General features: G+C 63.0%; 47 protein-coding genes and 1 pseudogene (1 of these 48 running past the window's edge). 22 read left to right on the top strand and 26 right to left on the bottom strand.

Annotated features, from left to right (window positions below; genetic code table 11):
- Positions 1-910, top strand: partial view of an OprD family porin gene (locus APH42_RS11140; protein WP_060493292.1) — the 3' portion only. 344 nt of this gene lie to the left of the window's left edge; the window shows 910 of its 1,254 coding nt (coding positions 345-1,254); its start codon lies off the left edge, out of view; its stop codon occupies positions 908-910.
- A gap of 52 nt (positions 911-962) precedes the next feature.
- On the opposite strand, the gene APH42_RS11135 is transcribed toward APH42_RS11140, so the two are convergent.
- Both APH42_RS11135 and soxR read right to left on the bottom strand, forming a co-directional pair.
- Positions 963-1,211 carry a CsbD family protein gene (locus APH42_RS11135; RefSeq protein WP_012271249.1) on the bottom strand — a complete coding sequence of 83 codons (249 nt, stop codon included), beginning with the start codon at positions 1,209-1,211 and terminating at the stop codon, positions 963-965.
- A 259-nt stretch (positions 1,212-1,470) separates the two neighbouring features.
- A complete protein-coding gene (soxR, locus tag APH42_RS11130) occupies positions 1,471-1,926 on the bottom strand; it encodes a redox-sensitive transcriptional activator SoxR (RefSeq protein WP_012271250.1) in 456 nt (151 codons plus the stop codon).
- Positions 1,927-2,010: 84 nt separating this feature from the next.
- Here soxR and APH42_RS11125 point away from each other — a divergent pair, with 84 nt between their 5' ends.
- Both APH42_RS11125 and APH42_RS11120 read left to right on the top strand, forming a co-directional pair.
- A complete protein-coding gene (locus APH42_RS11125; protein WP_012271251.1) occupies positions 2,011-3,108 on the top strand; it encodes an efflux RND transporter periplasmic adaptor subunit in 1,098 nt (365 codons plus the stop codon).
- A complete protein-coding gene (locus APH42_RS11120; RefSeq protein WP_012271252.1) occupies positions 3,105-6,185 on the top strand; it encodes a MexW/MexI family multidrug efflux RND transporter permease subunit in 3,081 nt (1,026 codons plus the stop codon). Before APH42_RS11125 ends, APH42_RS11120 begins: the two co-directional genes overlap by 4 nt.
- Before the next feature lie 24 nt (positions 6,186-6,209).
- On the opposite strand, the gene APH42_RS11115 is transcribed toward APH42_RS11120, so the two are convergent.
- Together APH42_RS11115 and APH42_RS11110 are read right to left on the bottom strand one after the other, a co-directional pair.
- Positions 6,210-6,947, bottom strand: coding sequence for a GntR family transcriptional regulator (locus APH42_RS11115; RefSeq protein WP_012271253.1), 738 nt, complete (start codon positions 6,945-6,947; stop codon positions 6,210-6,212).
- Positions 6,948-7,047: 100 nt separating this feature from the next.
- Positions 7,048-7,491, bottom strand: a complete 444-nt coding sequence (locus APH42_RS11110; protein ID WP_060493291.1) for an acetyltransferase — start codon at positions 7,489-7,491, stop codon at positions 7,048-7,050.
- A gap of 259 nt (positions 7,492-7,750) precedes the next feature.
- Here APH42_RS11110 and APH42_RS11105 point away from each other — a divergent pair, with 259 nt between their 5' ends.
- Positions 7,751-8,680 (top strand): LysR substrate-binding domain-containing protein, encoded by a 930-nt coding sequence (locus APH42_RS11105; RefSeq protein ID WP_171577270.1) that lies wholly within the window; start codon positions 7,751-7,753, stop codon positions 8,678-8,680.
- Here the strand turns inward: APH42_RS11105 and APH42_RS11100 are convergent.
- The 4 genes from APH42_RS11100 to lysA form a co-directional block, all read right to left on the bottom strand.
- A complete protein-coding gene (locus APH42_RS11100) occupies positions 8,677-11,163 on the bottom strand; it encodes a TonB-dependent receptor (protein ID WP_060493290.1) in 2,487 nt (828 codons plus the stop codon). The genes APH42_RS11105 and APH42_RS11100 overlap by 4 nt on opposite strands.
- A 110-nt stretch (positions 11,164-11,273) precedes the next feature.
- The gene (locus tag APH42_RS11095; RefSeq protein WP_012271257.1) at positions 11,274-12,209 is read right to left on the bottom strand and encodes a FecR domain-containing protein; all 936 of its coding nucleotides are present in this window, start codon (positions 12,207-12,209) and stop codon (positions 11,274-11,276) included.
- Positions 12,210-12,213: 4 nt separating this feature from the next.
- Positions 12,214-12,714 (bottom strand): sigma-70 family RNA polymerase sigma factor, encoded by a 501-nt coding sequence (locus APH42_RS11090; protein WP_060493289.1) that lies wholly within the window; start codon positions 12,712-12,714, stop codon positions 12,214-12,216.
- A 108-nt stretch (positions 12,715-12,822) separates the two neighbouring features.
- Complete coding sequence (gene lysA / locus APH42_RS11085) at positions 12,823-14,055, bottom strand: diaminopimelate decarboxylase (RefSeq protein WP_060493288.1); 1,233 nt, start codon at positions 14,053-14,055, stop codon at positions 12,823-12,825.
- A gap of 123 nt (positions 14,056-14,178) precedes the next feature.
- Here lysA and APH42_RS11080 point away from each other — a divergent pair, with 123 nt between their 5' ends.
- The gene (locus APH42_RS11080; RefSeq protein WP_041166660.1) at positions 14,179-15,084 is read left to right on the top strand and encodes a LysR family transcriptional regulator; all 906 of its coding nucleotides are present in this window, start codon (positions 14,179-14,181) and stop codon (positions 15,082-15,084) included.
- Between the two features lie 8 nt (positions 15,085-15,092).
- Here APH42_RS11080 and APH42_RS11075 read toward each other — a convergent pair whose 3' ends face one another.
- The gene (locus APH42_RS11075; protein WP_060493287.1) at positions 15,093-15,446 is read right to left on the bottom strand and encodes a hypothetical protein; all 354 of its coding nucleotides are present in this window, start codon (positions 15,444-15,446) and stop codon (positions 15,093-15,095) included.
- A 273-nt stretch (positions 15,447-15,719) separates the two neighbouring features.
- On the opposite strand from APH42_RS11075, the gene APH42_RS11070 reads away from it, so the two are divergent.
- A complete protein-coding gene (locus APH42_RS11070) occupies positions 15,720-20,585 on the top strand; it encodes an NAD-glutamate dehydrogenase (protein ID WP_012271262.1) in 4,866 nt (1,621 codons plus the stop codon).
- A 103-nt stretch (positions 20,586-20,688) separates the two neighbouring features.
- Here the strand turns inward: APH42_RS11070 and APH42_RS11065 are convergent, their stop codons facing one another.
- Positions 20,689-21,507 carry a pyruvate, water dikinase regulatory protein gene (locus APH42_RS11065; RefSeq protein ID WP_012271263.1) on the bottom strand — a complete coding sequence of 273 codons (819 nt, stop codon included), beginning with the start codon at positions 21,505-21,507 and terminating at the stop codon, positions 20,689-20,691.
- Positions 21,508-21,698: 191 nt separating this feature from the next.
- On the opposite strand from APH42_RS11065, the gene ppsA reads away from it, so the two are divergent.
- The 8 genes from ppsA to APH42_RS11025 all read left to right on the top strand — a co-directional run bounded on the left by ppsA (position 21,699) and on the right by APH42_RS11025 (position 29,855).
- A complete protein-coding gene (gene ppsA / locus APH42_RS11060) occupies positions 21,699-24,074 on the top strand; it encodes a phosphoenolpyruvate synthase (protein ID WP_012271264.1) in 2,376 nt (791 codons plus the stop codon).
- 102 nt (positions 24,075-24,176) lie between these two features.
- On the top strand, positions 24,177-25,169 hold the full coding sequence (locus tag APH42_RS11055; protein WP_223296400.1) for an alpha/beta fold hydrolase: 993 nt from the start codon (positions 24,177-24,179) through the stop codon (positions 25,167-25,169).
- A 157-nt stretch (positions 25,170-25,326) separates the two neighbouring features.
- Entirely contained in the window at positions 25,327-25,818 is a 492-nt protein-coding gene (rraA, locus tag APH42_RS11050; RefSeq protein WP_060493286.1) for a ribonuclease E activity regulator RraA, read from the top strand.
- A gap of 27 nt (positions 25,819-25,845) precedes the next feature.
- Positions 25,846-26,841: a zinc transporter ZntB gene (locus tag APH42_RS11045; protein WP_012271267.1), complete on the top strand. Its 996-nt coding sequence runs from the start codon at positions 25,846-25,848 to the stop codon at positions 26,839-26,841.
- An 87-nt stretch (positions 26,842-26,928) separates the two neighbouring features.
- The gene (locus APH42_RS11040) at positions 26,929-27,201 is read left to right on the top strand and encodes a hypothetical protein (RefSeq protein ID WP_012271268.1); all 273 of its coding nucleotides are present in this window, start codon (positions 26,929-26,931) and stop codon (positions 27,199-27,201) included.
- 2 nt (positions 27,202-27,203) lie between these two features.
- Positions 27,204-28,028 (top strand): mechanosensitive ion channel domain-containing protein, encoded by an 825-nt coding sequence (locus tag APH42_RS11035; RefSeq protein ID WP_004376138.1) that lies wholly within the window; start codon positions 27,204-27,206, stop codon positions 28,026-28,028.
- A 114-nt stretch (positions 28,029-28,142) separates the two neighbouring features.
- On the top strand, positions 28,143-28,709 hold the full coding sequence (sigX, locus tag APH42_RS11030) for an RNA polymerase sigma factor SigX (protein ID WP_003248665.1): 567 nt from the start codon (positions 28,143-28,145) through the stop codon (positions 28,707-28,709).
- Positions 28,710-28,820: 111 nt separating this feature from the next.
- Positions 28,821-29,855, top strand: a complete 1,035-nt coding sequence (locus APH42_RS11025; protein ID WP_012271270.1) for an OmpA family protein — start codon at positions 28,821-28,823, stop codon at positions 29,853-29,855.
- Positions 29,856-29,951: 96 nt separating this feature from the next.
- On the opposite strand, the gene cobA is transcribed toward APH42_RS11025, so the two are convergent.
- The 5 genes from cobA to APH42_RS11000 form a co-directional block, all read right to left on the bottom strand.
- Complete coding sequence (gene cobA / locus APH42_RS11020) at positions 29,952-30,692, bottom strand: uroporphyrinogen-III C-methyltransferase (protein WP_060493285.1); 741 nt, start codon at positions 30,690-30,692, stop codon at positions 29,952-29,954.
- Positions 30,693-30,718: 26 nt separating this feature from the next.
- Entirely contained in the window at positions 30,719-32,389 is a 1,671-nt protein-coding gene (locus APH42_RS11015; RefSeq protein ID WP_060493284.1) for a bifunctional protein-serine/threonine kinase/phosphatase, read from the bottom strand.
- Position 32,390: 1 nt separating this feature from the next.
- On the bottom strand, positions 32,391-33,602 hold the full coding sequence (locus tag APH42_RS11010; protein WP_060493283.1) for a NarK/NasA family nitrate transporter: 1,212 nt from the start codon (positions 33,600-33,602) through the stop codon (positions 32,391-32,393).
- A 203-nt stretch (positions 33,603-33,805) separates the two neighbouring features.
- Positions 33,806-34,381, bottom strand: a complete 576-nt coding sequence (locus tag APH42_RS11005) for an ANTAR domain-containing response regulator (RefSeq protein WP_012271274.1) — start codon at positions 34,379-34,381, stop codon at positions 33,806-33,808.
- Positions 34,382-34,392: 11 nt separating this feature from the next.
- The gene (locus APH42_RS11000; RefSeq protein ID WP_060493282.1) at positions 34,393-35,607 is read right to left on the bottom strand and encodes a CmpA/NrtA family ABC transporter substrate-binding protein; all 1,215 of its coding nucleotides are present in this window, start codon (positions 35,605-35,607) and stop codon (positions 34,393-34,395) included.
- A 137-nt stretch (positions 35,608-35,744) separates the two neighbouring features.
- On the opposite strand from APH42_RS11000, the gene APH42_RS10995 reads away from it, so the two are divergent.
- On the top strand, positions 35,745-36,770 hold the full coding sequence (locus APH42_RS10995) for a quinone-dependent dihydroorotate dehydrogenase (RefSeq protein WP_012271276.1): 1,026 nt from the start codon (positions 35,745-35,747) through the stop codon (positions 36,768-36,770).
- 96 nt (positions 36,771-36,866) lie between these two features.
- On the opposite strand, the gene rmf is transcribed toward APH42_RS10995, so the two are convergent.
- On the bottom strand, positions 36,867-37,082 hold the full coding sequence (gene rmf / locus APH42_RS29155) for a ribosome modulation factor (RefSeq protein ID WP_003248687.1): 216 nt from the start codon (positions 37,080-37,082) through the stop codon (positions 36,867-36,869).
- Between the two features lie 561 nt (positions 37,083-37,643).
- Here rmf and rlmKL point away from each other — a divergent pair.
- A complete protein-coding gene (gene rlmKL / locus APH42_RS10990; protein WP_012271277.1) occupies positions 37,644-39,836 on the top strand; it encodes a bifunctional 23S rRNA (guanine(2069)-N(7))-methyltransferase RlmK/23S rRNA (guanine(2445)-N(2))-methyltransferase RlmL in 2,193 nt (730 codons plus the stop codon).
- A 94-nt stretch (positions 39,837-39,930) separates the two neighbouring features.
- On the top strand, positions 39,931-42,321 hold the full coding sequence (locus APH42_RS10985) for a diguanylate cyclase (protein ID WP_060493281.1): 2,391 nt from the start codon (positions 39,931-39,933) through the stop codon (positions 42,319-42,321).
- A gap of 69 nt (positions 42,322-42,390) precedes the next feature.
- On the opposite strand, the gene dacB is transcribed toward APH42_RS10985, so the two are convergent.
- From dacB to APH42_RS10945, 8 genes are all read right to left on the bottom strand, one after another.
- Positions 42,391-43,848, bottom strand: a complete 1,458-nt coding sequence (gene dacB, locus APH42_RS10980; protein WP_060493280.1) for a D-alanyl-D-alanine carboxypeptidase/D-alanyl-D-alanine-endopeptidase — start codon at positions 43,846-43,848, stop codon at positions 42,391-42,393.
- A 199-nt stretch (positions 43,849-44,047) separates the two neighbouring features.
- Positions 44,048-44,392: a YggL family protein gene (locus tag APH42_RS10975; RefSeq protein WP_003248695.1), complete on the bottom strand. Its 345-nt coding sequence runs from the start codon at positions 44,390-44,392 to the stop codon at positions 44,048-44,050.
- Between the two features lie 41 nt (positions 44,393-44,433).
- On the bottom strand, positions 44,434-48,066 hold the full coding sequence (locus APH42_RS10970) for a transporter substrate-binding domain-containing protein (RefSeq protein WP_060493279.1): 3,633 nt from the start codon (positions 48,064-48,066) through the stop codon (positions 44,434-44,436).
- Between the two features lie 8 nt (positions 48,067-48,074).
- Positions 48,075-48,692, bottom strand: coding sequence for a response regulator transcription factor (locus APH42_RS10965; protein ID WP_012271309.1), 618 nt, complete (start codon positions 48,690-48,692; stop codon positions 48,075-48,077).
- 283 nt (positions 48,693-48,975) lie between these two features.
- Positions 48,976-50,307, bottom strand: coding sequence for a deoxyguanosinetriphosphate triphosphohydrolase (locus APH42_RS10960; RefSeq protein WP_041166433.1), 1,332 nt, complete (start codon positions 50,305-50,307; stop codon positions 48,976-48,978).
- Between the two features lie 81 nt (positions 50,308-50,388).
- Positions 50,389-50,718 (bottom strand): hypothetical protein, encoded by a 330-nt coding sequence (locus APH42_RS10955; protein ID WP_012271311.1) that lies wholly within the window; start codon positions 50,716-50,718, stop codon positions 50,389-50,391.
- Positions 50,715-51,089, bottom strand: coding sequence for a phage holin family protein (locus tag APH42_RS10950; RefSeq protein WP_012271312.1), 375 nt, complete (start codon positions 51,087-51,089; stop codon positions 50,715-50,717). The genes APH42_RS10955 and APH42_RS10950 overlap by 4 nt, the downstream gene beginning before the upstream one ends.
- Before the next feature lie 9 nt (positions 51,090-51,098).
- Positions 51,099-51,413 carry a YqjD family protein gene (locus APH42_RS10945; protein ID WP_012271313.1) on the bottom strand — a complete coding sequence of 105 codons (315 nt, stop codon included), beginning with the start codon at positions 51,411-51,413 and terminating at the stop codon, positions 51,099-51,101.
- Between the two features lie 313 nt (positions 51,414-51,726).
- Here APH42_RS10945 and APH42_RS10940 point away from each other — a divergent pair, with 313 nt between their 5' ends.
- The 5 genes from APH42_RS10940 (at position 51,727) to APH42_RS10920 (ending at position 55,097) form a co-directional block, all read left to right on the top strand.
- Complete coding sequence (locus APH42_RS10940) at positions 51,727-52,935, top strand: ammonium transporter (RefSeq protein ID WP_012271314.1); 1,209 nt, start codon at positions 51,727-51,729, stop codon at positions 52,933-52,935.
- A 73-nt stretch (positions 52,936-53,008) separates the two neighbouring features.
- Positions 53,009-53,248 carry a glutaredoxin family protein gene (locus APH42_RS10935; protein WP_012271315.1) on the top strand — a complete coding sequence of 80 codons (240 nt, stop codon included), beginning with the start codon at positions 53,009-53,011 and terminating at the stop codon, positions 53,246-53,248.
- Between the two features lie 107 nt (positions 53,249-53,355).
- On the top strand, positions 53,356-53,787 hold the full coding sequence (locus APH42_RS10930; protein WP_012271316.1) for a D-Ala-D-Ala carboxypeptidase family metallohydrolase: 432 nt from the start codon (positions 53,356-53,358) through the stop codon (positions 53,785-53,787).
- Between the two features lie 65 nt (positions 53,788-53,852).
- The gene (locus APH42_RS10925; protein ID WP_012271317.1) at positions 53,853-54,161 is read left to right on the top strand and encodes a hypothetical protein; all 309 of its coding nucleotides are present in this window, start codon (positions 53,853-53,855) and stop codon (positions 54,159-54,161) included.
- Between the two features lie 51 nt (positions 54,162-54,212).
- Positions 54,213-55,097 (top strand): pseudouridine synthase, encoded by an 885-nt coding sequence (locus tag APH42_RS10920; RefSeq protein ID WP_060493278.1) that lies wholly within the window; start codon positions 54,213-54,215, stop codon positions 55,095-55,097.
- 87 nt (positions 55,098-55,184) lie between these two features.
- Here the strand turns inward: APH42_RS10920 and APH42_RS10915 are convergent, their stop codons facing one another.
- Both APH42_RS10915 and APH42_RS10910 read right to left on the bottom strand, forming a co-directional pair.
- Positions 55,185-56,750 carry a PAS domain-containing methyl-accepting chemotaxis protein gene (locus APH42_RS10915; RefSeq protein ID WP_012271319.1) on the bottom strand — a complete coding sequence of 522 codons (1,566 nt, stop codon included), beginning with the start codon at positions 56,748-56,750 and terminating at the stop codon, positions 55,185-55,187.
- 161 nt (positions 56,751-56,911) lie between these two features.
- A pseudogene (locus tag APH42_RS10910) lies at positions 56,912-57,671 on the bottom strand (aconitate hydratase); the annotation flags it as partial.

Raw genomic sequence — 57,671 nt, 5'->3', positions numbered from 1 at the left:
CCGTGCGGCGGACGAATTTGCCAGCGCCGGGGTAACGGCCAAGGCCCGCGTCGGGCAGACTGTGGTCAAGCACGGTACCTTGCTGCCGAAAACGCCGGTGCTGGTCTACAACGACGCGCGGCTGTTGCCGCAGACGTACGAGGGTACCCAGCTGACCAGTACGGATATCGACGGGCTGACACTGACAGCGGGCCACCTGGACCGCTTCAAACAGCGTGATTCATCGGACAGCACCGGCCTGTACCTGGATGGGTACGCGGGCGGCAGGTCCGGTGACTTCAACTTCGCCGGCGCCGATTATGCCGTCAGCAAACAACTGCGCCTGAGCTACTTCCATGGCCAGCTCGAGCACTTCTACCGGCAGGACTTCGCCGGCCTGGTACACGAACTGCCGCTGGCGGGTGGTGTGTTGAGCACTGACCTGCGCTATTTCAAGAGCCGCGACAGCGGTGCCGCCCAGGGCGGCGCAATCGACAACGACATGTTCAGCGGGCAGATGGCCTATGCCCATTCGGGCCATACCCTCGGTGCCGGCTACCAGGTGCTCGACGGTGAGGCAGGGTTGCCTTACATCAGCGGTGCGACGGTGTATTCGTTCAGCAACGTCGGCATCGGCAAGTTCATCGAGGAAGAAGAAAAGACCTGGATGGCAAGCTACGCCTACAACTTTGCGGCAGCAGGCGTGCCGGGCCTGACCTTCATGGCGCGATACCTGAGTGGCGATAATGGCCGCTCGGCTGCCGAGGGCATCAAGGAGTGGGAACGTGACGCCGAGCTTGCCTACGTGGTGCAGGGCGGGCCGCTGAAAGGTTTGGGTGTGAAGCTGCGCAACTATATCTATCGTTCGGATTTTGCCCGCGGGCGCGACAGCAATCGCTTGTACCTTACCTACGATATCGCCATCTGGTGAGGGTGCAGGCCGGACCACATGTCCGGCCCTGAACCGGCTGCTGCGCCCTGGGTCAACGGCGCAGTAGGCGAGAAATCACCAGTGTGACAGCGGCGGTGATTGCCAGCGCGGCGATAGGTTTTTCCTTGACGAACGAAGACACCGTGTCCAGGGCATCCCCATAGGTCTTGGTCACCTGGCCTGCAGCCTGACGCGCATCGCCTTCGGCCTCCAGCGAAGGGTCTTCGACCAGCCGGCCGACAGCGCTCTGCGCCTTGCCTGCAAGGTTCTCTGCAACACCTTCGATCTGTTCGCGTTTCATGATGGCTTAGTTCCTTCCTGTGAGCGGCTAGGGTTAACAGCACAGGCTTAGGGCGTTGGCAGGCCGCAATGGTTCCAAACGATTGCTTATTACCGTCAGGCCACGCGGTCCCTGTAGGAGCGGCCTTGTGTCGCGATCGGGCCGCAAAGCGGCCCCAGGATCTCAGCAACGACGCACACATTGCCGGGGCTGCCCTGCAGCCCGATCGCGACACAAGGCCGCTCCTACAAGGGATCGCACCTGGCTTGAGAGGGCGAGGCTAGCGGGCCTTCTTCTCAAGAATTCGCGCCCCGCTACCTTCCTTGGCCAGCACATCCTCGGGGTTACGCAGCGGGCAGTCCTCCAGTGACAGGCAACCGCAACCAATGCAGTTGTCCAGGCTGTCGCGCAACGCCTCCAGCGTGCGAATCCGGGCGTTAAGGTCTTCGCGCCAGGCCGTGGACATCTCGCCCCACTGCGCCGCCGTAAGCTTGCTGTTGGGCGCATAACGGCTGAATGCCTGCTTGATGTCCTCCAGCGGAATACCGGTGCGCTGTGCCACTTTGATAATCGCCAGTGTACGCAGCACCAGTGAGGGGTAGCGGCGCTGGTTGCCCGCCGTACGGACGCTGGCGATCAGCCCCTTGGTTTCGTAGAAATGCAGCGCAGACACCGCCACGCCACTGCGTTTGGCCACTTCACCCACTGTGAGCATTCGCGTGTTGTCCACCGCCATGCGTGTTGACCTCAAGTTAAGTTGAGCTCTTATAGTCCTGCCCGATCTTCCCCGCAACCGCTTTCCTCATGATCGGAGCTCTGCATGAACAAACGGACGTTATTGGCCTGGGCCGGCGCTGTAGCCGGTGTGCTGGCCGCTGCCTATGCGTTGGTGGGTAGCGGCTCGGCGCCACCCGCTGCGGCGGCGTGGCCGGCGACCAAGGTGGCCTTGGCCACGGCCGAGCAGGTGCAGCTGGCGCGGCAGAACTTTGCTTCGGGGGAGCTGGAGGCGGTCAACCAGGTGCAGGTGGCGGCTGAGACGGCGGGGCGTATTACCCGCATCGCCTTCGAGTCGGGGCAGACGGTAACGGCCGGGCAGTTGCTGGTGCAGCTCAACGACGCGCCGGAGCAGGCCCAGCGGGTGCAGTTGCGGGCAAAATTGCGTAACGCTGAAGTGGTGCTGCAGCGCAGCCGCAAGCTGCGGGCGATGAATGCCGTGTCGCAAGAGCTGCTGGACAACGCCGCCACTGCCGTGGACGTGGCCAGTGGTGAGCTGCAGCATGTCGAGGCGTTGATCGCGCAGAAGGCCATTCGCGCACCGTTTGCCGGCAAGCTCGGCATCCGTCGGGTGCATCAGGGCCAATACCTGGGCGCCGGCGAGGCGATTGTCAGCCTGGCTGACATCAGCCAGTTGCATGTGAATTTTGCCTTGGGCGAGCAGGCTGCCCCCGAAGTGCACGTCGGGCAAGTGCTGGCACTGACGGTGGACGCAGTGCGCGGGCAAGGCTTCCAGGCCCGGGTGGTGGCGGTCGATCCGGTGGTCAGCAAGGCGCGCCTGGTGCAGGTGCAGGCAGCCTTGCCGAACCCGGACGGGCAGTTGCAGCCGGGCATGTACGCTGGCGTGCGCCTGGATGCCGCGCAGCCGTCGACCGTGCTGGCCGTGCCGGAAACCGCGATCACCTACACCGCTTATGGCCAGACGGTATTCGTTGCGACCCAGGACCCGGCGCATGGCACTCGGGTCAGCCGGGTGCGGGTAACCACCGGTGAGCGCTGGCAAGGGCGGGTGGAGGTCACGTCCGGCCTGGCGCCCGGTGACCGGGTGGTGGTTTCCGGCCAGTTGAAGCTCAGTGACGGCATGCCGGTCGAGCCCGTGGCGCAGGACAGCCTGCAGGCCAGCCAGGGAGGGCGGCAGTCGTGAAGTTTACCGATGTCTTCGTGCGCCGGCCGGTGCTGGCGCTGGTGGTCAGCAGCCTGATCATCCTGATGGGGCTGTTTGCCATGGGCAAATTGCCGATCCGCCAGTACCCCTTGCTGGAAAGCTCGACCATTACCATCAGTACCGAGTACCCCGGCGCCTCCGCCGAGCTGATGCAGGGTTTTGTGACCCAGCCGATTACCCAGGCGGTGTCGTCGGTCGAGGGCATCGACTACCTCTCGTCGTCCTCGCAACAGGGGCGCAGCCTGATCACGTTGCGCATGGTGCTCAACCGCGACTCGACCCAGGCGCTGGCCGAGACCATGGCCAAGGTCAACCAGGTGCGCTATCGCCTGCCGGAAAAGGCCTACGACCCGGTGGTAGAGCTTTCGGCTGGCGACTCCACGGCGGTAGCCTACGTGGGCTTTGCCAGCGACAGCCTGTCGATACCGGAACTGAGCGATTACCTGTCGCGGGTGGTGGAACCGCAGTTCTCTGGCATCGACGGCGTGGCCAAGGTGCAGTCGTTTGGCGGGCAGCGCCTGGCCATGCGCCTGTGGCTGGACAGTGAACAGATGGCTGGGCGCGGGGTGACAGCAGCGGACGTGGCGCAGGCGGTGCGGGCCAACAACTACCAGGCGACGCCGGGCCAGGTGCGCGGACAATACGTGCTGGCCGACATCCAGGTGGACACCGACCTGACCCGGGTCGAGGACTTCCGTGAGCTGATCATTCGCAACGATGGCACCGATTTGGTACGCCTGCGCGATGTCGGCACCGTCGAGCTGAATGCGGCGGCCACCCAGACCAGCGCCACCATGGATGGCAGGCCTGCCGTGCACCTGGGGCTGTTCCCCACGCCGACCGGCAACCCACTGGTGATCGTCGAGGGTATTCGCCAACTGTTGCCGCAGATTCAGCAGACCCTGCCACCCGGTGTGCATGTGGCGCTGGCCTACGAGACCGCACGTTTCATCGACGCTTCGATCCATGAAGTACTGCGCACCTTGGTGGAGGCGATGCTGATCGTGGTGCTGGTGATCTGGCTGTGCCTGGGGTCGCTGCGCAGCGTGCTGATTGCGGTGGTTGCCATCCCACTGTCGATGCTCGGTGCCGCGGGCCTGATGTTGCTGTTCGGCTTCAGCCTCAACCTGCTGACGTTGCTGGCGATGGTGTTGGCCATCGGCTTGGTGGTGGACGATGCCATCGTGGTGGTGGAGAACGTGCACCGGCATATCGAAGAGGGCAGGTCACCGGTCGCTGCGGCATTGATCGGGGCACGGGAAATCGCCGGGCCGGTGATCGCGATGACCCTGACCCTGGCGGCGGTGTATGCGCCGATCGGGCTGATGGGCGGGCTGACCGGCACGCTGTTCCGCGAATTTGCCCTGACCTTGGCGGGAGCGGTGATCGTTTCGGGCATCGTGGCGCTGACGTTGTCGCCGGTAATGAGCTCGTTGCTATTGCAACCCGGACAGCAGCATGGCGCGATGGCCAACATGGCCGATCGGTTGTTCGCTGGGTTGACTGGCGCCTATGGACGGGTGCTGGCCTACACCCTGACACATCGCTGGATCAGTGGCGGCGTGGCGCTGCTGGTGTGCCTGAGCCTGCCCTGGCTGTACCTGCTGCCCCAGCGTGAGCTGGCCCCGGCCGAGGACCAGGCGGCGGTGCTGACCGCCATCAAGTCGCCGCAGCATGCCAGCTTGGAATATGTGGAGCACTTTGCGCTGAAACTGGACGAGGTGATGAAGTCCATCGGCGAAACCACCGACACCTGGATCATCAACGGCACCGACGGCCCGGCCGCCAGTTTTGGTGGCATCAACCTCAGCGCCTGGCAGGTGCGCGAGCGTTCTGCCGCGCAGGTGCAGGCACAGTTGCAGCAGGCAGTGGCGGATATCGAAGGCAGCAGCATCTTCGCCTTCCAGGTCGCTTCGCTGCCGGGTTCCAGTGGCGGCCTGCCGGTGCAGATGGTGCTGCGCAGTGCCCAGGATTACCCCGAGCTGTACCAGACCATGGAGGTGCTCAAGCAGCGCGCCCGCGACAGCGGGCTGTTTGCCGTGGTGGACAGCGACCTCGACTACAACAACCCAGTGGTCAAGGTGCGCGTCGACCGCGCCAAGGCGGCTAGCCTGGGCATCAGCATGCAGGCCATTGGCGAGTCGCTGGGGGTGCTGGTGGGCGAGCAGTACCTCAACCGTTTCGCCCTGTTCGGGCGGTCCTATGACGTGATCCCGCAGAGTATTCAGGACCAGCGCCTGACGCCTGCGGCGCTCAATCGTCAATACGTGCGCGCCGAAAATGGCAGCCTGGTGCCGTTGGCTACGGTGGTGCACCTGGATATCGAGGTGGCGCCCAACCGCCTATTGCAGTTCGATCAGCAGAACGCCAGTACCCTGCAGGCGATCCCGGCGCCAGGAGTGTCGATGGGCAACGCCGTGGCATTTCTCGAACAGCTCACCACCGAACTGCCGCCGGGCTTCAGCCACGATTGGCAATCGGAGTCGCGCCAGTATGTGCAGGAGGGTTTTGCCTTGATGTGGGCGTTTCTCGCTGCCTTGGTGGTGATCTACCTGGTGCTGGCAGCGCAGTACGAAAGCCTGGTCGACCCGTTGATCATTCTGGTGACCGTGCCGCTGTCGATCTGCGGCGCACTGCTGCCGCTGGCGCTGGGCTGGGCCACGTTGAACATCTACACGCAGATTGGCCTGGTGACGCTGATCGGCCTGATCAGCAAGCACGGCATCCTGATGGTGGAGTTCGCCAACGAGATCCAGGTGCGCGACAACCTTGATCGTGCTGCCGCCATTGTCCGAGCTGCGCAGATACGCTTGCGGCCGGTGCTGATGACCACGGCGGCGATGACCTTTGGCGTGCTGCCACTGCTGTTCGCCAGTGGCGCCGGGGCCAATAGCCGCTTCGGGCTGGGGGTGGTGATTGTGTGCGGGATGCTGGTGGGTACGTTGTTTACCTTGTTCGTGTTGCCGACGATCTATGGGTGGTTGGCGCGAGATCATCGGGTGACCACGGGGCGGGCGCAGCAGTTGCTGGAGGCTGAACGCGTTCTGGGTATGTGAAGCGCAGCAGCCCCGATTGCGCGATCAGGATGGCGAACGGTCGCGACGCATCTGGGTGACCAGGGTAAAGCGGTCATCCGGGTGCACGGTCTCGGAAACCGCCATCAGGTCACCGTTTTCCTCGCGGTAATGGCGGGTGATCTTCAGCCCAGGCGAACCCGCCTCGGCCCTTAGCACCCGGGCCATTTCAGCGGTCAGCAACACCGCCCGCACCTGCTGGTCGACCACGGCGATCGACCGGCCATAGTGCTGCTCGATCAGCCCGGCAATCAGCTGGTCGGGGTGTTCGCGCGCCAGCTCGATAACCTCGGCATGGTCGCGCTGTGCATACACATCGGTCCAGCACAGCGGTGCGGCATTGTGCAGGCGGTCGACGCGAATGCTCGACACGCAGAAGTAATGCTCCCCCGGCACCAACCCCAGCCGCGTGGCCTCGCTCAGGTCGGCGACGAAGTGGCGCACGTTCTGGATTTCCCGCTGCTGGGTTTCGGCCAGGTGTGCAAGGTCGGCCACGCTGGCCAGCGATTGCGAATAGCCGCCGCGCGGGCTGCTGGCCTCGACCCGGGTGCCCACGCGCTTGCGCCGCGACACCAGCCCCTGGTTGAGCAACTGGTCGATCGCTGCGCGCACCGTATGGCGGCTCACCTCGTAAAGGTCGCACAGCTCGAACTCGGTCGGCAGCAGGCTGCCTACCGGGTAGCGGCCACTGGCAATGCCTTCCATCAAGTCCTTTGCCACGGTGGAATAGCGCGTCGGGTTCATACCTTTGCTCGGTCTCGCAAACTTCATCGCTTGATAGTGTATCAGCGACAGAATTTCGAACGCTTCACCGGCCCTCTGCAGGTTGGTCGCCCAGTGTCGGTCATGGATCGGCGGGCAAGCTCATGTGCAGCAAAGGGAACGGGCGGCCTTCACCGTCCAGCGGCGAGCGGCCGGTCTGGACAAAGCCATAGTGCTGGTAAAACCCTGTTGCCTGCGGGTTCTGCTCGTTGACATCGACACTCATCGTGCTGCGCGACTGGCGGCCGAAATCCAGCAGTGCGCGGCCAATGCCCTGGCCGTGGCGCGCGGGGTCGACGAAGAGCATTTCCACGTGGTTTTCATTGAAGCCGATGAAGCCCAGTGGCTGGTCATCGGTGTCTACTGCAACCCACAGCTCGACGGCCGGAAAATACAGGTCACGCAGCTGTGGCAACAGCGCGTCGATGTCGCAGGGTTGTAGAAAGTGGTGCGTCGCGCGTACGGCGCGCAGCCAGATGTCGAGCAACTGCGGGTAGTCTGCAGCGATGCCTTGGCGAATGATCATGCGGTCATCCTGAGTGAATTGATGGCGGATGGGCGCGCCAACAGGTGGCGGCCATGCGGGGGTCGGCATCATGAATGACCGCTTCGCGAGTTAACGCCTGGGCGGTGCACGGCAGGGGAGGCCGGAAGGGAAGAGTGCGGAAGATTACCCGGATTGCGCAGTGTGGGGCAATGGCGGTGCGCTGCAGGTTTTGACTCGACTAGGCTGCTTGTCGATGCTGGAATTGAACCCGCACAACACGAACGGGCCGGGGGCGCCAATGAACCGCAACGAACTGCGCAAAGCCGATATCAACCTGATGGTGGTGTTCGAAGCCCTGATGCAGGAGCGCAACCTCACCCGTGCCGCGGAAAAGCTGTTCGTCGCCCAACCCACGGTCAGCGCCGCGCTGGCCAGGTTGCGTGCGATGTTCAACGACCCGTTGCTGGTCCGTGTGGGTAACCGCATGGAGCCCTCGGCCAGGGCCGAAGAGGTGATCAAGTACCTCACCCCGGCCCTGGATGCGATGTCCGTCGCCCTCAGCCTGACCCACGATTTCGACCCCTTGACCAGCAAGATGACCTTCCGCATCGGTTTGTCCGATGACGTCGAGTCCGGGCTGTTGCCGCCGCTGTTGCGGGCGTTGCGGGTCGAGGCGCCGAATGTGGTGGTGGTCGTGCAGCATGTGGATTACTGGCGCATCCCCGACTTGCTGGCAGCGGGCGATGTAACGGTCGGCATCAGCCAGACCAAGGGGCTGCCTGCCAATGCCAAGCGCAAGGTACTGCGCACGATGCAGGGCAGGGTAGTGCGCGCCGACAAGTCGGCCACGCCACTGACACTGGATGAGTTCTGCGCCCGCCCGCACGTTCAGGTTTCGCCCACCGCCAACACCCAGGGTGTGGTAGACGATTGGCTTAAAGAGATTGGCCGCGAACGCAAGGTGGTGTTGTCGGTGCCGCAGTTCAGTTCGCTGCCGGCGATTCTGGCTGGCACCGACCTGCTGGCCTGTTGCCCGGACTATGCCGCACAGGGCATGGAGCGTTGGGGCAACCTGCAGGCTGAGCAGTTGCCGTTCGAAACCACGGCGCTGGAGCTGGCGATGGTCTGGTTGAGCACTACCGACAGCGACCCCGCCGAGCGCTGGCTGCGCAGCCGCCTGGAGCACTACATGGGCGGCGTGCGCTCGTTGGACGGTGGCCAGGTTTAGAACGCCCCCTGCAAGGTCACCATGAAGTTACGCGGCTCACCATAGAAGTTACCCCAGCCCGGCGCACCGATGGTGGCGTAGTACTTCTTGTCGAACAGGTTGTTGCCGTTGAGGGCGACGGTCCAGTTCTGGTCCAGGCGATACTGCACGCGGCCGTTCCACACGGTGTAGCCCGCCTGCTCGACGCGGGTGTTGCGGGTGGTGCGGAAGTTCTCGCTCTGGCTGTTCAGACCGGCACCGAGGGTCCAGCGTTCCAGGGCACCGCCCAGCTGGTAGTCACCCCACACTTTGAACATGTGCCGTGGAATGAAGCTGGAGGTGAACGTCAGCTCGGTGGGGTCGCTGTCTTCGATGGTCTTCAGGTATTTGGTCTGGGTGTAGGTGTAGCCCGCCAACAGTTGCAGGCGCTCGATCGGCGAGCCGCTGATCTCGGCTTCGAAACCCTGCGCGCGCACCTTGCCGCTGTCGGTGTAGCAATACCCGTCGCCTGACGGGCAGGTCTCGATGTAGTCGCTTTCCGCGCGGTGGTTCTCGACGGTGCGGAACAGGTTGAACGAGGTATTCAGCGCACCGCCAAGCAGCTCGCCCTTGATGCCAATCTCGTAGTTGGCTCCGGTCTTGGGCTGAAGTGGCTGCCGCTCGGCGTTCACCTTGTCGCTCTGCGGCTGGAAGATGTCGGCGTAGCTGGCGTAGGCGGTCCACTGGTCGTTCAGGTCGTAAAGCACGGCGGCGAACGGCGTGACCTGGCCGTTTTCCTCACTGCGGTTGTTCACCCAGTAATCGTAGAACTCGGTGTAGGAGTCGCTCTTGTTGCGGTACCAGCTGACCCGCGCGCCCAGTACCAGGGTAAGCGGCTCTGCCAGCTTCAAGCGCAGGTTGGCGTAGGTGCCGTATTGGGTGGTGGTGGAATCGGTTGGTACGCTGCCACCACGGGTCGGGTTGACCAGGTAATCGTCCTTGGACGGGCGAGGGAAGTTCGGGGAGGGGTTGAACGGGTTCTGCTTGCCGTCCAGTAGAATCAGCGCGAAGTAATCATGGGTTTTCTGCCGGCTGGCGTTGGCGCCGATGATCAGCTCGTGCTGCAGGCCGAACGCCTCGAACTTGCCATCAATATAGCTATCGAAGCCGTAGTCGTCCTGGTCGTAGTCGAAACGACCGGCGCGGACGGCCATGCTGGCAGTGTTGGCGCCGACCGGCACCGTGCCTTCGGAGTAGGCGTATTCGATGTCCTGGTCGTTGTGGGTGTAGACCGAGGCGAAGTTCAGTGTCCAGTCATCGTTGAAGCGGTGCTTGAAGTCGGCAAAGCCGGTAATACGCTGGCTTTGCAGGTCGTTCCAACTGGCCCCCAGGCAGGTGGAACGCGACAGCTTCAGGTCACTGCCATCGGCGTAGCGTGGCACGCCGGCATCGCACGGTGTGGCATCGACGTCCTCATAGGCCAGGCCGAAGCCCAGGGTGGTGTCGGCGCTGACGTCCCAGTCGATGGCGCCATACAGTATCTGGTCCTGGCGCTTGGCCGTGTCATAGAAATACTGGCGGTCCTGCAGGGCTGCCACCGCGCGGCCCCGCACGCTGCCCGACTCGTTCAGCGGGCCGCCTACGTCGACTTGGCCGCGATAGTTGTCCCAGCTGCCGGCGGACAGGGTGACAGTGGTCGTGGCCTTGTCCTGGCCGCGCTTGCGCACGAAGTTGACACCACCAGCGGAGGAGCCGGAGCCCTTCATCATCCCGGCCGCGCCTTTGAGGATTTCGACGCGGTCGTAGAACGCCATGTCGCTGGAAAAGCTGTTGGCCTGCACGTAGTTGCCGCCCACGTCCAGCGGCACGCCGTCGTACTGGTACTGGCCGTCCAGGTTGAAACCACGGGAGTAGAAGTATTTGCCGCCCATGGGCGAGTCGTACACGGTGATGCCAGGGGTCTTGTCCAGTACCTGTTCGAGGGTGTTCAGGTTCTGGTCGTCAAGCATCTTGCGGGTCATCACGGTGACCGCCTGCGGGGTTTCTTTCAGCGTATGGACGCCCTTGCCGATGGTCACTGCGCGGGCGGTGTATGACTGGGTGCCCTCGCTGGTCGCATCCAGCCGATTGGAGTCGATGTTCAGCGGCCCCAGCTCCATGGCCGTGCCGTAGTCTGCCGGCACCAGCACATAACCGCCATTGCCCTGGCGCTGCGCCTGCAAGCCGCTATTGCTCAGTAACCGCACCAGCCCTTCCTCGACGCTGTAGCTGCCTTCCAGGCCTGCGCTGCTCAGGTTGCGGGTCTGCTCGGTGTCGAACGAAATGGTCACACCCGCCTGCACGCCAAACTGGGTGATGGCATTGCCCAAAGGGCCAGCGGGGACATGGTAGGCGGTCTGGCTTTGAGCCATGGCCTGGGCAGGCATCAGCAGCAGGCACGGCGCGCTGGCAAGGGACATGCCGAACAGCACCAGGCGCACGGCCTGGGTCAGTTTGGTTGCAGGGGTGGGGTACAGATGAGGCATTGCGTGATCCTTCCGAGTCATGGCAGAAAGTCGCTGTCGTCGCGGCTTGTGTCAGGGACGGACGAGAATCGAAATCAGCAAGGTTCGCGCGTAGGTTTTTCAGCGCCTGCTCAGGCAGGCTCCACGCTCACCCAATAGCGGCTGAGGTAGTGAACCCTCACAGGGAGGGTTTTCGGCAGGTTGGCCAAAGCGATATCGGTATCATCGATGCGAAAGGCTCCGGAGATACTCATGGCCCGGATTGCGGAGGCGCAGCGCAGCACGCCTGGCCGATAGCGCCCCAGTTCTTCGATGAAGTCGCCCAGGCGCCAGTCGTTAACGCTCAGCATGCCCTGCAGCCAGGCCGTGGAATCGGCGGGCAGAGCCTGGGCGGTGGCGAAGTCATCCTGGTCAAAACTCACTTGTTGGCCCGCTTGCAGTTGCAGCAGCCGATCAAGGTGGCGCTGTGGACGTACCTCGACGCTGCCCTGAAGCACGCCCACGCGGGTCTGGCGCGCAAGTTTGCGGATGCTGAACTCGGTACTGCGGGCAAGCACGCTGCCGTCATCGGTGTGCACGATGAATGGGCGCTGCTGAAGGTCGCTGACCGGGCGGACCAGAATTTCCCCTTGATACAGCTGAATCGCCCGCACTTTCGCGTCATAGCGCACGTCCAGCGCGGTGCCCACGTTCAGCTCCAACTGCGAGCCGTCCACCAATTGCAGGGTGCTTCGTTCGCGGCTGCCGGTACGTTGTTGGGCCAGCAGGGAGCGATAGGGCACCTGCTCGGCGGCCAGCCAGCCACCTGCGCCCATCGCCAGCAACAGGCTCAGCACCTTCAGCACTTCGCGCCGCTGCGCCTGTGCCGCGCCGAGGCTGGACAGCGCCGCCTGTGGTGGCAGCATGGCCCACTGTTGCTGCAGCTTTTCTACTCGCGCCCAGGCGGCAGCGTGTTGTGGGCTGGCCTGCAACCACTGCCGCCAGGCCTGGGTGCGGGCCTCGCTGTTGGCGCCGTCGTTGAGCTGTACATACCAGGTGGCAGCGGCTTCGAGTGTCTTGAGATCCATCGGCTCAGCCTTCGACTGCCAGCAGGCAGCGGGTCATGGCCTTGATCAGGTGATTCTTCACGGTGGTCACCGACACGCCGAAGCGCTCGGCCGCAGCACCGTAGGTCAGGCCTTCCAGTTGCACCGCCAGGAAGATGGCGCGGGTCTTGGCGCCGAGTTCGTCGAGCAGGCTGTCCACGGTTACCAGCATTTCGATGATGGACAAGCGCACCTCTGGCGAAACCTCCACCGGTTCCGGGCGCAAGGCCAGGGCCTGCAGATAGGCTTGTTCGATGGTGCGGCGGCGGACCTTGTCGATCAGCAGCGCACGGGCGATGGCGCTGAGGTAGCTGCGCGGCTCGCGGATCGGCAATTGATTGCGCGCGGTCATCACCCGCAAAAAGGTATCGTGCGCCAGGTCGGAGGCATCGGCGGCGTTGCCCAGGCGGGCGCGTAGCCAGCCCTTCAGCCAGCCGTTGTTTTCGCTGTAGAGCTGATGCAGGGCCTGATGATCGAGCGTCGACATGGCGTCAAATTCGCAATATGAATAGGAATTGATCGCATTGTCGCGATGAGCCAGGGCGATTGCAAGGGGGCATTTGGGGCCGCAGGGCGGCCCCCAATGATGCGGCGGTTAAAAGCCCGCTTCCAAGTCCAGGAGGTCCTGCACAGTCTGGCGCCGACGGATCATGCGCAGTGCCCCGTCCTCGATCAGAAACTCCGGCAGCAGCGGCCGGCTGTTGTAGTTCGACGACATCGACGCGCCATAGGCACCGGCGTCGTGGATCACCAGCAGGTCGCCCACCTGTGCCTGGGGCAGCTCCTGCGGGGTCAGTTCCTGGTCATCCTGGGTGAACACGTCACCCGACTCGCACAGCGGCCCGGCCACCACGGTCGGTTGCCGTGGACGGTCCACCGGCTGGCCGTTGGCATCGAGCAGGGTCATGCCGTGGTAGGCGCCGTACATCGCCGGGCGCATCAGGTCGTTGAAGCCGGCGTCGATCATGACGAAGGTATTGCGGCCCACTTGCTTGACGGCACGCACTTCGGCCACGAGGTAGCCCGACTCGGCCACCAGGAAGCGCCCCGGCTCGATTTCCATGCGCACCGGGTGGCCGAGCATCGCTTCGATTTCCTTGCGCGCCACTGCCCAGGTCTGGGCATAGCGTTGCAGGTCGACTGGCTTGTCGGTTTTGCGGTACGGGGTGGACAGCCCGCCACCAATGGAGAAGGCTTCGATGGCCACGCCCAGGCGGCCGATCAGCTCGATCATCGAGCGAGCCACCTGCTCCAGGTGCTGGTAGTCCACTCCCGAGCCAATGTGCATGTGCACGCCCACCAGGTGCAGGCCGTGCGCCTTGATGCACGCCAGCGCCTCGTCCAGCTCTTCGTGCCAGATGCCATGCTTGCTGTTTTCACCGCCGGTGTTGGTCTTGCGGCTGTGGCCATGGCCGAAGCCTGGGTTGATACGGATCCAGACGCGGTGGCCGGGCGAGCGTTCCCCGAGTTGGCGCAGCATGTCGATGGAGCCGGCGTTGACTTCGATTTTCGAGGCCACCACGCGTTCCAGGGTGGGGCGGTCCAGTGCGTCACAGGTCAGCACCACGCCGGCAGGGTCACCGCCCACGCTGGCACCTGCGGCGAAGGCCCGTTCCATTTCGCCCAGCGACACGGCGTCCAGCACCAGGCCATGGGCGCGCATCAGGCGCAGCACATGCAGGTTGGGGTTGGCTTTCTGGGCGAAGCGCACGGTGTCGAACACCTTCAACTGCTCGACACGTTCGGCGATGGTACCGGTGTCGTACGCCCACAGCGGCGAGCCGTGCTGGCGGACGGCTTCGGCCAGGAGGGTGAAGGGTGCGGTCATGGTGGCGCTACTCCTATAAGAAAGGCCACGAGCATGAGGCAAAGCAGGAATTCAGAAAAATAGCTATTTTTCTGATGGCCATTCATATTTGATATGCCCATTGTCGACCCACCGAGTGCTGCCGTGAAACTGTCCGTCCGCCATATCGAAGTGTTCCGCGCCATCATGGCCGCAGGCAGTGTCACCGGCGCGGCGCGGCTGCTGTTCACCTCGCAGCCCACTGTCAGTCGCGAGCTGGCGCGCCTGGAGCAGGTGACCGGGCTGAATCTGTTCGAGCGCGAAGGTGGGCGCTTGGTGGCAACGGCCCAGGCATTGCTGTTGATCGAAGAGGTCGAGCGTGCCTATGTCGGGCTGGAGCGCATCGATCGCTTTGCCCAAGCCATCCGCAATTTCGAGCAGGGGCGGCTGGCCATCACCTGCCTGCCGCTGTTTTCACAGACCTTGTTGCCCAAGGCCTGTCAGCGCTTTCACCAGCAGCACCGGGGCGTGAGCGTGAGCATCCTGGCGCAGGAGTCGCCCTTGCTGGAGGAGTCGCTGGTTGCCCAGCAGCACGACCTTGGCCTGACCGAGGTCGAGCAGATACCGCGCGGCGCTTATGGTGAATTGCTGTTCAGCGCCAACATGGTGTGCGTGTTACCCGAGCATCACCCGTTACAGGCCAAGGCCGAGCTGGAACTGAGCGATTTTCACGAGGTCGATTTCATCAACCTGGCCAGCCTGGACACCTACCGCCAGCGCCTGGACCAGCACTTTCGTGCAGCGGGGGTTAACCGCCGCACCATCATCGAGACCACCAGCGCCGCGTCGGTGTGCGCCATGGTCAGGCAAGGCCTGGGGGTGGCGATCATCAATCCGCTGAGCGGGCTGGAGGCGGCCCAGGGCGGGCTGCCGATCCGCAGGTTACGGGTGTCGGTGCCGTACCAGGTGATGCTGATACGCCCGGACCACCGGCCGGCCTCGGCGGCGGTGGAGCCGTTTTGCGAGGCGTTGCGGGAGCAGGCGCAGGCGATGCAGGCGGCGTTGCGGTAGGTTCGGGCTCAGAGCTCGCAGACGAAGGTCCCGGTCCCGGCCAGGATGTTCTCCAGGGTTTGCTTCACTTCATCCATGTCGCTCAGTGCGCTGGTCAGGTTGATTTCCAGCACCTCGTCCCCCTTCAATGCATCCCGGTCGCCGGCCGCCACTTCGATCAGCAGGCGCTTGGCGCTCAGGGTGACTTTCAGCCCATCCAGAGTCGACGGCTCGTCATCCAGGGTCAGGTCGACGGTGTCTTCGTCCGGGTAGCGGGTAAGCAGAAACATCTGACCCTTGTCGCTGTGGCAGCACAGGGTCGCCATGTTGTCTTCCTCGTCATCGCAAGGGGTGGCGAACAGCAGCGCGGTGTTGATTTGCATGAGCAGGCTCGGATCAAAGGAAACGGAAGGGAATTCTGACAGTCTTGCGTACAGGCATAAACGTAAAGTTACCGCCCCTTGACCGAAATTGTCGCAGCGCTGCAAGCGTTGATGACCGATCAGTCGTTAAGCTTCGGCGAGCCCTGGGCGTGCCTGCGCACGTTCAACGCCTGGTTTTACCGTCCGCCTTGCCACGGGTTGGCTATCGTTGATCCGTACACGGCGCACGCAGCGACGCTTCAACTATTACAAAGCCCAAGCGGAGTACCACAGATGGCGTTCTTCACCGCAGCCAGCAAAGCCGACTTCCAGCATCAACTGCAAGCGGCCCTGGCGCAGCACATCAGCGAACAGTCCCTGCCACAAGTGACGCTGTTCGCCGAGCAGTTCTTCGGCATCATCTCTCTGGACGAACTCACCCAGCGCAGGCTTTCCGACCTGGCCGGCTGCACCCTGTCAGCCTGGCGCATCATCGAGCGTTTCGACCCCGAGTACCCGCAAGTGCGCGTGTACAACCCTGATTACGAACGCAACGGCTGGCAATCGACCCATACCGTGGTCGAGGTGCTGCACCACGACCTGCCGTTCCTGGTCGACTCGGTGCGCACCGAGCTCAACCGCCGCGGCTACAGTATCCACACCCTGCAGACCACCGTGCTCAGCGTGCGCCGTGGTGCCAAGGGCGAGCTGCTTGAACTGCTGCCCAAGGGCACCCAGGGCGAGGGCGTGCGCCACGAGTCGCTGATGTACCTGGAGATCGACCGCTGCGCCAACGCCGCCGAGCTGACGGTGCTGACCCGAGAAATCGAGCAGGTGCTGGCCGAAGTACGGGTGGCAGTGGCCGACTTCGAACCGATGAAGGCCAAGCTGCGTGAAGTGGTGGCGCAGGTGGAGCAGACCGCCTTTGGCCCAGCGCAACACGAAAAGGGCGAAGTCAAAGCCTTCCTCGAATGGCTGCTGGATAACCACTTCACCTTCCTGGGCTATGAAGAGTTCACCGTCAAGGGCGACGCCGATGGCGGCCAGATGGTGTACGACGAGCAGTCGTTCCTTGGCCTGCCGCGCCGCCTGCGTGTGGGCCTGACGACAGAAGAGCTGCGCATCGAAGACTACGCCGTGGCCTACCTCAACGAGCCGCTGCTGCTGTCGTTCGCCAAGGCTGCACTGCCCAGCCGCGTACACCGCCCGGCCTACCCTGACTACGTGTCGATCCGCCAGCTGGATGCCGATGGCAAGGTGGTCAAGGAACACCGCTTCATGGGCCTGTACACCTCGTCGGTGTATGGCGAAAGCGTGCATGCCATTCCGTACATCCGCGTGAAGGTGGCCGAAGTTGAGCGCCGCTCGGGCTTCGATCCCAAGGCCCACCTGGGCAAGGAACTGGCGCAGGTGCTGGAAGTGCTGCCGCGCGACGACCTGTTCCAGACACCAATCGATGAGCTGTTCAGCACGGTCATGGCGATCGTGCAGATCCAGGAGCGCAACAAGATCCGCGTGTTCCTGCGCAAGGACCCGTACGGCCGCTTCTGCTACTGCCTGGCTTACGTACCAAGGGAAATCTATTCCACCGAAGTGCGGCAGAAGATCCAGCAGGTGCTGATGGAGCGCCTGAAGGCCAGCGACTGTGAGTTCTGGACCTTCTTCTCCGAATCGGTACTGGCCCGTGTGCAACTGATTCTACGGGTCGACCCAAAGAACCGCATCGACATCGACCCGCAGCAGCTCGAGCGTGAAGTGGTCCAGGCGTGCCGCTCGTGGCATGACGACTACTCGGCGCTGGTGGTGGAGAACTTCGGCGAAGCCCAGGGCACCAACATCCTCGCCGACTTCCCCAAAGGCTTCCCGGCCGGTTACCGCGAGCGCTTCGCCGCGCACTCGGCCGTGGTCGACCTGCAGCATGTGCTGAACCTGTCTGAAAGCAAGCCACTGGCGATGAGCTTCTACCAGCCGCTGACCCAAGTGGGTGAGCGCATCCTGCACTGCAAGCTGTACCACGCCGACACCCCGCTGGCGCTGTCCGATGTGCTGCCGATCCTGGAAAACCTTGGCCTGCGCGTGCTTGGCGAGTTCCCCTACCGCCTGCGCCATGCCAATGGCCGCGAGTACTGGATCCACGACTTCGCCTTCACCTACAGCGAAGGCCTGAGCCTGGATATCCAGCAGCTCAACGACACCCTGCAGGATGCCTTCATCCATATCGTGCGCGGTGACGCCGAAAACGACGCCTTCAACCGCCTGGTGCTGACTGCCGGCCTGCCGTGGCGCGACGTGGCGCTGCTGCGCGCGTACGCCCGTTACCTGAAGCAGATCCGCCTGGGCTTCGACCTGGGTTACATCGCCAGCACCCTGAACAACCACACCGACATCGCCCGCGAGCTGACCCGGTTGTTCAAGACCCGCTTCTACCTGGCGCGCAAGCTCACCCAGGACGACCTGGACGACAAGCAGCAGCGCCTGGAACAGGCCATCCTGACCGCGCTGGACGATGTCCAGGTGCTCAACGAAGACCGCATCCTGCGGCGCTACCTGGACCTGATCAAGGCCACCCTGCGCACCAACTTCTACCAGCCGGATGCCAACGGCCAGAACAAGTCGTACTTCAGCTTCAAGTTCAACCCCAAACTGATCCCCGAACTGCCCAAACCGGTGCCCAAGTTCGAGATTTTCGTCTATTCACCGCGCGTAGAGGGCGTGCACCTGCGCTTTGGCAACGTTGCCCGCGGGGGCCTGCGCTGGTCCGACCGCGAAGAGGACTTCCGCACCGAAGTGCTGGGCCTGGTCAAAGCCCAGCAGGTGAAGAACTCGGTGATCGTGCCGGTTGGCGCCAAGGGCGGCTTCCTGCCGCGTCGTCTGCCGCTGGGCGGCGGCCGTGACGAGATCGCCGCCGAAGGCGTGGCGTGCTACCGCATCTTCATTTCCGGCCTGCTCGACATCACCGACAACCTCAAGGACGGTGGCGTGGTGCCGCCGGCCAACGTGGTGCGTCACGACGATGACGACCCGTACCTGGTGGTGGCGGCCGACAAGGGCACCGCGACCTTCTCCGACATCGCCAACGGCATCGCCATCGACTACGGCTTCTGGCTGGGTGATGCCTTTGCCTCGGGCGGCTCGGCCGGTTACGACCACAAGAAGATGGGCATCACCGCACGTGGCGCCTGGGTGGGCGTGCAGCGCCACTTCCGCGAGCGCGGCATCAACGTGCAGGAAGACCCGATCACCGTCATCGGCGTGGGCGACATGGCCGGCGATGTGTTCGGCAACGGCCTGCTGATGTCCGACAAGTTGCAGCTGGTGGCGGCGTTCAACCACCTGCATATCTTCATCGACCCGAATCCTGAGCCGGCATCGAGCTTCGCTGAGCGCAAGCGCCTGTTCGACCTGCCGCGTTCGGCCTGGAGCGATTACGACACCAGCATCATGTCCGAAGGCGGCGGGATCTTCCCGCGCAGTGCCAAAAGCATCGCCATCAGCCCGCAGATGAAAGAGCGCTTCGCCATCGAAGCCGACCGCCTGACCCCGACCGAGCTGCTGAACGCGCTGCTGAAGGCGCCGGTGGACCTGCTGTGGAACGGCGGTATCGGTACCTATGTGAAGGCCAGCAGCGAAAGCCACGCCGATGTTGGCGACAAGGCCAACGATGCACTGCGGGTCAATGGCAACGAACTGCGCTGCAAGGTGGTGGGCGAGGGCGGCAACCTGGGCATGACCCAGCTTGGCCGGGTCGAATTCGGCCTGAACGGCGGCGCCACCAATACCGACTTCATCGACAACGCCGGCGGCGTGGACTGCTCCGACCACGAGGTCAACATCAAGATCCTGCTCAACGAAGTGGTGCAGGGTGGCGACATGACCGAGAAGCAGCGCAACCAGCTGCTGGGTAGCATGACCGATGAAGTGGCCGGCCTGGTGCTGGGCAACAACTACAAGCAGACCCAGGCGCTGTCGCTGGCGGCCCGCCGTGCCCGCGAGCGGATTGCCGAATACAAGCGCCTGATGGCCGACCTGGAATCGCGTGGCAAGCTGGACCGCGCCATCGAGTTCCTGCCGTCCGAAGAACAGCTGGCCGAGCGCCTGGCCGCCGGCCAGGGCCTGACCCGCGCCGAGCTGTCGGTGCTGATCTCGTACAGCAAGATCGACCTCAAGGAGCAACTGCTCAAGTCGCTGGTGCCGGACGACGACTACCTGACCCGCGACATGGAAACCGCTTTCCCACCGTCGTTGGTCAGCAAGTTCGCCGAGGCCATGCGCCGCCATCGCCTGAAGCGCGAAATCGTCAGCACCCAGATCGCCAACGACCTGGTCAACAACATGGGCATCACCTTCGTCCAGCGCCTGAAGGAGTCGACCGGGATGAGCCCGGCCAACGTTGCAGGGGCCTATGTGATCGTGCGCGATATCTTCCACCTGCCGCACTGGTTCCGCCAGATCGAGGCACTGGACTACCAGGTGCCGGCAGAAATCCAGCTCACCCTGATGGACGAGCTGATGCGCCTGGGGCGTCGTGCCACGCGCTGGTTCTTGCGTAGTCGCCGCAACGAACAGGACGCCGGGCGCGACACCGCGCACTTCGGGCCGAAGATCGCGCAACTGGGGCTCAAGCTGGACGAGCTGCTCGAAGGCCCGACCCGCGAGCGCTGGATGGTGCGCTATCAGGGCTTCGTCGAGGCCGGTGTGCCGGAGTTGCTGGCGCGCATGGTGGCCGGTACCAGCCACCTGTATACCCTGCTGCCGATCATCGAAGCGGCCGACGTCACCGGCCATGATCCGGCGCAGGTGGCCAAGGCGTTCTTCGCCGTGGGCAGCTCGCTGGACCTGACCTGGTACCTGCAGGAAATCAGCAACCTGCCGGTGGAAAACAACTGGCAGGCGCTGGCCCGCGAGGCGTTCCGCGACGACATCGACCTTCAGCAGCGGGCGATCACCATCTCGGTACTGCAGATGGCCGATGCCCCGCAAGACATGGACGCCCGTGTGGCACTGTGGGCCGAGCAGCATCGGGTGATGGTGGAGCGCTGGCGCGCCATGCTCGACGACCTGCGCAATGCCACTGGCACCGACTATGCGATGTACGCGGTGGCCAACCGCGAGCTGGTCGACCTGGCCATGAGCGGGCAGGCGGCGGTGGTGCCGTCCTGAACACCAGGCTGAAATGAAAAAGCCCCGGCAGTGATGCCGGGGCTTTCTTGTTTTCCTGGGCTGGCCCTTTCGCGGGTAAACCCGCGAAGAGGCCGGTGCAGGCTTACTTGAACCTGCGCTCCACCCCTTTCTCGACCAGGATCTTCGCCGAAATCTCTTCCACCGAAAAATGCGTGGAATTGATGTTGGGAATGTTCTCCCTGCGGAACAGGCTCTCTACCTCGCGCACTTCGAATTCGCACTGGGCAAAGCTGGAATAGCGGCTGTTGGGCTTGCGCTCGTGGCGGATGGCGGTGAGGCGGTCGGGGTCGATGGTCAGGCCGAACAGCTTGTTGTGGTGCTTTTTCAGCACCGCCGGCAACTGCAGGCGTTCCATGTCGTCCTCGGTCAGCGGGTAGTTGGCGGCGCGGATGCCGAACTGCATGGCCATGTACAGGCAGGTAGGGGTTTTGCCGCAGCGCGACACGCCAACCAGGATAAGGTCGGCCTTGTCGTAGTAGTGGGTGCGCGCACCGTCGTCGTTATCCAAGGCGAAATTCACCGCCTCGATGCGTTCCATGTAGTTTGAGTTGCCGCCGATCGAGTGCGATTTGCCCACGGAATACGACGAATGGGCGGTCAATTCTTGCTCAAGTGGGGATAAAAACGAAGAAAAGATGTCGATCATGAAGCCATTCGACGTTGCCAGAATCTCGCGAATGTCCTGGTTGACGATGGTGTCGAAGATGATCGGGCGTACCCCGTCACGCTCGGCCGCCGCGTTGATTTGTTGGACCATGGTCCGCGCTTTGTCTGGCGAATCGATGTAGGGACGGGTGAATTTGTTGAACGGAATGCTCTCGAATTGCGCGAGCAGACTCTGGCCCAGGGTTTCGGCAGTGATACCGGTGCCGTCGGAGATGAAGAACGCGGTTCGTTTCATTTGCGATCTGGGCCTTAAGCTGATGAAGATTCTTGGATATGATAAATTCGGTTTGCCGAATGCGGCTGTCGACATTCTGCCACATTTGCAGAGCCTATTTTCCAGGTACAGGCCACAAACGCCCGGCCAAGTCACAGAAGACAGGCGGGCGCCTTTTGAGCTTTTCCAACACAGTTAGTGGAGAGATCACCTTGGTAGAGTACGTAGTTTCCCTCGATAAGCTCGGCGTCCATGATGTGGAGCATGTGGGGGGCAAGAACGCATCCCTGGGCGAGATGATCAGCAACCTTGCCGGTGCTGGTGTATCGGTGCCGGGCGGCTTTGCCACTACGGCGCAGGCGTACCGCGATTTTCTCGAACAGAGTGGTCTGAACGACAGGATTCACGCCGCGCTCGACGCACTGGACGTGGATGACATCAATGCCCTGACCAAAACCGGCGCGCAGATTCGCCAGTGGGTCATGGAAGCCGAATTCCCGGCACGCCTGGATTCGGAAATCCGTACGGCCTTCGCCGAAATGGCCGCCGGCAACGACAACATGGCCGTTGCCGTGCGCTCCTCGGCCACTGCCGAAGACCTGCCGGACGCCTCGTTTGCCGGCCAGCAGGAAACTTTCCTGAACATCCGCGGCGTCGATAACGTGATCCGCGCGGCCAAGGAAGTGTTCGCTTCGCTGTTCAATGACCGCGCCATCGCCTACCGCGTGCATCAGGGCTTCGACCACAAACTGGTCGCCCTGTCTGCCGGCGTGCAGCGCATGGTCCGCTCCGAAACCGGCACCGCTGGCGTCATGTTCACCCTCGACACCGAATCGGGCTTCCGCGACGTGGTGTTCATCACCGGCGCCTATGGCCTGGGCGAAACCGTGGTGCAGGGTGCAGTCAACCCTGACGAATTCTACGTACACAAGAACACCCTGCAGGCCGGCCGCCCGGCCATCCTGCGCCGCAACCTGGGCAGCAAGGCGATCAAGATGGTCTATGGCGAAGAAGCCAAGGCCGGCCGTTCGGTCAAGACCGTCGAAGTCGACCGTGCCGAACGCGCACGTTTCTGCCTGAGCGATGACGAGGTCAGCGAGCTGGCCAAGCAGGCCATGATCATCGAACAGCACTACCAGCGCCCGATGGACATCGAGTGGGCCAAGGACGGTGACGACGGCAAGCTGTACATCGTCCAGGCCCGCCCTGAAACGGTGAAGAGCCGCTCCAGCGCCAACGTCATGGAACGCTACCTGCTGAAAGAAAAAGGCACCGTGCTGGTCGAAGGCCGTGCCATTGGTCAGCGTATCGGCGCCGGCAAGGTTCGTGTGATCAACGACGTATCGGAAATGGACAAGGTCCAGCCGGGCGACGTGCTGGTCTCCGACATGACCGACCCGGACTGGGAGCCGGTGATGAAGCGCGCCAGCGCCATCGTCACCAACCGCGGTGGCCGTACCTGCCACGCGGCGATCATCGCCCGTGAGCTGGGTATTCCGGCGGTAGTCGGTTGCGGCAACGCCACCCAGGTACTCAAAGACGGCCAGGGCGTGACGGTATCCTGCGCCGAAGGTGACACCGGCTTCATCTTCGAAGGTGAGCTGGGCTTCGACATCAAGCAGAACTCGGTCGATGCCATGCCCGAGCTGCCGTTCAAGATCATGATGAACGTCGGCAACCCGGACCGCGCATTCGACTTCGCCCAGCTGCCCAACGCCGGTGTCGGCCTGGCGCGCCTGGAATTCATCATCAACCGCATGATCGGTGTGCACCCCAAGGCGCTGCTGAACTATGCGGGCCTGCCTGCCGACCTGAAAGACAGCGTCGACAAGCGCATCGCCGGCTACAACGACCCGGTTGGCTTCTACGTCGAGAAGCTGGTCGAGGGCATCAGCACCCTGGCGGCGGCCTTCTACCCGAAAAAGGTCATCGTGCGCCTGTCGGACTTCAAGTCCAACGAGTACGCCAACCTGATCGGAGGCAAGCTGTACGAGCCGGAAGAAGAAAACCCGATGCTGGGCTTCCGCGGTGCTTCGCGCTACATCAGCGAATCGTTCCGTGACTGCTTCGAACTCGAGTGCCGTGCGCTGAAGCGTGTGCGCAACGAAATGGGCCTGACCAACGTCGAAATCATGGTGCCGTTCGTGCGCACCTTGGGCGAAGCCAGCCAGGTTGTCGACCTGCTCGCCGAGAACGGCCTGGCCCGCGGCGACAACGGCCTGCGCGTGATCATGATGTGCGAGCTGCCGTCCAACGCCATCCTCGCCGAAGAGTTCCTGGAATACTTCGACGGCTTCTCGATCGGCTCCAACGACCTGACCCAGCTGACCCTGGGCCTGGACCGCGACTCGGGCATCATTGCCCACCTGTTCGACGAGCGTAACCCTGCGGTCAAGAAGCTGCTGGCCAACGCCATTGCCGCGTGCAACAAGGCCGGCAAGTACATCGGCATCTGCGGTCAGGGCCCATCGGACCACCCGGACCTGGCCAAGTGGCTGATGGAGCAGGGCATTGAAAGCGTGTCGCTGAACCCGGACTCGGTACTCGAAACCTGGTTCTTCCTGGCCGAAGGCCAGGGCGCGGCCTGATGCGGTAAAACGCGGGGGGGCGTCTGGCGTCCTCCCGCCTGGTTTTTTCCAGGGCGAGCTCCAGCAATGGACCCCGCCCTTTTTTGTGCACCAAGCAACCTTATGCAAAGCAGCAGCATTCTTTTCCCCGTGGCCCTGCTCAGTGCCGAGCGCCGCGGCGACCTCAGCGAAGACGTGTACCGGATCAAGGCCGGCAACGGCCCGGACCCCAGCGTCGAACTGGCCGTCACCCGGCTGGGGCTAGCCGACCAAGGCCAGGCTCAGGGCGTGCCGGTCATTCTCCTGCATGGCAGTTTTTCCAATCGGCGTTTCTGGTATTCGCCCAAAGGGGTTGGTCTGGGCGCCTACCTTGCGCGCGCCGGTTTCGATGTGTGGATCCCGGAAATGCGTGGCCACGGCCTGTCGCCGCGTAACCAGGCCTGGAAGCACAACAGTGTTGCTGCGTATGCCCGTGAAGACCTGCCACTGATCAACGCATTCGTGCGCGAACAGTCGGGCCAGGCACCGCATTGGGTGGGCCATTCTCTTGGCGGCACCACGCTGGCGGCCGCCTTGGGCGGTGGTTTCCTGGCTGCCGAGCAGGTGGCCAGCGTGGCACTGTTCGGTACACAGATCAGCCGCGTCTATTGGCCGCTGAAAGTGCCACCGCTGGCCTGGGGCGCGAAACTGCTGCTCAAGCGCTGGGGGCAGATATCGGGGCCGCGCTTCAAGCGTGGGCCGGAAGACGAGCCCATAGGCCTGGCTCTGGAGAGCATGCGCTGGCACGGTCTGTTCGGGCGTTTTGGCGACAAGAAGCACGATTGGTGGGCGGGGCTCGCAGAGGTGGATGTGCCGTTGCTGGCGGTGGCCGGTGCGGGCGACTTCCAGGACCCGGTATGGGCCTGTCGCAAGCTGTTCGAGCAGTTGGGTGGTGAGCGCAAGCAGTTCCTGCGGCTGGGGCGTGAGGAAGGCTTCGATGCCTTCGGGCATGTCGACATGCTGGTAAGCAAGGCCGCGCAGGTGCAGGTATGGCCGCTGGTGGAACGCTGGTTGCGCGACCCGCTGTTGCCGGTGCATGAGTCCACCTTGGCAGTGGAGCCGGTGCCCGCCAGCTGACTCTGCTCTGCCTGTACCGGCCTTTTCGCGGACGCGCCCGCGAAGAGGCCGGTACAGGATGAATACAAATGACTGCCCGGTCCCGGATGACTGCGACAGCCTCCACGGTGTAGCCTTGGCCGATACCCGCTTTCGTTGTGACTGACAGGAGCTTCCCATGCAGCATTACGTAACGCCCGACTTGTGTGACGCCTACCCGGACCTGGTGCAAGTGCTGGAGCCGATGTTCAGCAATTTTGGCGGCCGCGATTCGTTCGGTGGCCAGATCGTCACCATCAAATGCTTCGAGGACAACTCGCTGGTCAAGGATCAGGTCGAACTTGACGGCAAGGGCAAGGTGCTGGTGGTCGATGGTGGTGGTTCGCTGCGCCGTGCACTGCTCGGCGACATGCTGGCCGAAAAGGCCGCCAAGAATGGTTGGGAAGGCCTGGTGATCTACGGTTGCGTGCGTGACGTCGACGTGTTGATCCAGACCGATGTCGGCGTGCAGGCCCTGGCCAGCCACCCAATGAAAACCGACAAGCGCGGTATCGGCGACCTCAACGTGGTGGTGACCTTCGCCGGGGTAACATTCCGCCCGGGCGAATACGTATATGCCGACAACAATGGTGTTCTGGTATCGCCAAGCCCGCTGGAAATGCCGGAGTGATGCGCCGCACGCGCTGATGGAGCTTTGATGTTCGAGGAAGACAACGCGCAGTGGGGGCTGGTGCATGCCCTGGTGCTCGATGGCAGAGGCGGCGCGCGCTCGATTGCCCGTACCGAACTGGACGACCTGCAGCTGCAGCCGGAGCAGAGCCTGTGGCTGCACTGGGACCGCAGCCATCCGCAAACCCGCACCTGGCTGTTGCATGACAGCGGCCTGAGCGAGTTTGCCTGCGACCTGCTGTTGGAAGAAAACACCCGGCCACGCCTGCTGCCCATGGCGGACGAACAGCTGTTGCTGTTCCTGCGCGGGGTCAACCTGAACCCCGGCGCAGAGCCCGAAGACATGGTTTCGGTACGTATCTTCGCCGAGGCTCAGCGGGTCATCTCGCTGCGCCTGCGGCCGTTGCGTGCCAGCGACGAAATTCTGCAGCTGCTGGAGCAGGGCAGGGGGCCGAAATCCGCCTCTGAGCTGTTGCTGTTGATGGGTGAACTGCTGACCGAAAAGGTCCAGGGCCTGGTCAGTGACCTGTCCGAGCTGGTCGACCTGGAGGAAGAAAAGGTCGAATCCGACGAACGGTATACTCCAGAGCAAGGCAGCCTGCAGCAAATTCGCCGCCGTGCCGCCGGCTTGCGCCGCTTCCTCGCCCCACAAAGGGAGATCTACGCCCAGTTGTCGCGCAGCAAATGGAGCTGGTTCGCCGATGCCGATGCCGATTACTGGAACGAGCTGAACAACAGCCTGATCCGCTACCTCGAAGAGCTGGAACTGACCCGCGAGCGTGCCGCGCTGGTGCTGGAAAGCGAAGACCGCCGGCGTAGCGAGCGAATGAACCGCACCATGTACCGCTTCGGCATCATCACCTGCATCTTCCTGCCCATGAGCTTCATCACCGGGCTGCTGGGCATCAATGTCGGCGGCATACCCGGGGCGGATAATCCTTTGGGTTTTTTGTTCGCCTGCATCGTTGTGCTAGGGCTGGCGGTGGGGCAGTGGTGGCTATTCCGGCGGTTGCGATGGGTCTAGGCGTGCATTTTGAAACATTCGTCCCAATCGGATGTGTGACCCATTGCCGGGCTACCTCGTCTCTTGCTGATACTGCGCGAGGTGCCTATGCACGATCCGTTTGAAGAATCCCTGCGCGACCTGCTCAAAGCGTCACCCTCCGGCAATGACCGGGATGACCGGGACGATGCCGCTTGCCTGGGTCGCGTGCTGAAAACCGCCAACCGCCAAGTTGGCGCGGGCGATCTGTTCAGCCTGCTTGGCCGCTGGTGCCAGGCGCTGCTGATTGCCGTGAACAATGGCTCGGCGCATGTCGCGCCGGTGCGTCGACACTCTTCCCGCAACGCTGCCACTGGCAGCAAAGCAGATAAGGCCGATTGAATATGGAACTCGATCTCTGGACCCAGAGCCTGGTCACCGCGATGACCGCCCTTTGGACCAAGGTGGCGAACTTCATCCCTAACCTGTTCGGCGCGCTGGTCGTGGTGCTGCTCGGTTTCGTGGTGGCCAAGCTGCTCGACACGCTGCTGTCCAAGCTGCTGGCCAAGTTTGGCCTGGACCGCCTGATGGCCGGCACTGGCCTCACCAAGATGCTTGGTCGGGTTGGCATCCAAGTGCCGATCTCGACCTTGATCGGCAAGATCGTCTACTGGTTCGTGCTGCTCATCTTCCTTGTCTCGGCCGCTGAGTCGCTGGGCCTGGAACGGGTTTCGGCCACCCTCGACATGCTCGCCCTGTACCTGCCCAAGGTATTCGGCGCCGCCCTGGTGCTGCTGGCTGGCGTGCTGCTGGCACAGGTTGCCAACGGTCTGGTTCGTGGCGCCGCCGAAGGTATCGGCCTAGAGTACTCGGCGGGGCTTGGGCGTATTACCCAGGGCCTGGTGATCATTATCAGCATCTCGGTAGCCATCAGCCAGCTGGAGGTGAAAACCGACCTGCTGAACCACGTCATCGTTATTGGGCTGATTACCGTTGGTCTGGCCGTTGCGCTGGCCATGGGCCTCGGCAGCCGCGAAATCGCCGGGCAGATCCTGGCCGGTATTTATGTGCGCGAGCTGTACCAGGTAGGCCAGCAAGTGCGGATTGGAGAGGTCGAAGGGCATATCGAGGAGATCGGTACGGTGAAGACGACGCTGCTGACCGATGATGGCGAACTGGTGTCACTGTCTAACCGCGAGCTGCTTGAACAGCGTGTCAATAGCCGCTAACCGCACAAAAGCTGTTAATGTATGCCGCCGCGAAATTCGACCCACGGGGTCGGCGCGGCGACATTGACCTGACTGTCGGCCAGATTCGTTTTGAATAAAGTTCATTCGCCGCCCATGCGTTATGACCCCCGCGAGCTCACCGACGAAGAGTTGGTGGCGCGTTCGCATGAGGAGCTGTACCACGTTACCCGCGCCTATGAGGAGCTCATGCGGCGCTACCAGCGGACCCTGTTCAACGTCTGTGCGCGTTATCTGGGGAACGACCGGGACGCGGACGATGTCTGTCAGGAGGTGATGCTCAAAGTGCTGTATGGGCTGAAGAACTTCGAGGGTAAATCCAAGTTCAAGACCTGGCTCTACAGCATCACCTACAACGAGTGCATTACCCAGTACCGCAAGGAGCGCCGTAAACGTCGGTTAATGGATGCCTTGAGCCTGGACCCTGTTGAAGAGGCGTCTGAAGACAAGGCCCCGAAGCCGGAAGAAAAAGGCGGGCTGGACAAGTGGTTGGTGCATGTGAACCCGATTGACCGGGAAATTCTGGTGCTACGTTTTGTCGCAGAATTGGAATTTCAGGAAATTGCCGACATCATGCACATGGGTCTTAGCGCGACGAAAATGCGTTACAAGCGCGCGCTAGACAAGCTTCGTGAGAAATTTGCTGGCCTCGATGAAACTTAGTGGCGTGCAAATATCTCTAACGGATCGGCGAGTTCTGCTAGACTTGCCGTCGAGTTGTCCCCCTTGTTTGTGGTGGGACTGCTTAACTATCACCAGATGGGGATTTAACGGATGAAATTGAAAAACACCTTGGGCTTGGCCATTGGTTCGCTCGTAGCCGCCACCTCGATTGGCGCTATGGCACAAGGTCAAGGCGCCGTCGAGACCGAAGTTTTCTACAAGAAAGAATTCTTCGACAGCCAGCGCGACTTCAAGAACGACGGCAACCTGTTCGGCGGCTCGATCGGTTACTTCCTGACCGACGACGTTGAACTGCGTCTGGGCTACGACGAAGTGCACAACGCTCGTGGCGAAGACGGCAAGAACATCAAGGGCTCGAACACCGCCCTGGACGCCGTTTACCACTTCAACAACCCGTACGACGCTATCCGTCCGTACGTTTCCGCTGGTTTCTCGCACCAGTCGCTGGGCCAGACCGGCCGTGGCGGTCGTGACCACTCCACCTTCGCCAACGTTGGCGCTGGCGCCAAGTGGTACATCACCGACATGTTCTACGCCCGTGCCGGCGTAGAAGCTCAGTACAACATCGACCAGGGCGACACCGAGTGGGCCCCAAGCGTTGGTGTTGGCCTGAACTTCGGCGGTAGCCCGAAGCAAGCCGAAGCCGCTCCAGCTCCAGTTGCTGAAGTTTGCTCCGACTCCGACAACGACGGCGTTTGCGACAACGTCGACAAGTGCCCAGACACCCCGGCCAACGTTACCGTTGACGCCGACGGCTGCCCGGCTGTTGCCGAAGTCGTTCGTGTTGAGCTGGACGTCAAGTTCGACTTCGACAAGTCGGTCGTCAAGCCAAACAGCTACGGCGACATCAAAAACCTGGCTGACTTCATGAAGCAGTACCCACAAACCACCACCGTGGTTGAAGGTCACACTGACTCCGTGGGTCCAGACGCTTACAACCAGAAGCTGTCCGAGCGTCGTGCCAACGCTGTCAAGCAAGTCCTGACCCAGCAGTACGGCGTAGAATCCAGCCGTGTTGACTCGGTTGGCTACGGCGAAACCCGTCCGGTTGCTGACAACGCCACCGAAGAAGGCCGTGCTATCAACCGTCGCGTTGAAGCTCAGGTAGAAGCTCAGTCCAAGTAATTGGCCTGATGTTTCATGAAAAACCCGGCCTCGGCCGGGTTTTTCTTTGCCTGGGTTTTATCCGGGCTCAAAGGCTGCTCCTGTAGGGACAGGCATTCAGCCCGCGATTGCGTCCAGTCGCAGAATCTGCTGCTCCCCAACCACCTCTCCAATCACCAGCACTGCCGGGCTGCGCAAGCCAAACCCGTGCGCATCCTCGACCATTCTCCGCACGTCACTCCTGTGCGCTCGCTGTTGCGGCAATGAAGCATTCTCGATCATCGCCACCGGCATCCCTGGCGCCATGCCACCATCCAGCAAGCCCTGGCGCACCTGCTCCAGCCGCGCTACCCCCATGTACACCACCAGCGTCGTGCCGCCCTGGGCCAATGCCGCCCAGTTCAGTGCGCTGTCATCCTGGGTATGCGCGGTCACCAGCGTGACGCCCCGGCTGACACCGCGCGAAGTCAGGGAGATCCCGCACTGCGTTGCGCCGGCCAGGCCGGCGGTAATGCCGTTGACCAGCTCTACCTCGATGCCATGCCCGCGTAACCACAGCGCCTCTTCACCGCCACGGCCAAAGATGCAGGGGTCGCCGCCCTTGAGCCTCACCACGCAGCGGCCCTGTCGCGCATGGCGCAGCATCAGGCGCTGGATGAACGCCTGCGGTGTAGAGCGGCAGCCGCCGCGCTTGCCCACGGCAATCACCCGTGCTTGCGGGCAGTGCGCCAGCACCGCCGGGTTGACCAGGTCGTCGATCAGGACCACGGCGGCTTGCTGCAAAGCTCGCACAGCCTTGAGGGTGAGCAGTTCGGGGTCACCAGGGCCGGCACCCACCAACCATATTTTTGCATTCATCGAGGTGTCCTCATCGGCAAGTTGCGTCAGCCCTTGAGCAGGGTAAGCAGCAGTATCAGATTGATCAGCAACGACAGCAGGGCCAGCGTGCGCCACACTTTCACCGGCTCGCGCTCAAGCAGTGGGCGTGGTCGGCTGGGCAGTTCCTGACGGTCGCCGCGTTCGAGCAGCAGCAACCAGTGCTCGGCGGTTTCGAAGCGCTGGGCAGGGTCGACCGCCAGGGCCTGCTGCAGGTTGTGCTGCAACCATTCCGGCAGGTCGGGGCGATAGCGCGAGGCGTTGACCGGCTGGCCGAAGCGCGGGCGTTGAAAGGCTTCTATCTCGCCGTACGGGTAGTGGCCGGTCAGCAGGTGGTACAGCGTCACGCCCACTGCATACAAGTCCTGGCGCGGGCTGGGTGGCAGGCCATCGAACGCTTCCGGGGCAATGTACGAGGGCGTGCCGGGCAGCTCGTGCCGCGGGTCTTCGGACAGGCCCGGGCAATAGGCCAGGCCGAAGTCCAGCAGGCGCAGTTGACCATCGCGGCCCAGGTGCAGGTTGTCGGGCTTGATGTCGCGGTGCAGCAAGTTGCGCCGGTGCAGCACGCCAACTGCCTGTAGCAGTTGCCGAGCGACCTCCAGCCATTGCGCCAAAGGCAGCGGGCCGTGTGCGGCCAGCAGTGCCGACAGGCTTTGGCCGGGGTATTCGCGCATCACGTAATACAGGTGCTGGCGCTGGCTGGCGGCGTGCAGCTCGGGGAAGTGCCGGCCAGCGATGCGGCGCAGGAACCACTCCTCCAGCAACAGGCCTTGCGCTGCCCCCGGTTCCTGTTCGCGCGCAGCGGGCAGGGTTTTGAGCAACCACGGTTGGTTCTGGCTATCGCGCACTTGGTACAGCAGGGACTGGCGGCTGTGTGCATGCAGTTTTTCAACCTGCCAGCCGTCGATCACCTGGCCTTCACGCAGCGGGCCGGGCACTGGCCATTCTTGCAGCTGTGCCAGGGTATCGCCCAGGTTGGCTGGGCCCAGTTGCTCGACGTGCACCAGCAAGGCGCTGGCGTTGTCCTGGCTGCCGTTGAGGTGCGCGCTGGCAACCAGGGTGTCGGCGGCCAGTTGCAGATCAGGCTGCTCGCGCAGCACGGCCTGGATGTGTTGCTCGCCCAGGCTGGCCCAGACCCCGTCGCTGAGCAGCAGAAAGCACTCGCCCGGCTGCAGCTCGCCTTCCAGGTAATCCACCAGCAGGTGCTGGTCCAGGCCCAGCGCGCGTTTGAGTACGTGCTGCATGCCCGGCTGGTCCCATACATGGTCTTCGCTAAGGCACTGCAGGTTCCCATCGTGCCAGCGGTACACCCGGCAGTCGCCAACGTGGGCCAGGGTAAAGCGCCGGCCGCGCAACACCAGCGCGCTAAGGGTGGTCAGCAACGGCTGGCCGCTGCCCTGGGCACGCAACCAGCGGTTTTGCGCCAGCAACAGGCGGTCGAGGGCCTGGGCGACGCTCCAGGTGGCCGGAGTGGCGTAGTAATCCAGGGCCAGCGCCTGCAGGCTGGCTCGCGCTGCCAGGCCGCCGTCGGCGCATTGGCTGACGCCATCGGCCAGGGCGAACAGGTAGCCTTTGCTGGCGGCCAGCTCTGGCGCCGGGGTAACCAGGCGCAGGGCGTCCTGGTTTTCCGCGCGAGGCCCAGTGGCGCTGGCTTGGGCAAAGCTCAATTGCAGGCTCATCTCAGACCCGTGCTGCCGTGACTGCAGCCGAGCCCCAGGTGGTGCGCCAGCGCTGTTTCACGCCATGAAGGCCAAACCACGCCAGCAGGCCCAGGCTGGCGAACAGCCACAAGCCAAGTTGGTAGTCGCCGGTGTGCTGCTTGATGGTGCCAAGCCCGGCCGCCAGCAGGAAACCGCCAATGCCGCCGGCCATGCCGATCAGCCCGGTCATTACACCGATTTCCTGGCGAAAACGTTGCGGCACCAGCTGGAACACCGCGCCGTTGCCGGCGCCCAGGCCAAGCATGGCGCTGACGAACAGCGCCAGTGCGGCTGCGGCAGAGGGCAGGTTGAAACCAACTGCGGCGATGCAGATAGCTGCCACGCTGTACATGCCCAACAGGGTACGGATGCCGCCAAAACGGTCAGCCAGCGCGCCGCCGAGCGGGCGCATCAGGCTGCCGGCGAACACGCAAGCTGCGGTGTAATAGCCGGCGGTGATCGGGCTCAGGCCGTACTGGTCGCTGAAATAGCCGGGCAGGGCGCTGGCCAGGCCGATGAAGCCACCGAAGGTGACGCTGTAGAAGAACATGAACCACCAGCTGTCTCGGTCACCCAGGGCCTTGAGGTAGTCGGCCATGGCTTTCGGTTTGGGCCGTTGTGGGGCGTTACGCGCCAGCAGGGCGAACACCGCCAGCGCCAGTGTCAACGGGATCAGCGCAAAGCCGAACACATTGTTCCAGCCAAAGCCTGCAGCCAGCGCCGGCGCCAGCAGGGCGGCGAACACGGTGCCAGAGTTGCCGGCGCCGGCGATGCCCATGGCTTTGCCCTGGTGCTGTGGCGGGTACCACTGCGAAGCCAGTGGCAGCGACACAGCGAACGAAGCACCCGCGAACCCCAGAAACACCCCCAGCAGCAGCGCTTGTTCATAGCTGTGCACGCCCAGGTGCCAGGCTGCGGCCAGTGCGACGATAACCACCACCTGGCCGATCAGGCCGGCGGTCTTGGGTGACAGGTGGTCCACCAGCACGCCCATGGCAAAGCGCAGGATAGCCCCGGCCAGGATCGGCATGGCCACCATCAGGCCCCGTTGTTGTGCGCTCAGTTGCAGGTCGGCAGCAATCTGCACCGCCAGTGGGCCCAGCAGGTACCACACCATGAAGCTGAGGTCGAAGTACAGGAACGCGGCGAACAGCGTGGGCACATGCCCGGATTTCCAGAAGCTGGTACTCATCGAACACCTCACTCGGCAATGCAACGGAACGAAAAAGACGCCGCCACCCGCTCCACGGGGGTGGAGGGGAGAGCGACGTCTTTGTCGGGATTTAAGTGGGGCAACCGCCGTTGGCTACCGGTGATGTTTGTTCAGCAAGAGATGGGCCAAGTGTTGGCGTGCCTATGGGTTTTCAGTGCCTGTGAGGTCTCAGACCAGGCGCATTACCCCAGCATCTCGTGCATGGCAATGATCTGTTCGGCCACCTGGATCAGCTTCTGCTGCCGGCTCATGGCCTGTCGGCGCATCAAGGTGTACGCCTGCTCTTCGTTGCAATCCTTCATCTTCATCAGCAAGCCCTTGGCCTGCTCGATACGCTTGCGCTCGGCCAGTTGCTGATCGCGCGCCAGCAGCTGCGCTTTCAGTGCCTGGTCGCTTTCGAACCGGGCCATGGCCACATCCAGGATCGGCTGCAGCCGCGCCGCATGGATGCCCTCTACGATATAGGCGCTCACCCCTGCCTGTATCGCCTGACGCATCACTCCGGGGTCGTGCTCGTCAGTAAACAGCACGATGGGGCGTGGCTGGTCACGGCTGACCAGTACTACCTGCTCCATCACATCGCGGTCGGGTGAGTCGGTGTCGATCAGCACCACGTCCGGGCGCACTGTTTCGACGCAGGCGGGCAGGTCGATGGTCAGGTCTGGGGCTTCGATGACTTCGAAGCCTGCCTCGCTCAATGCTGCCTTGAGGCGGCCGAGTTTGTTCTGGGTGTCGTCGATCAGCAGGATGCGCAACATGCTGGTCTCCCTCACAGGCCGACACGGGCATTGGGCTGGTCGCCCAAGGCGTGCAGGCTGAAACTGCGGGCATAGCCGTAGGGGTCGCTGCCGTCCCAGCGGGTGCCGTCGATCAGCAGGCTGCTGCGCATCGGTAGCTCCAGGCAGGCGATGCCCAGGCTTTGCGCGGCCTCACTGTACAGCCGCAGCTGCTGGACCTGACGGGCCACGCCCAAGTAGTCGGGGTCTTCGCGCAGCAGCCCCCAGCGGCGGAACTGGGTCATGAACCACATGCCGTCGGACAGGTAGGGCAAGTTGGCCCGACCCTGGTCGAACAGGCGCAGGGCGTGCGGGTCTTGCCAATGGTTGCCCAGGCCGTCCTGATAGTGGCCGAGCAGCCGCGGTTCTATGGTGTCCAGTGGGGTATCCAGATAGGCGCTGCCACTGAGCAGTTGCGCGGTGCTGCGGCGGTTTTCCGGGCTTTGCTCGATGAACCGGCTGGCCGCGAGGATCGCCTTGATCAGCGCGCGGGCACTGTTGGGGTATTGCTCGGCAAAGGCGCGCGCGCAGGCCAGGACCTTTTCCGGGTGATCCGGCCAGATCGACTGGCTGGTGGCCAAGGTGAAGCCTTGGCCCTTGGCCACAGCGTCGGCGGCCCACGGTTCACCCGCGCAGAAACCGTCAATGCGCCCGGCCTGGATGTGTGCAGCCATCTGCGCCGGTGGCACCACTACGCTGTCGACGTCGCGCAGTGGGTGGATACCTTGGCTGGCCAGCCAGTAATACAGCCACATGGCATGGGTGCCGGTGGGGAAGGTCTGGGCGAATGTCAGGCGTGCGCCATGCTGGTGCACCAGGCGCGCCAGCGCTTCAGGGTTGGTCACGCCCTTGCGCTGCAGGGCCGGCGACAGGTTGATGGCTTGGGCGTTCTGGTTCAGCCCCATGAGCACGGCCATGTCGTAGGCGGGTACGCCACCGATGCCCAGGTGTACGGCGTAGACCAGGCCATACAGGCAATGCGCGGCGTCCAGTTCGCCGCTGACCAGCTTGTCGCGTAACCCGGCCCACGAGCCCTGGCGCTTGAGATTGAGAGTAAGGCCGTGCTGCTGGGCGAAGCCCTGGGTGGCGGCGACCACTACCGACGCGCAGTCGGTCAGGGCCATGTAACCGATGTTCAGGCTGGGCTTTTCTGGCGCGTCGCTGCCGTTGACCCAGGCCAGGGGCGTTGCTCGTAGTGCGGTGTTCACAAGGGTCCTCGCCAGTACTGATAAGGCTGTGGGTGGATTGGTGCAACCCATGTGCCAAGCGCTCCCACGATTTGCTGTCCTGCCAGGCCCGTGCTGGCTATAATCGCACCCTCACTCACCCTGAGCCTTGCCCGCCCATGTATACCCTGGCCCGCCAGCTGCTGTTCAAGCTTTCCCCGGAAACTTCCCACGACTTGTCCCTGGACCTGATCGGCGCCGGTGGCCGTCTCGGCCTCAACGGCATGCTGTGCAAGCAACCGGCGGCATTGCCGGTTTCGGTCATGGGCTTGAACTTCGCCAACCCGGTTGGCCTGGCGGCTGGCCTGGACAAGAACGGTGCGGCCATCGACGGTTTCGCCCAACTGGGTTTCGGGTTTGTCGAAATTGGCACTGTCACCCCGCGTCCGCAGCCGGGCAACCCTAAGCCGCGGCTGTTCCGTTTGCCGGAAGCCACGGCCATCATCAACCGCATGGGCTTCAACAACCTGGGCGTTGATCACCTGCTAGAGCGGGTACGTGCCGCGCGCTACAACGGGGTGCTGGGCATCAACATCGGCAAGAACTTCGACACGCCAGTCGAGCGTGCCGTCGATGACTACCTGATCTGCCTCGACAAGGTGTACACGGCTGCCAGCTACATTACGGTCAATGTCAGTTCGCCAAACACTCCGGGCCTGCGCAGCCTGCAGTTTGGCGATTCGCTCAAGCAGTTGCTCGATGCCTTGGCCGAGCGCCGCGAGCAACTGGCCGTCACCCATGGCAAGCGTGTGCCACTGGCAATCAAGATTGCCCCGGACATGAGTGATGAAGAAACCGCGCTGGTGGCCGCTGCGCTGATGGCGTCGGGCATGGATGCGGTGATCGCCACCAACACCACGCTGGGCCGTGAAGGTGTCGAAGCGCTGCCGCATGGTGGCGAAGCGGGGGGGCTGTCGGGCGCGCCGGTGCTGGCGAAGAGTACCCACATCGTCAAGGTGCTGGCAGGCGAGCTGGGTGGCAAGTTGCCGATCATTGCCGCCGGTGGCATTACCGAAGGCCGCCATGCCGCCGAAAAAATCGCTGCGGGGGCGAGCCTGGTGCAGATCTACTCGGGCTTCATTTACAAGGGGCCTGCGCTGATCCGCGAGGCGGTGGACGCTATCGCCGCCATGCCACGGGTATAATCGGCAGGCAAAAAAAGGGCCCCATCAAGGGGCCCCTGGGCCTTCGCCCGCCGCCCGGATGGGGCGTGCATGGTAAATCGAATTCAGTGTCCTCGATCAGCCAACGGCGTGATTTTCGTTGAGTCTATGGATGCCAGCGGTGCCAGTCATTCCGTCCCAGTTATCACCGCGACCTTCGCGCCAGCCGTTGATCCAGGCTTGGCGAACAGAAGGAAGATTGAACGGGCAAAGTTCGCGGGATTTGCCGGTGACCCCGTATTGGTAGCCACGTGAATATGCTCTTTCCAACGGATCACGCTTAAGTCTTCTCATAGGGTGTTGCCCTCACTTGTTGACTGTAATGTCCCGTCGGCCTCTCCGAGGCCGGGCAGAGTCTTTCTGCCGGTTTGCGCTCGCTGCCGGCGTGGCGAGCTGAAGGTGCCGCCTCGTTGCGATGCGGCCTAAGACCAGTTCTAACGAATGCGAGTCACGGTGTGAATGATCAATTTGTCATAAGCACGTAACCTTTCTGAGGGTGAAAGGATAAGTAAATAAATGCGACTCAACCTTATTTGGCGTTGAGCCCGCTATGATCGGGGTTTGCCGATCAATGATGTCATTTGGCCAGCGGTGCTCGCGGATGACAGAAATAATTTGAAATGCGACGAAGGGTCACATCTGCCCGGCAATCGCCAGAATTTCTCGTACTGCCTGATGATCTAAGCTGTCTTTGCCACTTGGCCAAGCGTGGCTCGGTCAGGCGGCCCGGCCTTTCGCGGCACGCTTTCGTGCCAAAAAGGGTCACCCGCACGTCTGCTGGAAAGGCGTGCGGGCAAACATCGCGGGGCGATGCGTTGCCTCGTCAGTCAAATAGCCCAAGGCTCTGGAATACTCATGTCGGACCGTTTCGAACTTTATCTCACCTGCCCTAAAGGCCTTGAAGGCCTGCTTGCCGAAGAGGCCAAGGGCCTTGGCCTTGAAGAGGTGCGCGAGCACACCTCGGCCATTCGCGGCGCCGCCGACATGGAAACCGCCTACCGCCTGTGCGTATGGTCTCGCCTGGCCAACCGGGTACTGTTGGTACTCAAGCGCTTCAGCATGAAGAACGCCGATGACCTTTACGATGGCGTCAATGCCGTCGACTGGGCCGACCACCTGGCAGCTGACGGCACGCTGGCGGTTGAATTCAGCGGCCATGGCTCGGGCATCGACAACACCCACTTCGGTGCGCTGAAGGTCAAGGATGCGATCGTCGACAAGCTGCGCAATCGCGAGGGCCTGCGCCCGTCGGTGGAAAAGATCGACCCGGACGTGCGCGTGCACCTGCGCCTGGACCGCGGCGAGGCCATCCTCTCCCTCGACCTGTCCGGCCACAGCCTGCACCAGCGTGGCTACCGCCTGCAGCAGGGCGCCGCGCCATTGAAAGAAAACCTGGCGGCAGCGGTGTTGATCCGTTCCGGCTGGCCGCGCATTGCCGCCGAAGGCGGCGCACTGGCCGACCCGATGTGCGGCGTGGGTACCTTCCTGGTCGAGGCGGCGATGATCGCTGCCGACATCGCCCCCAACCTCAAACGTGAACGCTGGGGCTTCAGTGCCTGGCTCGGCCACGTGCCGGCGTTGTGGCGCAAGGTGCATGACGAAGCGCAGGCCCGCGCGCAGGCTGGCCTCGCCAAGCCACCTCTGTGGATCCGTGGCTACGAGGCCGACCCGCGGCTGATCCAGCCGGGCCGCAACAACGTCGAGCGTGCCGGCCTGGGCGACTGGGTGAAGATCTACCAGGGCGAAGTCAGCACGTTCGAGCCACGCCCGGACCAGAACCAGAAAGGCCTGGTCATCAGTAACCCGCCCTACGGCGAGCGTCTGGGTGACGAGGCCAGCCTGCTGTACCTCTACCAGAACCTCGGCGAGCGCCTGCGCCAGGCTTGCATGGGCTGGGAGGCGGCGGTGTTCACCGGCGCACCGCAGCTGGGCAAGCGCATGGGTATTCGCAGCCACAAGCAATACGCGTTCTGGAACGGCGCCTTGCCGTGCAAGCTGTTGCTGTTCAAGGTCCAGCCTGACCAGTTCGTCACTGGCGAACGCCGTGAGGCGCAGCCTGAAGGCACCGAAGTCCGCCAGCAGGCCCCGCAGGCCAGCGAGCCGGCGCGGCTGTCGGAAGGGGCGCAGATGTTTGCCAATCGCCTGCAGAAAAACCTCAAGCAACTGGGCAAGTGGGCCCGTCGCGAGCAGATCGACTGCTACCGCCTGTACGATGCCGACATGCCCGAATATGCCCTGGCGGTCGACCTGTACCAGGACTGGGTCCATGTGCAGGAGTACGCTGCGCCACGTTCGATCGACCCGGACAAGGCCCAGGCCCGCCTGCTCGATGCGCTGGCGGCTATCCCGCAGGCGCTGGGCATTTCGCCGCAACGTGTGGTGCTCAAACGACGCGAGCGCCAGAGCGGCACGCGCCAGTATGAGCGCCAGGCGACCGAGGGCCGTTTCCAGGAGGTCAACGAAGGTGGCGTCAAGTTGCTGGTCAACCTTACCGACTACCTCGATACAGGGCTGTTCCTCGACCACCGCCCGATGCGCATGCGCATTCAGCGCGAAGCGGCCGGCAAGCGCTTCCTCAACTTGTTCTGCTACACCGCCACGGCCACCGTGCATGCGGCCAAGGGCGGTGCGCGCAGCACCACCAGTGTCGACTTGTCGAAAACCTACCTGGACTGGGCACGGCGCAACCTGGCGCTCAATGGCTACTCCGAGCGCAACCGCCTTGAGCAGAGCGATGTGATGGCCTGGCTGGAAGGCAACCGCGACAGCTACGACCTGATCTTCATCGACCCGCCAACCTTCTCCAACTCCAAACGCATGGAAGGCGTGTTCGACGTGCAGCGTGACCATGTGCAACTGTTGGACCTGGCCATGGCCCGCCTGGCACCGGGCGGCGTGCTGTATTTCTCCAACAACTTCCGCAAGTTCCAGTTGGACGAGCATCTGATGGCACGTTATGCCGTGGAGGAAATCACCGCCCAGACGCTGGACCCGGACTTTGCCCGTAACAACCGGATCCACCGCGCCTGGCGCCTGCAATTGCGTTGAGCCGACGAGGTACATTGCGCGGCTAATGGCCAATAGCTATAACTGAGGGCAGGGCAAGATAATCCGCAGGACGCTGACGTGACGAGATGGGTGTATGTCAAAGTATGGCGTGCGTGCGCGGTTGCTTGGCCTGTGCACAGAGGCGGTGTCCGCCTGGGCGGTGGCACTGGTGGCCTTGGTGGCGGGCGGCCTGTTGACGGCCGCCCTGGCGCTTGCCGCGCAGACGTTCTACAAGCAGCAGTTGCGCCAGCGTTTCGAGTTGCTGGCCAGCGAACGCTCCAGCCGCATTGCCGAGCGCTTCGATGAACAAGAGCAACGCCTGGACGGCCTGCGGCGTTTCTTCAGTTTTTCCAACGAAGTTACCCTGCATGAATTTGACGGTTACGCCCGGCCGTTGCTGCAGCGCACCCTGGCCTACGCTTGGGCACCACGCGTCGAAGCCGCGCAGCGCGCCGAGTTCGAGCGCCACGCCAGTGAGCACTCGGGCCCAGGCTATGTGATCCGAGACCAGGACGCACAAGGCCAGTGGCGCCCCGCGCCGCCGCGCGACCATTACTTTCCGGTGCTGTATACCCAATCCGGTGAAATGCCGGGGCTGCCCTATGGGCTGGACCTTGCCGGACAGGGGGCACCCCAGGCAGCACTGGCGCGGGCGCTCGGGCCTGGCAGCATGGCCGTGTCCGAACCCTTGGCCATGTACGATATCCCTTCGTACGCGCGCGGCCTGCTGATGGTGGCGCCGGTGTTTTCCGATGCCAACCCCCAAGGCGCGGCAGCAGGTTATGTGATGGCCTTGCTGAGCATGCGCGAGCTGGTCAGCGACGCTCGACCGGTAGCGGCCGATGACAACCTGGTCGTGCGCATCACCGACCCGTCTGGGTTGCAAGGCCCCGAAGTGATGTTCGATTCGCAGAATCCGGTCGCCTCCCTGGCGCTGGCCAGCAACCAGGTACTGCACCTGGCCGATCACCATTTCCAGCTGAGCATTTTGCCGAGCCAGGCGTTCGTGCAGGCCAACCGTTCCTCGGCGGTGCTGGCGGTGAGTTTGTTGGGCGGGTTGTTGAGCCTGCTGCTCAGCGTGCTGCTCTATAGCCTGTTCAGCCAGCGTCAGCGCGCCCTGGCCTTGGTCGAGCAGCGAACTGCCGAGTTGCAGGTCAGCGAGCAGTCGTTGCGCGGCACCCACAACCAGCTGCGCAGTGTGCTGGATGCCGCAACCCAGGTGGCGATCATCGCCACCAACCTCAAGGGGATTATCAGCACCTTCAATGCCGGTGCTGAACGCATGCTCGGTTACCCGGCCAGCGAAGCGATCGGGCAGTTGCGCCTTGAGGATTTGGTGCTGCCCGAGGAGCTGAACCTGCGTGCCCATGCGTTGAGCTTGCGCTTTGGTCGCCCGATTGCTGGCGGCCAGGCAATGTTCGCCGAAACGGTGCAGGAGCACGGCGCAGAGCCCGGTGAGTGGACCTTGCTACGTGCCGATGGCAGCCAGCTGTTGGCCAACATGCTGGTTACCGCCATGCTCGACGAGCAGGGTTTGTGGGTTGGCTACCTGGCCATCTGTATTGATGTCACCGAGCGGCGTCGGGTGCATGAGGCGCTGGCGGCGCGTGACCGGTTGCTGGAAAAGCTCAGCGCCGAGGTGCCAGGCGGCATCTACCAATACCGCCTGGATGCCAACGGCCATTCGTGCTTCCCGTATGCCAGCATGGGCCTGTATGACATCTACGAGGTTGATCTGCAGCAGTTGCGCGAGGATGCCACGGTGGTGTTCGAGCGCATCCACCCCGATGACCTGGAGCGTGTGCGCCGTTCGGTGCGCTACTCGGCCGAACACCTGTCACCCTGGCGCGAGGAGTATCGGGTCTGCCTGCCTCGGGCCGGATTGCGCTGGGTGCGTGGTGAGGCGACGCCGGAAGTGGGTGAGCAGGGCTGTACCTTGTGGCATGGCTACCTGACGGACATTTCCGACCTCAAGGGTGTGGAAGAAGAGCTGCGGGCGCTGTCGGTTACCGATTCGCTGACCGGCATCCACAACCGCCGTTACTTTCAGGAGCGGCTCAAGGTCGAACTGGAGCGGGCCCAGCGCGATGGCCTGGCGCTGGCGGTGATCATGCTCGACATCGATCACTTCAAGCGCATCAACGACCGTTTCGGCCATGCGGTCGGCGATCGGGTGTTGCGTAGCCTGTGCCAGCGCATCGGCCAACGTTTGCGGCGTACCGATGTGTTCTGCCGCTTGGGCGGGGAGGAATTCATGGTGCTGTGCCCGGGCAGCGATGCCGAGCAGGCGCGGCTGCTGGCGCTCGAGCTGTGGCAAGGCGTACGCAATATGCCGGTGGAGGGCGTGGGCAGGGTAACCGCGAGTTTTGGGGTGGCGGGATGGCGACCAGAGGAGGGTGCCGATGCCTTGCTGTTGCGTGCCGATGCAGGGGTGTATGCGGCCAAGCAGGCCGGGCGGGACCGGGTGGAAGGGGAGTCGGCCTGATAGCTGTTAGGTGTCAATGCCGGCCCTTTCGCGGCTATAGCCGCGAAAGGGCCGGTACCGACCAACCCATCAGTTGGCCGCTGTGCTGCCAGCCAGCTTCGGCTGGCGATACAGGTCCAGCAACACCTGGTCCAGCACCTGCGAGGCGCCCCACGGTTTTGGGTCGTTGAGGATCGCCGCCACCGCCCAGGTATGGCCGTTGCTGTCGCGGCTGAAACCGGCAATCGCCCGTACGGTGTTCAGCGTACCGGTCTTGATGTGCCCTTCACCGGTCATGGCGGTGCGCTTCAAGCGCTTGCGCATGGTGCCGTCCATGCCCACCAGCGGCATCGAGCTCATGAACTCGGCAGCGTAAGGGCTCTTCCAGGCAGCCTGCAGCATGGCAGCCATTTCCCGGGTACTGACCCGTTCGGCACGCGACAGGCCAGAGCCGTTTTCCATTACCAGGTGCGGCGCGGTAATACCCTTTTTGGCCAGCCATTGGCGCACCACGCGCTGGGCGGCGCGGGCGTCGTCGCCATCGACATCGGTGCGGAACTGCGCGCCAAGGCTCAGGAACAGCTGCTGGGCCATGGTGTTGTTGCTGTATTTGTTGATGTCGCGGATCACCTCCACCAGGTCTGGCGAGAAGGCGCGGGCCAGCAAGCGAGCGCTTTTGGGAACATTCTCGATGCGGTCGCCACCCTGAATGCTGCCACCCAGTTCGTTCCAGATCGCGCGCACGGCACCGGCGGCGTAAGTCGGATGATCGAGCAGCGAAAGGTAAGTCTGCGAGTTGCAGCCGTCACCCAACTGGCCGCTGACCGTCACGCTGATGCCGTCGGCCTGGGGCACCGGGTTGTAGCGCACATCACCGGTGCACTGTTTCGATGCCACGGCCTTGACCTGGTTGTCGATACGGATGCTGGCAATCGGTGGTTCCACTGCGATGGTAACTTTGCCGCCGTCGTTACGGGCGACGAAGCGCAGGGCCTTGAGGTTGACCAGCAGCGAGTCGGGCTTGACCAGGAACGGCTTGTTTTCATCGCCGCCGTCGTCGTTGAACTGCGGCAGGTTGGGCTGCACGAAGTGGCTGCGGTCCAGCACCAGGTCACCGGTGACGGTGCGCACGCCATTGGCGCGCAGGTCACGCATCAGCAACCACAGCTTTTCCATGTTCAGTTTGGGGTCCCCGCCACCTTTGAGGTACAGGTTACCGTTGAGCACCCCGTTGCTCAGGGTGCCGTCCGTATAGAACTCGGTTTTCCACTGAAAGGTCGGGCCCAGCAGCTCGAGGGCGGCGTAAGTGGTGACCAGTTTCATGGTCGAGGCCGGGTTCACCGAAACATCGGCATTGAACACGGTCGGGGTTCCGGGGCCGTCCAGCGGCAGCATCACCAGCGACAGCGCAGTGTCCTGCAGCTTGTTGGCCTTGAGTGCCTGCTGCACTTTGGCAGGCAGGGTGGTATTGACGGCGGCGGCGTGGCTGGGCAAGGCAATTGGCAACAGCAAGCCGGCGAGAAAGAGGGGACGAAGCGTTTTGATCATAGTGAGTAAATACCCTGCGGCGAGGGAAAAGGGCTTTGGGGCTGTAAGAGATGATGGCCCCACGACGTAAAGAATACGCATTATGCCCCAAGCGCAGCGTCGATGCGCCACGTTCGACGGAAAAGCATCGCCAATAAAAAGGCCACCTCGGGGGGTGGCCTTTTCAGCAATCAACCTTTCAGCACGAAGCTGACAAGTCTCACTCAGCCTTGTTGATCGGCTTTTCCGGGTACCAGGCGTCCAGCAGCGGGCTGACTTCGATCTTGGTCAGTTCGCTACGGCCTTTGAGCCAGGCTTCAACGGCAGCACGCTGTTCTTCGCTGACCGAGCCACGTTTGACCGAGCAAACCAGGCCGAAATCGTCACCGCCTACATAATCCAGGCCGTTGGCGTCCATGGCTTCTTCCAGGAACGCGTCGAGGAAAGCATCGATTGCCTGGTCATCCAGATCTTCCTTGAATTCCAGGTTCAGCTCGAAGCCCAATTCCTGAAACTCGTCGACACACAGCTTCTTGCGCAGACGACGGGAGCGGTTTGTGGCCATGAAACAATCCTCTTAGGTAATAACGCCGCGCAGTCTACCAGTTAACACGCTTGGCTGCCTGCCTGAGTATCTGTGCTTGTGGCCAACTCCTTGGTCAGCGCACGTTCCACGCGGCACATATGCCGTGCCAGTGCCTGGCGCCGCAAGCGCACCTGGGCAGTGGGCAAACCAGCGGCTTCAAGCGCTTCGCAGGCCGCCATCAGGTAAGGGGCTTTCAGCATGCGCGCGGCGCTCAGCACCTTGTGGGCATGCTCGGTGATCGCGCCGCTGTCATGTTGCGGATGCAGCATCATCAAGCTGGCGAGGTCGGCCTGCAGGCTCTGCTGCAAGGCCAGCAGGAAGCGCTGGCGCTCGAGTGGGTCAGGCCCTACCACGGCGGCCAGGCCGTCCAGCTGGTACAGCTTGCGTCGGGGGCGGTGTTGGCGGCGAGGGCGAATACCCGCCAGTCGCTGGCTGAGGGTGCTCAAGCTGATGGGCTTGAGCAGGCAGTCGTCCATGCCTGCGCTCAGGCACTTGCGGCGTACTTCCGGCTGTGCGTTGGCGGTATAGCCAAGGATGGTGCAGCGTGGCCGCTTGCCATGGCGTTCTTCGGTACGCACGGCCGTCGCCAGTTGGTAACCGTTCATGTGCGGCATGTTGCAGTCGAGTACCACGACATCGAATTCGCCCGCTCGCCAGGTGGCCAGGCCCTCGCGGCCATCGCGGGCGCTGCTGTGTTCCAGGCCCAGGTAGGCAAGCTGTTGCGCCATCAACTGCAGGTTGGCCGGGTGATCATCGATCACCAGCACGTTCAGCCGTGGGTCGGGGACATCGAGGTGCTCGGGCAACGGTGCCGGCAGCACGGCGCCATCGACCCGTAGCAATGGCATCTTCAGCCGCACCTGGGTGCCGACATCTTCCAGGCTCTTGATGGACAGGTTGGCGCCCATCATGTCGCACAGGTTGCGGCAGATGGCCAGGCCCAGCCCGGTACCTGCACGGGCGCCCTGGCTGTGCGGGTTGGCCTGAATGAACGGGTTGAACAGGCGCTGCAGGTCGTCGGCGTGGATGCCGATGCCACTGTCGCGCACTTCAAGCTCCAGCGTTGCTGGCGTGTCAGCGCCCTCGTTCAGCAGGTCGACGCAAATACGCACCTGGCCGTGCTCGGTGAACTTTATGGCGTTGCTCACCAGGTTGGACAGCACCTGCTTGAAGCGCAGGGGGTCAAGCAGAACGTGGCAACGTGCGGCCGGCGCGATCATCACTTCCAGGGCCAAGCCTTTTTGCCGCGCCTGGCCATCGAAAATGCGCCCCACCGATTCGATCAAGGCCGCCAGGTCGACCGCCTCCGGGGCCAGGGACAAGTGCCCGGACTCGATCCGTACGATATCCAGAATATCGCCGATAAGGCCCAGCAGGTCCTTGGCCGAATGGTGTGCCAGTTCCAGCGCGCTGCGGTCCACCCGGCCCTGGTCGGCACGCTTGACTGCCAGCTCGAGCATGCCGATGACGGCGTTCATCGGGGTACGAATTTCGTGGCTGATGGTGGCCAGAAACGTGCTTTTGGCGCGGTTGGCATCGTCCGCCTGCTGCTTGGCCTGGCGCAGATCCATGACCAGTTGGCGGCGATCGCTGATGTCTATCCAGCCGCCGATGATGCCCTGCACTTCACCCAGGGAGTCGCGGTACGGCAAGATCCAGTGGTAGATGGTCAGTTCCCGACCCTTGATCCGTAGTGGACGGTCCTTGATCAGCGGTGAGCCCGCGGCCATGACTTCCAGGTGATCAGCCTGGATCTGCCGAGTCTGCTCGCTATCGGCGAACAGGCTGCAGTCCAGCTGTTTGCCGATAACCTGATCAGAGCTGGCCTGCACGGCTTCGAGGTAGCTGTAGTTACAACTTTTCAGGCACCCCTCGCGGTCACGCACATACATCGGGTGGGGGGTGCCGTTAAGCAGGGCACGCATGAATGCCAGCTGGTCGTTCAGCGCACGCTCGGCATGCTGACGCTGGCGAATCTGCAGGCGCAGGCGAGCGTTCCAGAGCAAGGCCAGCAGCAGAAGCAGGGCCGTGCCCAGCACCACCTGCAGGGCAAGCTGGCTATAGTCCCTGACGTTGTTATCTTCATGTCGGCCAAAGCCGCTCCAGCGGTTGTTGATTACCCCCAGCTCCTCCGGTGAGATGCTCAGCAGGGCCTTGTCGAGGATCGACACCAACGCAGGTGACTGGGCAGTGGTGGCCATCGCGAAATTGGCCGGTTCGCTACCGATCGAGGTGCGGATCACCAGTTCGGGGTTGCTGGCCAAGGCGTGGTTAGCATCTATCAGGGTGGTGATTACCGCATCTACGGCACCGCTGTTGAGTAACGCCATCGAGTAGAACGCGCTTTCGGTCTCGACCCAGCCGACCTGCGGATAGTGCCGCGACAGCATGGCGTCCATGGCGCTGTAGCGGGCGATGGCGATGCGATGACCTTGCAGTTGATCCAGCGAATTGAAGGCCGGATTGTCCTTGCAACTGACCAGCACATAGGTGCTTTCCAGGTAGGGACGGCTTAGTTGGAGGTTGTCCTCGCCCGCCTCCGTGGTAGCCAATGCAGCAATCACATCCGCCCGGCCATCCTTCAGGCGAGCGATCATGTCGGCGATGCCGCTGGCGCGCTGTACTTCGAAACGCAAACCAGTGCGCAGGCGAATGAGCTCCAGCAGGTCGGCGGTGATGCCGCGAAAATGCCCCGCGTCGTCGAAATAGGATAGCGGGGCAGCTGTGTCGTCGATGACCACACGCATCACCGGGTGATCCTGCAACCATTGTTCCTCGCTTTCGCTCAACTGCAGGTTGCGGTCGGTCAACAGTAGGTCGCTGCCGGCGCTCCAGCGTTTGAAGATGCTGGCGCGCAGGGCTGGGGGCTGGTTGTCGAGGACGGCGTTCACCAGTTCCAACAGCAGGGTATCCTGTTGGCGCAGGGCAAAGCCGAAGCCGATGGCCTCATGCTTGCTGAAGTTGGCCATGCGCAGACGTGGCAGGTGGCCGCGGTTGAGCAGGTAGTGCGTGGAGATGGTGTCACCGATGAACACGTCGGCCTGGCCGAACGCAACGGCGTTCAATGCCTGGCTGGAAGAACCAAAGGCCAGCAGCTCTGCCTTGGGGTAGGCGCTGAGCACTTCCTGTCTGGGCAGGTAGTGGTAGAGCATGCCCAGGCGCATGCCGGTCAGGTCCAGGTCCAGCGCCCAGTTTTCGTCTTCACGCGTTACCAGTACCGGTTGATCGATGGCATAGGGGTGTGACAGCGCCAGGGCGTCATTGTCCGCCTCGTACCCATTGGCACTGCCCAGCAGGTCGATATCGCCGTTTCTGAGCGCCTCTACCGCAGCCTGTCGGCTGGAGAAGCGCAGCACCCGTACCGGCAACTGCAGGGCCTTGCCGATCAGGCTGGCGTAGTCGGCGGTCAGGCCCTGGTAATCATGGCCGCCACTGGTGATGTCAAACGGCGGATAGTCGGGGGCCGAGGTACCCAGCACCAGTTCCTGACGACCTTCCAGCCATTGCCGTTGTTCGGTCGTGAGCCGGGGCTGAGCCGGGGCGGACGATGTGCGTGCCAGCAACGTAAAGGACGAGGCTTCAAGATGGGCAGCCTGTGTCCCACCGCTGAACAGCAGCAGCGCGAGCAACAGGCGGGCGAGCGCGCAGGTCATGACCACTCTCAGACCAGCGCATTGCGCTTGGCCATTTCGATCAAGTCGACCAGCGTGTTGACCTGTAGCTTGTGCATGAGGCGCTTCTTGTAGGTGCTGACGGTCTTGCTGCTGAGAAACATGCCCTTGGCAATTTCCTTGTTGCTGCGGCCTTGAGCGAAAAGTTGCAGTACCATCAATTCACGGTCATTTACCTGGCGAAAAAGTTGCAAGTCGGTATCGATCACCTGGTTGTGCTTAATGGCCTGGCTGGGGAAATAGTTATAACCGGCCAGTACGGCTTTGATAGCACTGAGCAGTTCACTCAGGTCTTCCTGCTTGCACACGTAACCTGCGGCACCCGAGTGCATGCAGCGTACGGCAAACAATGCCGGGGATTGTGCAGTCAATACCAGCACCTTCAAGGGCAGGGCCATGGACTGAAACCGGGAAAGCACCTCCAGGCCGTCTAGCTTGGGAATGCTGATGTCGAGGATGACCAGATCGGGGTTGCTCTCGCGGATCATCTGCATGGCGTCTACGCCATTGTCCGACTCGCCGACAATTTTGTAGTTCTGGTTTTCCAACAGCATACGGACGGCCAGGCGGATGACCGGGTGGTCGTCAACAATAAATATGGAGTGCATGTTCAACTTCCCTGCGGTCGATTGACGGTGACAGGTGGCACCTTATCGCAGTTGGAAGTCGTCTGGCATGGGAGGAAGGGCTGTTAGCGCCATATGGGAAATGGCTTACAAGATAAAACAAAACGGGCTACGAAATAGGCATGCTTAACGCAATGTCAAAGCGCACTTAGTAACTTTTCATTGATATTTATACGTGGTGTTTAGTTTTCAGCCAGCATGCGTAGGAAGTTTCCTGCAACACGCGGAGCAGCGCTGGGCCGAGCCCAGGCTGCACCGACGTGGTTCAGGTCGGGCTGGAGCGCCCGGTCATTTCCCGCGCCATTTCACTGGCGTAGCTGTCGGTCATGCCGGCGATAAAGTCGATCATGCGCAGGAAGGCGCTGTGCAACGAGGCGTGCGGGTCTGGTGCGTTGTTGCCGATCAGGTCCAGCACCCGGCGGCTCTTGAACGATGGCGTGCGCCCTCCGTGCTGTTCGAGTGCCGCACCGCAGAAGGTGTTCAGCAGTATTTCCAGGGTGGTGTAGGCGCCGATTTCGTGCAGGGTCTTACGCTTGTCCTGGAAGATTTTGTTGCGTGCCATGTCCTTGGCCTGCAGCACGCAGCGCTTGGCCGGGCCGTGCATATGCTCGACCAGGTCACCCGGCAGTCGCCCGGCCAGCAACGCCTGCTGCTGTTCGACGAAGGCGTGGGCGGCGGCGTTGGTCAGGTGTTCGATGGCCTTGCCGCGCAGGATTGCCAGCTTGCGTCTGCGGGAGTCGCGCGGGCCGAGCTGGCGGTAGGTTTCCGGCAGGTCTTCGCCGACCAGGTCGAGCAACAGCGCTTCGACTTCGGCGTATTGCAGCAGCTCCATTTCCAGGCCGTCTTCCAGGTCGATCAGCGCGTAACAGATGTCATCGGCAGCTTCCATCAGGTAAACCAGTGGGTGGCGCGCCCAGCGCTGGTGCTCCAGTTGGGGCAGGCCGAGCTTGCGGGCTATCTGCTCGAGCAGGGGTAGTTCGCTCTGGTAGCTGCCGAACTTGTGCTTCTTGTAGCCCAGGGCGTCGGCATGGCGGGCGCTCCAGGGGTACTTGAGGTAGGTGCCGAGGGTGGCATAGGTCAGCCGGGTGCCCCCGTCGAACTGGTGATACTCCAGTTGGGTGAGCACGCGAAAGCCTTGGGCGTTGCCTTCGAAGTTGAGGAAGTCGGCTCGCTCGTCGTCGCTCATGTCGTCCAGCCAGCCACGCCCGGCGGCCTGCTGGAACCAGTGGCGAATGGCGTCTTCGCCGGAGTGGCCGAAGGGCGGGTTGCCGATGTCGTGGGCCAGGCAGGCCGACTGCACGATCATCCCCAGGTCACTGGGGGCGCACCAGTCCGGCAGGCTGTCGCGCAGGGTTTCGCCGACGCGCATGCCCAGCGAGCGACCCACGCAGCTGACTTCCAGCGAATGGGTCAGGCGCGTGTGGATATGGTCGTTGCTGGAAACCGGGTGCACCTGGGTCTTGCGCCCGAGGCGGCGAAAGGCACCAGAGAAGATGATGCGGTCGTGGTCTTTGTGGAAGGGGCTGCGCCCGAGTTCATCGGCGCTGTACAGGGCTTTGCCCAGGCGTTCGCGGGTAAGCAGGGTGTGCCAGTCCAAGGCGCGGTCTCCGGTCGTTCGAAGCCAGCAGCATAGCCTGTAGGGGCAGCACAAGGCAGCTCCTGCAGGCTGCGCGCGTGTTCAGGGGCGGCGGTTGCCTTGCAGGTACAGGCGTACCAGCGGCAGCAGGCTGGTGCCCAACCGTACCAGGCGCGTCAGGTTGCCGCTGCGCACGCCTTTACCCGTGAGGAAGCCCAGCGCTACCACGGCGCCGATGCCCCACAGGGGCGCATGCTTGATTCCCAGGCCATCTTGCAGCGAGCTGCCCATGCCGCGTACGCGGCGCAGCGGCTCAAGCAACTGCCCGGACTCGTGGCGAATTTCCTGGCGGTGCATCTCCATGCGCAGGCGCAACAGCGCCTTGCGCAGTTCTCGCGGGTTACGCGTGTTCGGCAGTTCTGGCAGGCTCATGGCAACAGGCGCTCCCGGTCCTTGGCAAGTTCTTCGAGGGTGGCGCCGAAGGGCGATGACTCGTCGAACACCGCCGCCTTAAGGCGTACACCGCAGTACAGCGCAGCAATGCCATAGAACACGCACAGGCCGATGATCCCGGCCAGTCGATAGCTGTCCCACAGCAGCACCAGCAGCAGCCCGGACAGTGCGGTCAGCAGCAGCAGGGCGAACACCAGGCCCAGCCCGGCGAACAGCAGCAGGCGCAAGGTCCGGCCTTTCTGCTCCTGCAGCTCGATGCCGAACAGCTCGATGTGGCTGTGCAGCAGTCCCAGCGCGGCCGCGCCCAGGCGCCTGCCCGAGGCGCCGGAAGCGTTGGCTTCATTCTCCATGGGAACCCCTTAGCGCCGGTTGGCCAGCAGGCCGATCAACAGGCCGACGCCGGCCGCGATGCCGATCGCCTGCCACGGGTTTTCCTGTACGTACTGCTCGGCGCTGCCCAGCGCCGCCTGGCCGCGATCACGCACCGAGTCCTGGGTCAGTTGCAGGGTTTCGCGGGCCTGGGCCAGACGGTCGTGAATCTGTTCGCGCAATTCGTCGGCCTGGTCTCCGGCCAGGTTGGCGGTGTCCGCCAGCAGCTTCTCGGTGTCGCGCACCAAGGCCTGGAAGTCAGCCATCAATATCTCTTGTGCAGTCTTTGCCGATTTGCTGGCCATGGGTCTCTCCCTGTCGATGAGTGTTGGTAGTTCGAGTAACAGCACGCGTGGAAGGTTCAAGTGCCGGTGCTGGTATGGGCCTTGCTAAGCCTTTGCCACGTTGCGGGGCGCCTCTGGCGGGTTTTGCGCCGTTTCAGGGCGCCATACGCAGCGAATACCGATAAACCTTAACCCAATCCACGACAAACCCAAGAAAAAACCACGCAGGCTTCGCCCGGCTCACCGAAGCAGGGCAGGGGGCTGGCACCGATTCGGTGCAGGGATGCAGGTTCTTGAACTGTCCTGGTGCCTTTTCAGCAGGTCTGCCTATTTCATGGAAAACATGCACAGCGCGATGGACTCCCTGGTCCACGGTTCCAACACCCTGTTCATACTCATGGGCGCCATTCTGGTGCTGGCCATGCATGCCGGCTTCGCGTTCCTCGAAGTGGGCACGGTGCGCCACAAGAACCAGGTCAACGCCTTGTCGAAGATCCTCAGCGACTTTGCCATTTCAGCGCTGGTGTACTTCTTTATAGGCTACTGGATCGCTTATGGGGTCAACTTCCTCCAGCCAGCGGCGACCCTGGCTGCCGACCATGGCTATGCGCTGGTCAAGTGCTTCTTCCTGCTCACCTTCGCGGCGGCGATCCCGGCGATCATCTCGGGTGGTATCGCCGAGCGGGCGCGCTTCGTTCCGCAGCTGTGTGCCACGGCGTTGATCGTGGCGTTCGTCTACCCGTTCTTCGAGGGTGTGGTATGGAACGGTAACCTGGGCGTGCAGGCCTGGCTGCAAGCACGCTTCGGCGCGCCGTTCCATGACTTTGCCGGCTCTGTGGTGGTGCATGCCATGGGCGGCTGGCTGGCGCTGGCGGCGGTGCTGTTGCTGGGTGCGCGCCGTGGGCGCTACCGCGATGGGCGGCTGGTGGCGTTTGCGCCGTCGAGCATTCCTTTCCTGGCACTGGGCTCGTGGATCCTGATCATCGGCTGGTTCGGCTTCAACGTCATGAGCGCCCAGACCTTGCAGGGTGTCAGCGGCCTGGTGGCGATCAACTCGCTGATGGCCATGGTCGGCGGCACACTGTCGGCCCTGCTGGCCGGGCGCAACGACCCGGGCTTCCTGCACAACGGGCCGCTGGCCGGGCTGGTGGCAATTTGCGCCGGCTCCGACCTGATGCACCCGATTGGCGCACTGGCCACTGGTCTGGTGGCGGGTGCACTGTTCGTCTGGACCTTCACCGCAGCGCAGAACCGCTGGAAGATCGACGACGTACTCGGCGTGTGGCCATTGCACGGCTTGTGCGGTGTGTGGGGTGGCATTGCCTGCGGCATCTTCGGCCAGGTGGCGTTGGGCGGCATGGGGGGTGTCAGCCTGGTCAGCCAACTGCTGGGCAGCCTGATGGGCGTGCTGGTGGCCTTGGTCGGTGGCTTTGCCGTGTACGGGGCAATTCGTGCGCTGCACGGCCTGCGCTTGAGCCATGAGCAGGAGTTCCAGGGCGCGGACTTGTCGTTGCACCGTATTGGCGCCACCAGCCAGGATTGAGCCAGGTCAGGTGCATGACGGGCGCGACAGACCTAGAATAGGTTTCTCTGCATGCCAAACCGGGATCTGCTCCATGCTGCCTGAATGCCAACTGTTCGGCACCCTCGGCTGCCACCTGTGCGAAGTGGCCGAGGCTGTGCTGATGCCTTTCGTCGATCACGGCCTGCTGGTGGAACTGGTCGACATCGCCGAGAGCGAGTCCTTGTTCGAGCGCTATGGCTTGATCATTCCGGTGCTGCGGCGCTGCGACAACAGCGCCGAGTTGCACTGGCCGTTCGATGCCGAACAGGTGGTGGCCTTTCTTGGGCAATGAAGGCCGCAGAGGAGTTGCAACCCTGCTCCATGGTCTGTGAAGCGAGCTGATGATCAGGTTCCGGCGCACTGGCGCCCAGACCTTCTCCATCATCGGAATCGCTCGCCATGTTGATCACTCCCCATTTCACCTTCGATGAAATGACCGTTTCCCAGCTCGCCGCCAGGGACGGATTCGATAACACCCCACCCCCTGAAGCCAGGGCCAACCTGCTGTTGCTGTGCTGTGCGCTGGAACAGGTACGTGCACTGTTCGACGCGCCCATCATTGTCAGCAGCGGCTATCGCAGCGAAAAGGTCAACCGGCTGATCGGCGGTGCCGTGAGCAGCCAGCATGTGCAAGGGCTGGCGGCGGACTTCACGGTGGTCGAGGTCAGCCCGCGTGAGACCGTGCGGCGGATCAGCGAAAGTGGCGTGCCCTTCGATCAACTCATTCTGGAATTCGACAAATGGGTGCATCTGTCAGTGGCGCGAGACACGCCGCGTAGACAGGTGCTGACCATACGCAAAGGGAGCGGCTACCTGGCGGGGCTGCAATGAAGCGCATTGACGGCAGCAAGGGTATGTTCGTATGCTGTATATAAATACAGTATTGAGGTGAAGCCATGCTCAACGTCGAGCAACTCAAGTACAGCGTCAACCGCATGCCCGTGGAGCGGGTGGCCGACGCCGTTCTGGAACTGCGCCTCGAAGGCCTGGTGACCGACGACCGCACGCCGTTCGGCAAGGTCCACTTCAATACCTGCTTCGCCGAGATCGAGGCCTTGTTCCAGCGTGCCGGTTACCACCGTGGGCTGGATGTGGTGGGCTACCAGGGGTTGCTCTATGCCCTCTATGACCCTGGCCGCTGGGAACCTGTGCAGGTGCTGCGCTGGCTGAAGGAACGCAGCGAGGCAGTGGCCGAGGCTGGTTGAGGGCGCGGGCTTGGGCGATAATGCGCGGCCGTGAACGTTACGAGCCTTGCCATGACCACGCCTTTCGACCCCGCCCGCCAGCAAGCCAGCACGGTGTGCCTGCCACCCGGTAATTGGGCGACAGTGCTCGATTGCTTGTGTGACCATTTCAAGGCCATCGACCGCGCCCAGTGGCTTGACCGCTTTGCCCGTGGCCGGGTGTTGAATGCCGAGGGGCAGGCGGTTTCCGCCGAGCTGCCTTACAAGCGTGGCATGCGTTTGCACTACTTCCGCGAAGTGCCGAACGAACGGCCAATCCCGGTGCAGGAGGTGGTGCTGCATGTGGACGAGCACTTGGTGGTGGCCGACAAACCGCATTTCCTACCGGTGACGCCGACGGGTGAGTACGTCGAGCAGACCTTGCTGCGCCGACTGATCCGTCGTCTGGGCAACCCACATTTGGTGCCGTTGCACCGCATTGACCGGCACACCGCAGGGCTTGTGCTGTTTTCCGCCAACCCGCAAAGCCGCAGCGCCTACCAGCGACTGTTCCCCGAGCGGCGTATCGACAAGCGCTACCAGGCCATTGCCGCTGCCATGCCGCAGCATGCATTTCCACTTGTGCACAAAAGCCGCCTGGTGCATGGCGAGCCGTTTTTTCGCATGCACGAAGTTGAGGGCGAGGCCAACAGTGAAACCCTGGCCCAAGTGCTGGAAAAGAACGGTGAGCTGTGGCGCTATGGCTTGTCGCCAGTGACAGGCAAGACCCATCAGCTACGCGTGCACATGGCAGCGTTGGGGGCGGGGATCAGCAACGACCCTTTCTATCCGCAGTTGCGCAACGAAGAAGATGATTATCAGCGACCGCTGAAACTGTTGGCGCACAGCTTGCGTTTCGACGACCCGCTGAGCGGCGAAGAGCGCTTTTTCGAAAGCCGCTTGCAGTTGGACTGGTAACGCAGCAAGCCGGGCTCACGCGGTCCCTGCAGGCAGCCTTGTGTCGCGAAAGGGCGTTCCTACAGGGACGGCGCAAGCCTGCTGCAATCAGCGGTTGAACCGCTCCACCAACGAATACTGGCTCCCTGCCGTGCTGGTCAGTTCCTCGCTAAGCAGTGCCGAGTGCTGCGCCTGCTCGGCGGTCTGGTCGGCCAGTTCGGCAATGGTGCTGATGTTGCGGCTGATTTCGTCAGCCACTGCGGTCTGCTCCTCGGTCGCTGCGGCAATCTGGGTGGCCATGTCGGTGATGTTGGCCACCGCTTCGCTGATCCCCACCAATGCTTCGTCAGCCTGCATCACCCGGTCGACACCTTCCTGCGCCTGGCGGTGGCCGGTTTCCATGGTCAGCACGGCATTGCTGGCGGTTTGTTGCAACTTGGCGATCAGGCCGTGGATCTGCCCGGTGGATTCGGCGGTGCGCTGGGCCAGCTGGCGCACTTCATCGGCTACCACGGCAAAGCCGCGGCCCATTTCACCGGCACGCGCCGCTTCGATGGCCGCATTCAGCGCCAGCAGGTTGGTCTGGTCGGCAATACCCTTGATCACGTCGACCACGCCACCAATTTCATCGCTGTCCTTGGCCAGTTGCGTCACCGTCTGGCCGGTTTCGCCCACCGCCGCCGACAGGCGTTCAATGGCCTCGCGGGTTTCCCCGGCAATCTGCCGGCCCTGGCTGGTCAGGCGGTTGGCTTCCTGGGTGGCGTCGGCAGTACGCTGCACGTGGTTGGCCACTTCCTGAGTGGTGGCGGCCATCTGGTTTACCGCAGCGGCAACCTGCTCGGTCTCCACTCGCTGGCGTTCCAGCCCCGAGGAGCTCTTGTGCGCCAGGGCATCGGACTGACGCGCCTGGTCGCTGAGGTGCTCGGCACTGTCCTGCAGGCGGGTCAGGCAGGTTTTCATGCGGGCATCCTGGCTGAGCATGGCCATTTCCAGGCGCGCCTGCACGCCACGGCTGTCGGTGTACATCTGTGCGATCAGCGGGTCGGAAGTGGTCTGTTCGGCCAGACGCAACAGGCGCTTGAGGCCGCGTTGCTGCCAGCTCAGGCCGAGCAGGCCCAAGGGCACGGATAGCCCGGCAGCCAGGGCAAAGCCCCAGGAATGGCCCAGCCAGTTGCCGATCAGGAAGCCTACCTGGCTGATGAGGATGAACGGCAGCCAGTCCTGCAGCACTGGTAGCCACTTGTCCCTGCGAGGTACGGCCGGCTTGCCCTGGTTGATGCGCTGGTACAGGCCTTCGGCGCGACGGATCTGCTCGGCGGTGGGTTTGACTCGCACCGACTCGAAGCCGACAACTTGGTTGTTATCGAAGATGGGTGTGACGTAGGCGTTGACCCAGTAATGGTCGCCAGACTTGCAGCGGTTCTTGACGATACCCATCCATGGCTGGCCCTGCTTGAGGGTTTGCCACATGTGGGCAAACACTGCAGCCGGCACGTCGGGGTGGCGTACCAGGTTGTGCGGCGCGCCCGTCAGCTCTTCGCGGGTGAAACCGCTGATTTCGATGAAGGCATCGTTGCAGTAGGTGATCACGCCCTTGGCGTTGGTGGTGGAGATCAACCGCTGCTGGGCAGGGAAAGTCCGTTCTCTCTGGGTAATCGGCTGGTTGTTACGCATGGGTTGATAGTCCGCAGGGCTTTGGACGGTTATCGGCAAGCGGCTGGTTTTATTGAATGATTATTTAATGGAGCGTCGTTGGAGCTATGGCGCCTGTGAAATCGAGCGCCGCGCGGGCGGCGCTCGATTTCACAGGCGCTGCATATCTTCAGCCAGGCACCTCAGCCAGCAATCAGCTGACGCAACACATAATGCAGAATGCCCCCGGCCCTGAAATACTCCACTTCATTCAGGGTATCGATCCGGCACAACACGTCGATCTGTTCCTGCTGGCCATCCTCGCGGGTGATGCGCAAGGGCAAGCTCATGCCCGGGCGAATCTGCGCGCCGTTCAAACCCAGCACATCGATTTGCTCCTTGCCGGTGAGCCCCAGCTGCTTGCGGTCGTTCCCGGCCTTGAATTGCAGCGGCAGCACGCCCATGCCGACCAGGTTGGAGCGATGAATACGCTCGAAGCTTTCTGCGAGCACGGCTTTGACACCCAGCAGGTTGGTACCCTTGGCTGCCCAGTCGCGGCTCGAGCCGGTGCCGTATTCCTGGCCGGCGATCACCACCAGCGGGGTGCCTTCCTGCTGGTAACGCATGGCCGCATCATAGATCGACAACTTCTCGCCAGTGGGCACGTGCAAGGTGTTGCCGCCTTCTTCCCCCCCCAGCATTTCGTTGCGGATACGGATGTTGGCGAAGGTGCCACGCATCATCACCTCGTGGTTGCCACGCCGCGAGCCGTAGGAGTTGAAGTCGCGTGGTTCTACGCCTTGTTCGCGCAGGTAGCGCCCGGCCGGGCTGTCGGCCTTGATGTTGCCGGCGGGGGAGATGTGGTCGGTGGTCACCGAGTCGCCCAGCAGTGCCAGCACCCGCGCGCCGTGGATGTCGGCGATGGCTGGTGGCGGCCCGCCGATGCCGTCGAAGAACGGCGGG

The organism is Pseudomonas sp. NBRC 111140 (genome assembly GCF_001320885.1).
In the GTDB taxonomy this organism is placed as follows: Bacteria; Pseudomonadota; Gammaproteobacteria; order Pseudomonadales; family Pseudomonadaceae; genus Aquipseudomonas; species Aquipseudomonas putida_P.
This window is presented reverse-complemented; position numbering and strand designations above follow the sequence as displayed.

Bases quoted from the DNA above. Each gene is read 5' to 3' on its own strand.
- APH42_RS11135 (WP_012271249.1), bottom strand. From the start codon at position 1,211: ATGAAACGCGAACAGATCGAAGGTGTTGCAGAGAACCTTGCAGGCAAG.
- soxR (WP_012271250.1), bottom strand. From the start codon at position 1,926: ATGGCGGTGGACAACACGCGAATGCTCACAGTGGGTGAAGTGGCCAAA.
- APH42_RS11125 (WP_012271251.1), top strand. From the start codon at position 2,011: ATGAACAAACGGACGTTATTGGCCTGGGCCGGCGCTGTAGCCGGTGTG.
- APH42_RS11115 (WP_012271253.1), bottom strand. From the start codon at position 6,947: ATGAACCCGACGCGCTATTCCACCGTGGCAAAGGACTTGATGGAAGGC.
- APH42_RS11110 (WP_060493291.1), bottom strand. From the start codon at position 7,491: ATGATCATTCGCCAAGGCATCGCTGCAGACTACCCGCAGTTGCTCGAC.
- APH42_RS11105 (WP_171577270.1), top strand. From the start codon at position 7,751: ATGAACCGCAACGAACTGCGCAAAGCCGATATCAACCTGATGGTGGTG.
- APH42_RS11100 (WP_060493290.1), bottom strand. From the start codon at position 11,163: ATGCCTCATCTGTACCCCACCCCTGCAACCAAACTGACCCAGGCCGTG.
- APH42_RS11095 (WP_012271257.1), bottom strand. From the start codon at position 12,209: ATGGATCTCAAGACACTCGAAGCCGCTGCCACCTGGTATGTACAGCTC.
- APH42_RS11090 (WP_060493289.1), bottom strand. From the start codon at position 12,714: ATGTCGACGCTCGATCATCAGGCCCTGCATCAGCTCTACAGCGAAAAC.
- lysA (WP_060493288.1), bottom strand. From the start codon at position 14,055: ATGACCGCACCCTTCACCCTCCTGGCCGAAGCCGTCCGCCAGCACGGC.
- APH42_RS11075 (WP_060493287.1), bottom strand. From the start codon at position 15,446: ATGCAAATCAACACCGCGCTGCTGTTCGCCACCCCTTGCGATGACGAG.
- APH42_RS11070 (WP_012271262.1), top strand. From the start codon at position 15,720: ATGGCGTTCTTCACCGCAGCCAGCAAAGCCGACTTCCAGCATCAACTG.
- APH42_RS11065 (WP_012271263.1), bottom strand. From the start codon at position 21,507: ATGAAACGAACCGCGTTCTTCATCTCCGACGGCACCGGTATCACTGCC.
- APH42_RS11055 (WP_223296400.1), top strand. From the start codon at position 24,177: ATGCAAAGCAGCAGCATTCTTTTCCCCGTGGCCCTGCTCAGTGCCGAG.
- rraA (WP_060493286.1), top strand. From the start codon at position 25,327: ATGCAGCATTACGTAACGCCCGACTTGTGTGACGCCTACCCGGACCTG.
- APH42_RS11045 (WP_012271267.1), top strand. From the start codon at position 25,846: ATGTTCGAGGAAGACAACGCGCAGTGGGGGCTGGTGCATGCCCTGGTG.
- APH42_RS11040 (WP_012271268.1), top strand. From the start codon at position 26,929: ATGCACGATCCGTTTGAAGAATCCCTGCGCGACCTGCTCAAAGCGTCA.
- APH42_RS11035 (WP_004376138.1), top strand. From the start codon at position 27,204: ATGGAACTCGATCTCTGGACCCAGAGCCTGGTCACCGCGATGACCGCC.
- sigX (WP_003248665.1), top strand. From the start codon at position 28,143: ATGCGTTATGACCCCCGCGAGCTCACCGACGAAGAGTTGGTGGCGCGT.
- APH42_RS11025 (WP_012271270.1), top strand. From the start codon at position 28,821: ATGAAATTGAAAAACACCTTGGGCTTGGCCATTGGTTCGCTCGTAGCC.
- cobA (WP_060493285.1), bottom strand. From the start codon at position 30,692: ATGAATGCAAAAATATGGTTGGTGGGTGCCGGCCCTGGTGACCCCGAA.
- APH42_RS11015 (WP_060493284.1), bottom strand. From the start codon at position 32,389: ATGAGCCTGCAATTGAGCTTTGCCCAAGCCAGCGCCACTGGGCCTCGC.
- APH42_RS11010 (WP_060493283.1), bottom strand. From the start codon at position 33,602: ATGAGTACCAGCTTCTGGAAATCCGGGCATGTGCCCACGCTGTTCGCC.
- APH42_RS11005 (WP_012271274.1), bottom strand. From the start codon at position 34,381: ATGTTGCGCATCCTGCTGATCGACGACACCCAGAACAAACTCGGCCGC.
- APH42_RS10995 (WP_012271276.1), top strand. From the start codon at position 35,745: ATGTATACCCTGGCCCGCCAGCTGCTGTTCAAGCTTTCCCCGGAAACT.
- rmf (WP_003248687.1), bottom strand. From the start codon at position 37,082: ATGAGAAGACTTAAGCGTGATCCGTTGGAAAGAGCATATTCACGTGGC.
- rlmKL (WP_012271277.1), top strand. From the start codon at position 37,644: ATGTCGGACCGTTTCGAACTTTATCTCACCTGCCCTAAAGGCCTTGAA.
- APH42_RS10985 (WP_060493281.1), top strand. From the start codon at position 39,931: ATGTCAAAGTATGGCGTGCGTGCGCGGTTGCTTGGCCTGTGCACAGAG.
- dacB (WP_060493280.1), bottom strand. From the start codon at position 43,848: ATGATCAAAACGCTTCGTCCCCTCTTTCTCGCCGGCTTGCTGTTGCCA.
- APH42_RS10975 (WP_003248695.1), bottom strand. From the start codon at position 44,392: ATGGCCACAAACCGCTCCCGTCGTCTGCGCAAGAAGCTGTGTGTCGAC.
- APH42_RS10970 (WP_060493279.1), bottom strand. From the start codon at position 48,066: ATGACCTGCGCGCTCGCCCGCCTGTTGCTCGCGCTGCTGCTGTTCAGC.
- APH42_RS10965 (WP_012271309.1), bottom strand. From the start codon at position 48,692: ATGCACTCCATATTTATTGTTGACGACCACCCGGTCATCCGCCTGGCC.
- APH42_RS10955 (WP_012271311.1), bottom strand. From the start codon at position 50,718: ATGAGCCTGCCAGAACTGCCGAACACGCGTAACCCGCGAGAACTGCGC.
- APH42_RS10950 (WP_012271312.1), bottom strand. From the start codon at position 51,089: ATGGAGAATGAAGCCAACGCTTCCGGCGCCTCGGGCAGGCGCCTGGGC.
- APH42_RS10945 (WP_012271313.1), bottom strand. From the start codon at position 51,413: ATGGCCAGCAAATCGGCAAAGACTGCACAAGAGATATTGATGGCTGAC.
- APH42_RS10940 (WP_012271314.1), top strand. From the start codon at position 51,727: ATGGAAAACATGCACAGCGCGATGGACTCCCTGGTCCACGGTTCCAAC.
- APH42_RS10935 (WP_012271315.1), top strand. From the start codon at position 53,009: ATGCTGCCTGAATGCCAACTGTTCGGCACCCTCGGCTGCCACCTGTGC.
- APH42_RS10930 (WP_012271316.1), top strand. From the start codon at position 53,356: ATGTTGATCACTCCCCATTTCACCTTCGATGAAATGACCGTTTCCCAG.
- APH42_RS10925 (WP_012271317.1), top strand. From the start codon at position 53,853: ATGCTCAACGTCGAGCAACTCAAGTACAGCGTCAACCGCATGCCCGTG.
- APH42_RS10920 (WP_060493278.1), top strand. From the start codon at position 54,213: ATGACCACGCCTTTCGACCCCGCCCGCCAGCAAGCCAGCACGGTGTGC.
- APH42_RS10915 (WP_012271319.1), bottom strand. From the start codon at position 56,750: ATGCGTAACAACCAGCCGATTACCCAGAGAGAACGGACTTTCCCTGCC.